48 protein-coding genes (2 of these 48 running past the window's edge) are annotated in these 57,671 nt (G+C 63.4%); 23 read left to right on the top strand and 25 right to left on the bottom strand.

The window, feature by feature from the left end; all coding sequences use genetic code 11:
- Positions 1–216, bottom strand: the 5' portion of a protein-coding gene (locus ACZ9GA_RS23330; protein ID WP_457360499.1) for an AAA family ATPase. Its footprint begins 942 nt before the window's first position; only the first 216 of its 1,158 coding nucleotides appear in the window; it begins with the start codon at positions 214–216; its stop codon lies beyond the left edge, outside the window.
- Between the two features lie 231 nt (positions 217–447).
- Between ACZ9GA_RS23330 and ACZ9GA_RS23325 the strand changes: the two genes are divergently transcribed.
- From ACZ9GA_RS23325 to ACZ9GA_RS23315, 3 genes are all read left to right on the top strand, one after another.
- A complete protein-coding gene (locus ACZ9GA_RS23325; RefSeq protein ID WP_457360501.1) occupies positions 448–1,605 on the top strand; it encodes a phospholipase D-like domain-containing protein in 1,158 nt (385 codons plus the stop codon).
- A gap of 102 nt (positions 1,606–1,707) precedes the next feature.
- Positions 1,708–2,289 (top strand): DJ-1/PfpI family protein, encoded by a 582-nt coding sequence (locus ACZ9GA_RS23320; RefSeq protein WP_457360503.1) that lies wholly within the window; start codon positions 1,708–1,710, stop codon positions 2,287–2,289.
- Between the two features lie 10 nt (positions 2,290–2,299).
- Positions 2,300–2,617: a ribbon-helix-helix domain-containing protein gene (locus tag ACZ9GA_RS23315; RefSeq protein ID WP_455923924.1), complete on the top strand. Its 318-nt coding sequence runs from the start codon at positions 2,300–2,302 to the stop codon at positions 2,615–2,617.
- A gap of 386 nt (positions 2,618–3,003) precedes the next feature.
- Here ACZ9GA_RS23315 and ACZ9GA_RS23310 read toward each other — a convergent pair whose 3' ends face one another.
- A complete protein-coding gene (locus ACZ9GA_RS23310) occupies positions 3,004–4,527 on the bottom strand; it encodes a fumarate hydratase (protein ID WP_457360505.1) in 1,524 nt (507 codons plus the stop codon).
- A gap of 335 nt (positions 4,528–4,862) precedes the next feature.
- On the opposite strand from ACZ9GA_RS23310, the gene ACZ9GA_RS23305 reads away from it, so the two are divergent.
- Both ACZ9GA_RS23305 and ACZ9GA_RS23300 read left to right on the top strand, forming a co-directional pair.
- Complete coding sequence (locus tag ACZ9GA_RS23305; protein ID WP_457360507.1) at positions 4,863–5,969, top strand: GGDEF domain-containing protein; 1,107 nt, start codon at positions 4,863–4,865, stop codon at positions 5,967–5,969.
- Positions 5,962–6,900 (top strand): iron-sulfur-binding ferredoxin reductase, encoded by a 939-nt coding sequence (locus ACZ9GA_RS23300; protein WP_457360509.1) that lies wholly within the window; start codon positions 5,962–5,964, stop codon positions 6,898–6,900. Before ACZ9GA_RS23305 ends, ACZ9GA_RS23300 begins: the two co-directional genes overlap by 8 nt.
- A gap of 2 nt (positions 6,901–6,902) precedes the next feature.
- Here ACZ9GA_RS23300 and ACZ9GA_RS23295 read toward each other — a convergent pair whose 3' ends face one another.
- Positions 6,903–8,201 carry a delta-60 repeat domain-containing protein gene (locus ACZ9GA_RS23295; RefSeq protein WP_457360511.1) on the bottom strand — a complete coding sequence of 433 codons (1,299 nt, stop codon included), beginning with the start codon at positions 8,199–8,201 and terminating at the stop codon, positions 6,903–6,905.
- A 111-nt stretch (positions 8,202–8,312) separates the two neighbouring features.
- A complete protein-coding gene (locus ACZ9GA_RS23290; protein WP_457360513.1) occupies positions 8,313–9,566 on the bottom strand; it encodes a hypothetical protein in 1,254 nt (417 codons plus the stop codon).
- 165 nt (positions 9,567–9,731) lie between these two features.
- Here ACZ9GA_RS23290 and ACZ9GA_RS23285 point away from each other — a divergent pair, with 165 nt between their 5' ends.
- Positions 9,732–10,901, top strand: coding sequence for a hypothetical protein (locus tag ACZ9GA_RS23285; protein ID WP_457360515.1), 1,170 nt, complete (start codon positions 9,732–9,734; stop codon positions 10,899–10,901).
- Between the two features lie 70 nt (positions 10,902–10,971).
- Here the strand turns inward: ACZ9GA_RS23285 and ACZ9GA_RS23280 are convergent, their stop codons facing one another.
- Together ACZ9GA_RS23280 and pyk are read right to left on the bottom strand one after the other, a co-directional pair.
- A complete protein-coding gene (locus ACZ9GA_RS23280) occupies positions 10,972–12,366 on the bottom strand; it encodes an NHL repeat-containing protein (RefSeq protein WP_457360517.1) in 1,395 nt (464 codons plus the stop codon).
- A gap of 542 nt (positions 12,367–12,908) precedes the next feature.
- Positions 12,909–14,360: a pyruvate kinase gene (gene pyk, locus ACZ9GA_RS23275; RefSeq protein ID WP_457360519.1), complete on the bottom strand. Its 1,452-nt coding sequence runs from the start codon at positions 14,358–14,360 to the stop codon at positions 12,909–12,911.
- Between the two features lie 176 nt (positions 14,361–14,536).
- On the opposite strand from pyk, the gene ACZ9GA_RS23270 reads away from it, so the two are divergent.
- Both ACZ9GA_RS23270 and ACZ9GA_RS23265 read left to right on the top strand, forming a co-directional pair.
- Positions 14,537–14,911, top strand: a complete 375-nt coding sequence (locus ACZ9GA_RS23270; protein ID WP_457360521.1) for a tetratricopeptide repeat protein — start codon at positions 14,537–14,539, stop codon at positions 14,909–14,911.
- Positions 14,912–15,112: 201 nt separating this feature from the next.
- Positions 15,113–15,454: a PilZ domain-containing protein gene (locus tag ACZ9GA_RS23265; protein WP_457360522.1), complete on the top strand. Its 342-nt coding sequence runs from the start codon at positions 15,113–15,115 to the stop codon at positions 15,452–15,454.
- 105 nt (positions 15,455–15,559) lie between these two features.
- On the opposite strand, the gene ACZ9GA_RS23260 is transcribed toward ACZ9GA_RS23265, so the two are convergent.
- From ACZ9GA_RS23260 to ACZ9GA_RS23235, 6 genes are read right to left on the bottom strand one after another with little or no spacing between them, the layout of a single operon-like run.
- Positions 15,560–16,891 (bottom strand): DUF58 domain-containing protein, encoded by a 1,332-nt coding sequence (locus ACZ9GA_RS23260; RefSeq protein ID WP_457363665.1) that lies wholly within the window; start codon positions 16,889–16,891, stop codon positions 15,560–15,562.
- Complete coding sequence (locus ACZ9GA_RS23255) at positions 16,891–17,937, bottom strand: AAA family ATPase (protein ID WP_457360524.1); 1,047 nt, start codon at positions 17,935–17,937, stop codon at positions 16,891–16,893. The genes ACZ9GA_RS23260 and ACZ9GA_RS23255 overlap by 1 nt, the downstream gene beginning before the upstream one ends.
- Positions 17,934–19,094, bottom strand: a complete 1,161-nt coding sequence (locus ACZ9GA_RS23250) for a DUF4350 domain-containing protein (protein ID WP_457360526.1) — start codon at positions 19,092–19,094, stop codon at positions 17,934–17,936. Before ACZ9GA_RS23250 ends, ACZ9GA_RS23255 begins: the two co-directional genes overlap by 4 nt.
- On the bottom strand, positions 19,091–20,602 hold the full coding sequence (locus ACZ9GA_RS23245; protein ID WP_457360528.1) for a DUF4129 domain-containing protein: 1,512 nt from the start codon (positions 20,600–20,602) through the stop codon (positions 19,091–19,093). The genes ACZ9GA_RS23250 and ACZ9GA_RS23245 overlap by 4 nt, the downstream gene beginning before the upstream one ends.
- Positions 20,589–21,566, bottom strand: a complete 978-nt coding sequence (locus ACZ9GA_RS23240) for a stage II sporulation protein M (RefSeq protein WP_457360530.1) — start codon at positions 21,564–21,566, stop codon at positions 20,589–20,591. Before ACZ9GA_RS23240 ends, ACZ9GA_RS23245 begins: the two co-directional genes overlap by 14 nt.
- Positions 21,563–22,288 (bottom strand): RDD family protein, encoded by a 726-nt coding sequence (locus ACZ9GA_RS23235; RefSeq protein WP_457360532.1) that lies wholly within the window; start codon positions 22,286–22,288, stop codon positions 21,563–21,565. The genes ACZ9GA_RS23240 and ACZ9GA_RS23235 overlap by 4 nt, the downstream gene beginning before the upstream one ends.
- 276 nt (positions 22,289–22,564) lie before the next feature.
- On the opposite strand from ACZ9GA_RS23235, the gene sbcB reads away from it, so the two are divergent.
- Positions 22,565–23,995 (top strand): exodeoxyribonuclease I, encoded by a 1,431-nt coding sequence (sbcB, locus tag ACZ9GA_RS23230; RefSeq protein ID WP_457360534.1) that lies wholly within the window; start codon positions 22,565–22,567, stop codon positions 23,993–23,995.
- A gap of 68 nt (positions 23,996–24,063) precedes the next feature.
- Here the strand turns inward: sbcB and mvaT are convergent, their stop codons facing one another.
- Positions 24,064–24,444, bottom strand: a complete 381-nt coding sequence (mvaT, locus tag ACZ9GA_RS23225) for a histone-like nucleoid-structuring protein MvaT (RefSeq protein WP_457360536.1) — start codon at positions 24,442–24,444, stop codon at positions 24,064–24,066.
- Between the two features lie 310 nt (positions 24,445–24,754).
- Between mvaT and purU the strand changes: the two genes are divergently transcribed.
- Positions 24,755–25,606, top strand: a complete 852-nt coding sequence (purU, locus tag ACZ9GA_RS23220) for a formyltetrahydrofolate deformylase (RefSeq protein ID WP_027976933.1) — start codon at positions 24,755–24,757, stop codon at positions 25,604–25,606.
- Between the two features lie 24 nt (positions 25,607–25,630).
- A complete protein-coding gene (locus tag ACZ9GA_RS23215) occupies positions 25,631–25,795 on the top strand; it encodes a hypothetical protein (protein ID WP_457360538.1) in 165 nt (54 codons plus the stop codon).
- A gap of 102 nt (positions 25,796–25,897) precedes the next feature.
- Here ACZ9GA_RS23215 and ACZ9GA_RS23210 read toward each other — a convergent pair whose 3' ends face one another.
- The 4 genes from ACZ9GA_RS23210 to ACZ9GA_RS23195 form a co-directional block, all read right to left on the bottom strand.
- Positions 25,898–26,893 carry a lysylphosphatidylglycerol synthase transmembrane domain-containing protein gene (locus tag ACZ9GA_RS23210; RefSeq protein WP_457360540.1) on the bottom strand — a complete coding sequence of 332 codons (996 nt, stop codon included), beginning with the start codon at positions 26,891–26,893 and terminating at the stop codon, positions 25,898–25,900.
- Positions 26,890–27,645: a DUF2334 domain-containing protein gene (locus tag ACZ9GA_RS23205; protein ID WP_457360542.1), complete on the bottom strand. Its 756-nt coding sequence runs from the start codon at positions 27,643–27,645 to the stop codon at positions 26,890–26,892. Before ACZ9GA_RS23205 ends, ACZ9GA_RS23210 begins: the two co-directional genes overlap by 4 nt.
- Positions 27,638–28,759, bottom strand: a complete 1,122-nt coding sequence (locus tag ACZ9GA_RS23200) for a glycosyltransferase family 4 protein (RefSeq protein ID WP_457363666.1) — start codon at positions 28,757–28,759, stop codon at positions 27,638–27,640. Before ACZ9GA_RS23200 ends, ACZ9GA_RS23205 begins: the two co-directional genes overlap by 8 nt.
- A 187-nt stretch (positions 28,760–28,946) precedes the next feature.
- Positions 28,947–30,836 (bottom strand): methyl-accepting chemotaxis protein, encoded by a 1,890-nt coding sequence (locus ACZ9GA_RS23195; protein ID WP_457360544.1) that lies wholly within the window; start codon positions 30,834–30,836, stop codon positions 28,947–28,949.
- 149 nt (positions 30,837–30,985) lie between these two features.
- Between ACZ9GA_RS23195 and ACZ9GA_RS23190 the strand changes: the two genes are divergently transcribed.
- Positions 30,986–32,464, top strand: a complete 1,479-nt coding sequence (locus tag ACZ9GA_RS23190) for a helicase HerA-like domain-containing protein (RefSeq protein WP_457360546.1) — start codon at positions 30,986–30,988, stop codon at positions 32,462–32,464.
- A gap of 142 nt (positions 32,465–32,606) precedes the next feature.
- Here the strand turns inward: ACZ9GA_RS23190 and ACZ9GA_RS23185 are convergent, their stop codons facing one another.
- Positions 32,607–34,079: an inorganic phosphate transporter gene (locus tag ACZ9GA_RS23185; RefSeq protein WP_027976939.1), complete on the bottom strand. Its 1,473-nt coding sequence runs from the start codon at positions 34,077–34,079 to the stop codon at positions 32,607–32,609.
- 300 nt (positions 34,080–34,379) lie between these two features.
- A complete protein-coding gene (locus tag ACZ9GA_RS23180) occupies positions 34,380–34,580 on the bottom strand; it encodes a hypothetical protein (RefSeq protein WP_455923945.1) in 201 nt (66 codons plus the stop codon).
- Positions 34,581–35,125: 545 nt separating this feature from the next.
- On the opposite strand from ACZ9GA_RS23180, the gene pcaR reads away from it, so the two are divergent.
- The 7 genes from pcaR (at position 35,126) to pcaC (ending at position 43,116) form a co-directional block, all read left to right on the top strand.
- Positions 35,126–35,968, top strand: a complete 843-nt coding sequence (gene pcaR, locus ACZ9GA_RS23175) for a pca regulon transcriptional regulator PcaR (protein ID WP_455923946.1) — start codon at positions 35,126–35,128, stop codon at positions 35,966–35,968.
- 281 nt (positions 35,969–36,249) lie between these two features.
- Complete coding sequence (gene pcaK / locus ACZ9GA_RS23170; protein WP_457360549.1) at positions 36,250–37,596, top strand: 4-hydroxybenzoate transporter PcaK; 1,347 nt, start codon at positions 36,250–36,252, stop codon at positions 37,594–37,596.
- A gap of 260 nt (positions 37,597–37,856) precedes the next feature.
- The gene (pcaF, locus tag ACZ9GA_RS23165; protein WP_457360551.1) at positions 37,857–39,062 is read left to right on the top strand and encodes a 3-oxoadipyl-CoA thiolase; all 1,206 of its coding nucleotides are present in this window, start codon (positions 37,857–37,859) and stop codon (positions 39,060–39,062) included.
- Positions 39,063–39,197: 135 nt separating this feature from the next.
- Positions 39,198–40,487 carry an MFS family transporter gene (locus ACZ9GA_RS23160; protein WP_457360553.1) on the top strand — a complete coding sequence of 430 codons (1,290 nt, stop codon included), beginning with the start codon at positions 39,198–39,200 and terminating at the stop codon, positions 40,485–40,487.
- Between the two features lie 48 nt (positions 40,488–40,535).
- A complete protein-coding gene (locus ACZ9GA_RS23155) occupies positions 40,536–41,900 on the top strand; it encodes a 3-carboxy-cis,cis-muconate cycloisomerase (protein WP_457360554.1) in 1,365 nt (454 codons plus the stop codon).
- Positions 41,901–41,911: 11 nt separating this feature from the next.
- Complete coding sequence (gene pcaD / locus ACZ9GA_RS23150; RefSeq protein WP_027976946.1) at positions 41,912–42,706, top strand: 3-oxoadipate enol-lactonase; 795 nt, start codon at positions 41,912–41,914, stop codon at positions 42,704–42,706.
- A 17-nt stretch (positions 42,707–42,723) separates the two neighbouring features.
- Entirely contained in the window at positions 42,724–43,116 is a 393-nt protein-coding gene (pcaC, locus tag ACZ9GA_RS23145) for a 4-carboxymuconolactone decarboxylase (protein ID WP_027976947.1), read from the top strand.
- 159 nt (positions 43,117–43,275) lie between these two features.
- Here pcaC and ACZ9GA_RS23140 read toward each other — a convergent pair whose 3' ends face one another.
- The 4 genes from ACZ9GA_RS23140 to ACZ9GA_RS23125 form a co-directional block, all read right to left on the bottom strand.
- A complete protein-coding gene (locus ACZ9GA_RS23140) occupies positions 43,276–44,538 on the bottom strand; it encodes an OprD family porin (protein WP_457360556.1) in 1,263 nt (420 codons plus the stop codon).
- A 712-nt stretch (positions 44,539–45,250) separates the two neighbouring features.
- The gene (adeC, locus tag ACZ9GA_RS23135; protein ID WP_457360558.1) at positions 45,251–46,708 is read right to left on the bottom strand and encodes an AdeC/AdeK/OprM family multidrug efflux complex outer membrane factor; all 1,458 of its coding nucleotides are present in this window, start codon (positions 46,706–46,708) and stop codon (positions 45,251–45,253) included.
- A complete protein-coding gene (locus ACZ9GA_RS23130; protein WP_457360560.1) occupies positions 46,705–49,878 on the bottom strand; it encodes an efflux RND transporter permease subunit in 3,174 nt (1,057 codons plus the stop codon). The genes adeC and ACZ9GA_RS23130 overlap by 4 nt, the downstream gene beginning before the upstream one ends.
- 3 nt (positions 49,879–49,881) lie before the next feature.
- Positions 49,882–51,033 (bottom strand): efflux RND transporter periplasmic adaptor subunit, encoded by a 1,152-nt coding sequence (locus ACZ9GA_RS23125; RefSeq protein WP_457360562.1) that lies wholly within the window; start codon positions 51,031–51,033, stop codon positions 49,882–49,884.
- Positions 51,034–51,281: 248 nt separating this feature from the next.
- On the opposite strand from ACZ9GA_RS23125, the gene ACZ9GA_RS23120 reads away from it, so the two are divergent.
- The 3 genes from ACZ9GA_RS23120 to ACZ9GA_RS23110 all read left to right on the top strand — a co-directional run bounded on the left by ACZ9GA_RS23120 (position 51,282) and on the right by ACZ9GA_RS23110 (position 53,838).
- Entirely contained in the window at positions 51,282–51,914 is a 633-nt protein-coding gene (locus ACZ9GA_RS23120) for a TetR family transcriptional regulator (protein WP_457360564.1), read from the top strand.
- A gap of 140 nt (positions 51,915–52,054) precedes the next feature.
- On the top strand, positions 52,055–52,939 hold the full coding sequence (locus tag ACZ9GA_RS23115) for a DMT family transporter (RefSeq protein WP_457360566.1): 885 nt from the start codon (positions 52,055–52,057) through the stop codon (positions 52,937–52,939).
- 92 nt (positions 52,940–53,031) lie between these two features.
- Positions 53,032–53,838, top strand: coding sequence for a cache domain-containing protein (locus tag ACZ9GA_RS23110; RefSeq protein ID WP_457363667.1), 807 nt, complete (start codon positions 53,032–53,034; stop codon positions 53,836–53,838).
- Positions 53,839–53,959: 121 nt separating this feature from the next.
- On the opposite strand, the gene ACZ9GA_RS23105 is transcribed toward ACZ9GA_RS23110, so the two are convergent.
- Both ACZ9GA_RS23105 and pobA read right to left on the bottom strand, forming a co-directional pair.
- Complete coding sequence (locus ACZ9GA_RS23105; protein ID WP_457360568.1) at positions 53,960–55,429, bottom strand: MDR family MFS transporter; 1,470 nt, start codon at positions 55,427–55,429, stop codon at positions 53,960–53,962.
- Positions 55,430–55,513: 84 nt separating this feature from the next.
- Positions 55,514–56,698, bottom strand: coding sequence for a 4-hydroxybenzoate 3-monooxygenase (gene pobA, locus ACZ9GA_RS23100; protein WP_457360570.1), 1,185 nt, complete (start codon positions 56,696–56,698; stop codon positions 55,514–55,516).
- Between the two features lie 184 nt (positions 56,699–56,882).
- Between pobA and ACZ9GA_RS23095 the strand changes: the two genes are divergently transcribed.
- Positions 56,883–57,671: the 5' portion of a helix-turn-helix domain-containing protein gene (locus ACZ9GA_RS23095; protein ID WP_457363668.1), read on the top strand. Its footprint extends 114 nt past the window's final position; only the first 789 of its 903 coding nucleotides appear in the window; the start codon lies at positions 56,883–56,885; its stop codon lies beyond the right edge, outside the window.

Raw genomic sequence — 57,671 nt, 5'->3', positions numbered from 1 at the left:
TGGATCGCCGATGGTGTCATCCCACAAATCGACGTAAATGACCACAGCGCCGGCTTCCTCGAGGGCTGGGCGCAGATCCTCACGCACGAACGTGGACTTGCCGACGCGTCTGGGTGCGGACAGGAATAGCCCCGAAGCGGTGGGGTTGATCCCGTCGCTTTTGAGGATGATCCTTGCATAGTTTTTGGCAAGGTCCGGACGATGGTAGACGGCCATTGGGCACCTTTCAGGTATGTTTATTGTCAATTATTGACAATTATCTGCGAAGGGCAAGCCGATTGTTATTTCATTTTATTTGCAATTATTTTCGATTATTTAAAAGGGGCCTCGCTCGCGCTTTTCAGGTGAGGGGGGCTTTGCCACCCAGTCCCCACCCGGTTATGGTTGAGCCCCAAGCTGTAACCGGAGGTTGCATGCATCCTCTATTCCTCTCGCGAGCCACCTGACATGGCCGGCCCTATCTTCCCCTGGCGCCCCGACAACCACTTCGAACTGCTGATCGACGGCCCGGTGTTCTTTCCGCGCATGCTCGACGCCATCGCTGGCGCGCGCCAGCAGGTGGACCTGGAGTTGTACCTGGTGGAGTCAGGCCGCTGCGCCCAGGCGGTGATCCAGGCGCTGGCCGAGGCGGCAGGGCGGGGCGTGACGGTACGTTGCCTGTTCGACGACTACGGTTCGCTGGCGCTGTCCACCGAGCTGCGCCAGCGCCTGATCGAGGCGGGCGTGGAGTTGCGTTGGTACAACCCCATGCGCCTGCGTCGGGGCCTGCGCAATCTGCGCCGCGACCACCGCAAGTTGTTGATCGTCGACCAGCAGTGGGCAACGGTCGGGGGCGCCGGGCTGACGGATCAGTTCTGGCAACCCGACCAGCCCACCAGTGAATGGCATGAGGTGATGGTGCAGATTGAGGGGCCATTGGTGGCGGACTGGCAGATGCTGTTCGACCGCCAGTGGCGGGCCAACCTGCGCCGTACGGCGTGGCGCCCGGCCACGCATTTCGGCTTGCCGCGTTTGCCAAGGGTGCCAGCCAGTGGCAGCGGGCTGGGCCGGGTGGCGTATGCCGATGCACGTCAGCACCGCGACATCCTGCGGGCGCTGGTGCGGGCCATCAACAGCGGTAAGCAGCGCATCTGGCTGGCTACGCCGTATTTCCTGCCCACCTGGAAGGTGCGTCGTTCGTTGCGCCGCGCGGCGGCTCGTGGCGTGGATGTGCGCCTGCTGCTGACCGGGCCGCGTACGGATCATCCGTCGGTGCGCTACGCGGGGCATAACTACTACCCACGGTTGTTGAAGGCGGGTGTCAGCATCCACGAATACCAGCCGTGCTTTTCCCATCTGAAAATGGTGCTGGTGGACGACTGGGTCAGTGTGGGCTCCTGCAACTTCGACCACTGGAACCTGCGCTTCAACCTGGAGGCCAATCTGGAAGCGGTGGATGCCAGTCTCAGTGCAGCCGTGCGCGACAGTTTCCTGCGCGACTTTCAGGCCAGCGTGCAGATCACCCTGGCGGACTGGCAGCGCAGGCCGCTCTGGGGCCGTGTTCAGCAACGCATATTCGGCTGGATTGATCGGTTGTCCATCGCGGTGTTCGGACGGCGGCAGTAGAACGATCCGATGAGTAGTACCCCCGTATTACCCACCGGGACAGCAGCAGGACTACCTTGATAAGGGAAAGGTAATTCACCCCAGTCAGAGGAGTACTACAGCATGGCCGCAAAGAAGATCTTGATGCTGGTGGGCGACTACGTCGAAGACTATGAAGTGATGGTGCCGTTCCAGGCGTTGCAGATGGTTGGCCATGTGGTGCACGCCGTGTGCCCGGACAAGCAGGCAGGGCAGAGCGTGCGCACCGCTATCCATGACTTCGAGGGTGACCAGACGTACAGTGAGAAACCGGGCCACAACTTCGCCCTGAATTTCGATTTCGCCAAGGTCAGTGCCAGTGACTACGACGCCTTGGTGATCCCCGGCGGGCGCGCTCCCGAATACCTGCGCCTGAACGCCAAGGTGCTGGAGCTGGTGCAAGCGTTCGACCAGAGCGGCAAGCCGATCGCTGCCGTGTGCCATGGTGCGCAGCTGCTGGCCGCCGCTGGCGTGCTGGAAGGCCGTGAGTGCAGCGCCTACCCGGCCTGCGCCCCGGAAGTGAAACTGGCCGGTGGCCGTTTCATCGACATCGAAGTGACCGCTGCCCATGTGCAGGGCAACCTGGCCACCGCCCCGGCCTGGCCAGCCCACCCTGCATGGCTGGCAGGTTTCCTCAAACTGCTGGGTACCCAGATCATCCTGTGAGGCATCGTGTATGTGCGAGCTCTACGTAAAAGCCGACCCCATCCTCTACGAGTCCCGCACGCGCTCGCTGCGTATCCGCGGGGTGGTCACCACCTTGCGCCTGGAGAATCAATTCTGGGACATCCTCAGCGAAATCGCCGACGGCGATGGCATGAGCACCAACCAGCTGATCACCAAGCTGTATGAGGAAGTGATGGATTACCGGGGCGAGGTGGTGAATTTCGCCTCGTTTTTGCGGGTGAGCTGCATGCGTTACCTCAGTCAAAGGCGTGCCGTGACGCCGGTGACACGCGCCTCGACGGTGGTGCCCATGACCGCGCATGCCTGACCCAAGGCTGACAACGCCGCTCTCACAGGCCATGGTACGTTGCAACAAATGTGGGACCGGCCTCTGGCCGGGAAGCGCCGCGCGGGCGGCGCTCGATCTCAAGAGCGATAGAAAAGCATCGACTAGCACCTAGCGGCCATGACGCAATCTCCCGCCGAAACTTGCGAAGAAAATCCGATGTGCCTGCCGTGAGCCCGCATCAAGGCTTAAATGTGCATGCCTTGGTTTTTCTGTCGACCTTGAGATCGAGCGCCGCCCGCGCGGCGCTTCCCGAGCTTTGCTCGGTCCCACATCTATTTGTTGCAACGTGCCATGGCCTGGGAGACCGAGCAGACAATAAAAAGCCCGGCACAAAGGCCGGGCTCTTCACCGCAAGGCTCTACGCCTTACTTCACTTCCACCGCCAGGCTTTCGCTGATCTTCTGTTGCCAGATCGCAGGGCCGGTGATGTGTACCGACTCACCCTTGCTGTCTACCGCAACGGTGACCGGCATGTCCTTGACGTCGAACTCGTAGATCGCTTCCATGCCCAGCTCTTCGAAGGCCACCACGCGCGATTTCTTGATGGCCTGGGCCACCAGGTACGCCGCGCCGCCGACTGCCATCAGGTAGACGGCCTTGTAGTCCTTGATCGCTTCGATGGCCACCGGGCCACGCTCGGATTTGCCGATCATGCCCAGCAGGCCGGTCTGGTCGAGGATCTGGCGGGTGAACTTGTCCATCCGCGTAGCGGTGGTAGGGCCCGCCGGGCCAACCACTTCTTCACGTACCGGGTCGACCGGGCCGACGTAGTAGATGAAGCGACCTTTGAGGTCCACTGGCAGGGTTTCGCCACGGTTGAGCATTTCCACCATGCGCTTGTGCGCGGCGTCGCGACCGGTGAGCATCTTGCCGTTGAGCAGGATGGTCTCGCCTGGCTGCCAGCTCTGTACTTCTTCAGGCGTCAGGGTGTCGAGGTTGACGCGGCGGGCCGACGGGCCGGCTTCCCAGACGATTTCCGGGTAGGCGTCCAGGTCCGGCGCTTCAAGCTCCGCCGGGCCCGAGCCGTCCAGCACGAAGTGGGCGTGACGGGTGGCAGCGCAGTTGGGGATCATGCACACCGGCAGCGAGGCGGCGTGGGTCGGGTAGTCCATGATCTTCACGTCGAGCACGGTGGTCAGGCCGCCCAGGCCCTGGGCGCCGATGCCCAGCTGGTTGACCTTCTCGAACAGCTCCAGGCGGATCTCTTCGATGCGGTTCTGCGCGCCGCGGGCTTTGAGCTCGTGGATGTCGATGGATTCCATCAACACTTCCTTGGCCATCACCGCGGCTTTCTCGGCAGTGCCGCCGATGCCGATACCCAGCATGCCCGGTGGGCACCAGCCGGCACCCATGGTTGGCACGGTCTTGAGCACCCAGTCCACGATCGAGTCGGACGGGTTGAGCATGGCCATCTTCGACTTGTTCTCGGAACCGCCGCCCTTGGCCGCCACGTCCACTTCTACGGTGTTGCCCGGGACGATGGAGTAGTGGATGACTGCCGGGGTGTTGTCCTTGGTGTTCTTGCGGGCACCGGCCGGGTCGGCCAGGATCGAGGCGCGCAGCACGTTCTCGGGCAGGTTGTAGGCGCGACGCACGCCTTCGTTGATCATGTCGTCCAGGCTCATGGTGGCGCCATCCCAGCGCACGTCCATGCCCACGCGTACGAACACGGTGACGATACCGGTGTCCTGGCAGATCGGACGGTGGCCGGTGGCACACATGCGCGAGTTGATCAGGATCTGGGCGATGGAGTCACGGGCCGCCGGCGACTCTTCGCGCAGGTAGGCTTCGTGCATGGCCTGGATAAAATCTACCGGATGGTAGTAGGAAATGAACTGTAGGGCGTCAGCGACGCTCTGTATCAGGTCGTCTTGCTTGATCACGGTCATGCGGCGCGCTCCTCTTAAAGACGGGAACATTCGTTAAGGTATTTCGACGCGTCGAGCGACCATCGAAACGACCTTTCAGGACGCGCCGGCGAGCTGCCGCCGACGCAAAAAAGGCGCGGCAGTATACCGCACCTGCTGGCCGCCGACACACGACGATAGACAAAGGTAGGGCGGTAATCGGCTTCGCGGTTTGGTCAAAAGTTGTACAGAACAGTTATACAACTCATGCAAAAGTGATAGTTATTTTTGACGGGTAGCACTAAAGTGGCACCTGGCCATAGCGCCGTTCGGTGCCAGGACGGGAAGGAATCCCTTTGAGCACGGTGAGTCAACGAGTGACCGACAAACTCCTACAGAAACTGCTGATGAAGCGTTTCATCCTAGCCGCCGGCACGTATGTGCTGGTGTTGATCCTGACCTGGGTGGCAACACTCAGCGACTACTTTCGCGCCTCTATCACCACTGCCGTCGTCACCACGGTGCTGGTCGGGTTGTGTCAGGGCGCCCTGGCGCTGGTGTTTTTCAAGGGCTGGAACCGACGGTTCCGCGACCCCAGCCTGACCGAATTCCAGGTCTTGCTGGCGATCGTCTGGCAGACCTGGCTGATGGCCAACCTGGACGGCGCACGCGGCACCTTCCTGGTGTTGTACCTGCTGATTCTGCTGTTCGGGTTGTTCCATTTGGGCCAGCGCGTGTTCGTGCGGTGTGCGGTGCTGGTGTTTTTCAGCTTCGCCGGCCTCAACCTGTACGAAGGCTACCAGATGAAGCTGGCCGACCCCGGGTTGGCGGCGATCCAGGTGTGCGTGCTGTTCGTCACCCTGGTGTGGCTGTGCCTGTATGCCAACTACGTGCAGGCCTCGCGCCAGCGCATGCGTCAGCGGCGCTACGCCTTGCAGGCGCACCAGGAGACCCTGCGCGGCATGATGCGCCAACTGGAAGACCTGGTGGCCACCGACGAGTTGACCGGGCTGTTCAACCGCCGGCATTTCCTGAGCCTGGCGGGCCGCGAGCTGTTGTCCATGGGCTCGGGCTCCCAGCATGGCCTGGCGTTGATCGACCTGGACCATTTCAAGCGTATCAACGACGTGCACGGCCACGCCGCAGGCGATCAGGTGCTGCAGGTGTTTGCCCAGGTGGCAGGCGCCTGCCTGCGCGAGGGCGATGTGCTGGCCCGTTACGGCGGTGAGGAATTCGTCCTGCTGCTGCCCGACTCCAACACCGAGCGCCTCAGCGTTTGCTGCGAGCGCCTGCGCCTGGCGTTTGCCGCGGCCGAGCCCCCGGGGCTGGAGCTGCATGAGCTGAGCCTGTCGGTAGGCATGACCCTGCTGTTGGAGGGCGATGACCTGGATGACGCCCTGCATCGTGCCGACCAGGCGTTGTATCGCGCCAAGCGCAGCGGTCGCAACCAGTGCGCGGCCGCCTGGGAAGCCGTGGATGCCTGAGCTGATTGTCGGCCAGCAGCGCTGGCCAGTCGCGGCGGGCCATAACCTGCTCGACGCGCTCAACGCCCAGGGCCTGAATGTGCCCTACAGCTGCCGCGCGGGCAGTTGCCACGCGTGCCTGGTGCGCTGCCTGCGGGGTGAGCCCCTTGACCGCAAACCCGACGCGCTCGACAGCCTCAAACGCGCCGAAGGCTGGCGCCTGGCCTGTCAGTGCCAGGTGCTGGACGATCTTGAAGTAGCCGTGTTCGACCCCACCCGCGACGGTGTACCGGCCGAGGTCCAGGGCTGTGACTGGTTGAGCGCCAACGTGCTGCGCCTGCGCCTTGCGCCGCAACGCCCGTTGCGCTACCAGGCCGGTCAGCATGTGGTGCTATGGACGGGCACCGGTGTGGCCCGGCCCTATTCGTTGGCCAGCCTGCCCCAGGAAGACCGCTGGCTGGAGTTCCACATCGACTGTCGCCAGCCTGGCGCCTTTGCCGATCAGGCCCGGGCCATGCAGGTGGGCGACACCCTGCGCCTGGGCGAACTACGCGGCGGCGCCTTGCACTATGCCCCGGACTGGCAGGACCAGCCGCTGTGGCTATTGGCTTCCGGCACCGGGCTGGCGCCGCTGTATGGCGTGCTGCGCGAAGCGGTGCGCCAAGGCCATCATGGCGAGATCCGGCTGGTGCATGTGGCCCACGATGTCAGCGAACATTATTTGCAGGATGAGTTGCAGGCCTTGCATGCCGCTCATGCCAACCTGCAAGTGGAGCTTCTGACGGCCGCCGAGGCGCCCGAGGCGTTGCGCCGTCTGCGGGTGCAATCGCGCCGCACCACGGCACTGGCCTGCGGTGGCGCAGCCGCGGTGGAGGCCTTTGCCCGACAGCTGTTCATGGCCGGGCTGCCGCGCAGCCAACTGCTGGCCGATGTGTTCGTGGCCCATGCCTGAAGTCAGCGGCTGCGGCGTGACCAGCTGGCCGGGGTGCCACCGCCGTCGGCTGCGAAGCGCCGAATCCAGGCGTAATAGCCGTCTCGATACACATATCCCCCGGCAATGATCTCGCCCTGTTCGGCCAGGCTCAGTGCCAGGTATTCGGATTCCTGCTCGGCCATCAGGTAACCTGCGCCGTCGGCGAAACTTGGGTCCAGCAAGCCGTCACGCCCCAACCGCACCAACGCGCCCTTGTGTCCCCGGGTGCCGGCACTGACGGCCAGTAGCAGGGCGCCCTGCTGGGTCGTCATGGCTTTAACCGCGTCCACTTCAAACGGCACACCCACCAGCAACGGTGCGCCGCCATTGAAATCCTGCGCGGGGCTGCCATCAGCGCATCGGTGGGTCACCAACAGCTCGCTGCCACAGGTACCGGCGGCGACTATTGCGCCTTGCACATCGACAACCACCCGGGCCAATTCGGTGCGGTTGGTCTGATCGCCGACCACCACGAACCCTGATCCATTGAAGGTGGTATCGCGGTGCCCGTGGTGGTCGAAGCGGGCGATCAGGCCGTGGCCGTTGTGTTCGCTGCCCGGTTGCGTGGCGCCGTACGCCAGGATATTGCTGCCTTGCAGCACCACGCCCTTGGCGATGATCTCCTGGCCTTCAAACATCACATGGGCAAAACCCTGCTGATTGAACTCCCTATCCAGGGTGCCGTCGGCCAGCAGCCTGACCAGGTAGCTGCGCCCGTCGCGGTGCTGCTCGTCCACCTCGTGAAAAAACAGCAACAGCCGTCCGTCCGCCTGCACCACCGGCGCCTGGAGTATGGAAATGCCCGAATGCAGGCTGCCGTTGCGCAGCCTGCCGGGGCGTCGCGGTGAATGCGGCAGTTCAACAATACGCTTGCCCGTGCCATTGAACGTCAGGTCGGGGGTGCCGTCGGCGTGGTAGCGGGCGATGGCGATGCGGTCCACGTCGAAGTCGAAGAAAGCGCCCACCACCAGTATCCGGCCGTCCTGCCAGCTGATCTGGTTGACCGCATTCAGCCCCGGGCCAGTGGGGTCGAAGCTGTCATAGAAATAGCCAGCCCCCGGCGCGCCAAACGAGCGGTCCAGGGTCAGGTCCGCGTTCACACGCGCCACGCAGAACTCGAATCCCGAATCGATGGCCAGCAACCATTGGTCTGCTCCAGGCACTTGGACAATGGCCTTGATGTCACCGTCGATCTCCAGCATCTGTTCGTCGAATGCCTGGGGCAGCGCGCTGGCTCCCGGGGTTGGGCGTTCGTGGTGGGGCGTGAAGCGTGAGTGCATGGGGCACCTCCCTGGTGGGCTGGAATGGAGGACGCCATTTCAGCGCATCGGGGGGCGACGCGGACCTGTCAGTTCTACCAGTAGCCAATGGGGTCCGCTGCCGCCAGGCAGCTATGCACCTAGCCAGCGCTTGAGAACCGGTTGTGCGTCGTCTGCGCTGATGCCCAGGGTCAGAATGTGGCTGTCCGGCTCAATGACTGCCCGTTCCAGGCTTAGCGTATCTGGATCGAGTACCTGGCCATTGGCGCCGAACGAGAGGTCAGGCGCGCCGTCAGGGTTGGCACGGCTGATCATGCCGGCAGCACCCAAGGCGCCGGTGACAACCGAGAGCCCATCAAGGCGGGCATCGATGGCATCACCCTTGTAATCGCCTTCCACGGTGGCGATACCCTGTTCCCCATAGCTGGGGTCCGGGTGGCCATCGACAGTCAATTTCAGGCGCAGCAGGCGGTTGTTATGGCTGGCTTCATGTTGGAGATCGCCGGTGCACAGCGCTGTGCCGTCGGCATTGAGGGTGATAGCCCGCAGGCGGGTCTGAAATTTGGGGCGTTGGTCCAGCACGAAGAATCCATCCTTGCCGAAGCCCAGGTCCAGCTCGCCCTCGGCGGTGTAGCGTGCCACCAGCCCCAGATAGGGCGGTGTCGACGTATGCCCCACCGCGAGGATATAGGCTTGAGTGCCGATGTTCTGCTCAGTCAGGCCAGTAATCAGCCGGTTCTGGTCACCGTGGAAGAATTGTCGAAAGCCTTGCTGGCCGAATGAGCTGTCCGGTTGTCCGTCCGGCCGCAGTGCAACCAGATAGGCAGGGTCCAGATAACTGGGGTGCACCGAGTTGATGGCGAACAGCAGGCGGCCGCTGGGGCTCTGCACGCACGCTTGCACCGTCGCCGGGTGGGAGGTCAAGGAGGGCGTGTGGCGAAAATCAGGAAGGCCGAAAGTGATCAGGCCGTCACTGCCGAAGCCTGGGTCGGGCGTGCCGTTTTCACGCAGCTTGAGCGCAAATCCCCTCGTTTCAAGGGGGGCACTGCGGGTGTAAGCCCCCAGTACCAGCAATGTCGAATCTGCAGATTGCTGCACGGAACTCAATACATAACCGTAGGCGGTGGCCTCGAGGAAGCGATAACGAAGGCTGCCGGCTGTCGCAAAGCCTTGGTCCGGAGCTCCTTGAGACGTGAGCCGGGTGAGCCAGAATCCATCCCGGTAGCCGCCCAGCCCAACAATGAGGCGCCCATCGCTGAGCCGCTTCAGCACTGCGGGCTGAGCACCCTTGCCGTCTTCGGCGTGCTGGCCGGTTCGAAACACGCCCTGCTCGGCGAATGTCAGGTCCAGGTCGCCTGCACGGCGGTGGGTGCCAAGTGTGTTCATGAGGCCTCCGGTTTCAACAGATCAGGTCAGAGATTGGAGCACCAGGGCGGTTCCGGGGAAACTGTCAGAACCTGCAGTCGGCGCGCAGACCTGTCAGTTCTATCAGTAGCCAGTCGTGGGGGCCGTGATCAGCATGATGATGAACAATTTTCGAGGCGTTCCATCATGCATCACGATTCTCAAATCAACCGCCGGGCTGGCGAACTGGATACCGGCTTCGGCGATCAGGGACAACTGCGCCTGGCCCACGGCACGATCTGTGATTTTCTGGCCGACCAGGGCGGCGCCACGCTGGCATTGGCGCGTCAGGCCCAGGCGTTTGTGCTCAGCCGTTTTGATGCGGCAGGCAGCGTGGACAGCTCATTTGGCGTGGCGGGCTATCGGGTGGATTCGTTCGACCCCTTGGGCCATTCCACGGTTTCAGCGCTGCGGGTGGCAGCCGACGGCGCAATCGCAGTGGCCGGGCGGGTGCGGCTGGACGGTGTGTGGCGTCCTGTCGTGGCTCGCTACGGGGCAGACGGCGAAGTGGGCAAAAAAACTATCCTGGACTTGGGCACTGGCCGGCCAACAGGGCCGCCTGCCACCGGCGATCGGCTGGTGTTCGCTTTTCATCGTCCGTCCAGTCAGGGCGGCGAGGGACAGTCCAGCCTGGTGGCGGTTGACGATGACAACCAGCTCGACGTGTCCTTCAATGGTTGCGGTCACCGCGCCCTTGCGTTCCTCAACGGCACGGTCACGCTGACCTGCCTGCAACCCACGGCCGATGGCTATCTGTTCGGCGCCACCCAAGGCAATACGGCGCTGATTGGCCGGTTGCTGCACGACGGTACGCCGGACGGGCGCTTTGGCGACGGGGGCTACTTCGTGCGGCTGCGCCCGGGCCATGTCTGCGCCATTCACGCCCTGTTGAGCCAGGCAGATGGCCGTATCATTGCCTACGGCAGCGAGGCATCGTTGTCGACGGGCGAGCCGCACTTGGTGATATGGGCGCTGGATGCGCGGGGGCAGCCGCTGCCGGGGATGCCGCAGCCGCTGTTGCCGGGGCTGCGTAACCCGCGTTCGTGGGCCTGTGGCCTGGCGGCCGACGGCAAGCCGGTGATGGCAGGTGCGGCGCAGGAGGCGGGCGATTACCGGCGCGCGGGGATCCTGGCGCGGTTCGTCGATGCCCAGCAGCTGGACCCTGACTTTGGGGTCGAGGGGATAGCCCGCAGCGCGCCTTACCGGGAGTATGTGTGCCTGTTGCCCCAGGCCGACGGCGATGTGCTGGTGGGTGGGCATCAGATGGATGAGGACTTTGTCTCGCAGGCGATGGTGCAGCGTTATCGGGGCGTGTGATGTGACCAAGAGGGCCAGCGCAGCCTGACGGCAGCGGCTACATGATCCGTAGCCGCTGCCCAGGCGTGACTCAGGCTGGACGTCGGCCGGCTGAGCACGTCGGCAGGGGCGAGGCCTGTGCCACGGCGATCGCTCCTTCGCCATCCACGCCATGACGTTTGAGCCACGCCTTGTCCTCTGGGTCTGCGAAGTAACCGGCGGTCAGAATGCTGTCATCGTTTTCGATGACCAGGCCGAAGTACTCCGACACTTCGGATGCCACGCTGTAGCCTTGCCCGCCCGCGAAACCGGGGTCCAGATCACCCTGGCGGTTCAGGCGCATCAGCACGCCATGGCGTTTGCCGGTCTGGAAGGCCGTACCGGCCACCACCAGATGAGCGCCCTGAGGTTGCACCGCATACAACCGGTCCAGCGGGGCGTTGGACAGCAGGAAGCGCAGCGGCCGCCCGCCGTTGAACTCCGGTGCCGGCAGGCCTTGGGGCTTGAGGTGCGCCATCAAGACATCGCTGCCCAGATCACCAAACGCGAAGATGTCACCTTGTTCATCCACGTGCAGGCTGCCGAAACGTGCGCGTTCGTAACTTTCGCCGATCAGGATGAACCCGGGCGACAGAGCGGCGTTGAAGCTGGCATCCAGCTGGCCATCGTGGGTGTAGCGGGCGACCACGGCGTAGGTGCTGTCTTCCAGCGGTTGGGTACCGCCGTAGACCAGCAGCGCGCCATCCTCCAGGCGATGCACACCGCCGGGGGTGATTTCCTGATCCTGCAGGCGCACATGGGCCACGCCGCTGCCGTTGAAGCTGGTGTCGAACGAGCCGTCGCCATTGAGGCGGATCAATTGCGTGGTGCCATCGGAGTTATCGAAGGTCGAGGCCAGCAGCACCAGCACGATCTTGTCATCGTCCAGCGTAAAGTGGCCCGCCGCCGAGCGTTGCAGCGCCTTGGCCAGTTGCTGGCGCGAACGATTGAACAGGCTGCGCAGATCCTGCCCCGACCGGGCCTGGGGCAGGGTGAGGATCAGTTTGCCGGCGTCACCGAAACTGCTGTCCACCTGGCCGTCGAGGGTGTATTGCGCCAGGGCGGCCTGGCTGGTGTATTCCCAGAAGTCGAAATATTCGCCGGTCAGCAGAATGCGATCGCCGCGCAACAGCACGCCGTAAGGCGCGGAGAAGCCGATGTCCGGGTCGCCGAAGACATCTTCGATGAAGCCGCTGCCATCGCTGCCGAACGTAGTGTCCAGCTCAAGGTCGGCGTCCACCCGCGCCAGGGCGAAGCCGTCCCACAGCTGGATACCCAGCAGGGCCTTGCCGTCGTCCAGTGGCGTGATCGCCAGGATCTCGCCTTCCAGGGTTTCAACGCTGTCGGCGGTGGCACGGCGGGTGCGCTGGCGCAGTTGCTGAATTCTCTGCAGTAGTGGGGAGTAGGTGGTGTTGTTCTGGTCCGCTGTCATGGTGATGTGCCTCATGGGAGTCCGCACCCGGGATGGGTACCGTGGGTCCATTCGGCGCTTTTACGGCGTGGAGCGAAACTGTAAGAACTGACAGGTGGCCCGGCTCCATTCATCAAGCCACGGGACGTTGCAGCACAGTCTTGTTTGCTCCCACAGTGTCAAGCCTGCCACGTCGGACGGCACACCACTGTGGGACCGGGCGAAGCTCGGGAAGGGGCCCGCCAGGTAATCCGCGTTGCCTGTTTCCCGAGCTTGCGCCCGGTCCCACAAGAATCAGGCTCAATTCAAGGTGATTCGCGTGACTTAAAGCTTGCCCGAAACCATAGAATCTCCCACCACGCGGTGTAGCAGCGGTCTTCATGTGGGAGTGCAGGGCGCCGTGGATTTTCAGGTACTTCGCGGTGTTCTTTTCGCGGGTAGAACCCGCTCCCACAGGTGCTGCGCCGTCCGTGGTAGGAGCCGGCCTTGGCCGCGATGCAGGCGACACAATCGCCATGTCGGGCAACAAAAAGCCCCCGGCGCTTGCACGCCGGGGGCTTGGTTGTGACGCGCAGGCCTTAGACCAGCGGATCACCGACATGCAGGATCTTCATGCCGTTGGTGCCACCGATGGTGTGGTAGCTGTCGCCCTTGGTCAGGATGACCCAGTCGCCTTGTTCGACCACGCCGCGTTTGAGCAGCTCGTCGACCGCAGCCTGGCTGACCTTGTCGGCCGGCAGTGCGGCCGGGTCGAAGGCTACCGGTACCACGCCACGGAACATGGCGGCACGGGCCTGGGTTTCGCGGTGGGGGGAGAACGCGTAGATCGGCACCGAGGAACGCAGACGCGACATGATCAGCGGGGTATAGCCGCTTTCAGTCAGGGCGATGATCGCCTTCACGCCAGGGAAGTGGTTGGCGGTGTACATCGCCGCCAGGGCGATGCTCTCGTCGCAACGTTCGAACTGGGTGTGCAGACGGTGGCTGGACTTCATGCTCATCGGGTGCTTTTCAGCGCCCTTGCAGATGCGGTCCATGGCCTGCACGGCTTCGATCGGGTACGAGCCCGCGGCGCTTTCGGCCGACAGCATCACCGCATCGGTGTAGTCCAGCACGGCGTTGGCCACGTCGGATACTTCGGCACGGGTAGGCATCGGGTTCTGGATCATCGACTCCATCATCTGGGTCGCCACGATCACCGCCTTGTTGTTGCGGCGGGCGTGCTGGATGATCTTCTTCTGGATGGCGATCAGCTCGGCGTCGCCGATTTCCACGCCCAGGTCACCACGGGCCACCATGACGGCGTCGCTGGCGCGGATCAGACCGTCCAGGGTTTCGTCGTCGGCCACGGCTTCGGCGCGTTCGATCTTGGCCACCAGCCAGGCGGTACCGCCGGACTCGTCGCGCAGGCGACGGGCGTATTCCATGTCGGAGGCGTCACGCGGGAAGGAAACGGCCAGGTAGTCCAGGTCCATTTCAGCGGCCAGCTTGATGTCGGCCTTGTCCTTCTCGGTCAGGGCCGGGGCCGTCAGGCCACCACCGCGACGGTTGATGCCTTTGTGGTCCGACAGCGGGCCACCGATCAGCACCGAGCAGTGCAGCGAGTCGGCAGTGGCGGTTTCCACGCGCATTACCACGCGGCCGTCGTCGAGCAGCAGCTCGTCGCCCACGCCGCAGTCCTTGACCAGGTCCGGGTAATCGATACCGACGATTTCCTGGTTGCCTTCGGTCAGCGGATGGCTGGTGGAGAAGGTGAAGGCATCACCGACTTTCAGCTCGATACGCTTGTTGGCGAATTTGGCGATACGGATCTTTGGACCTTGCAGGTCGCCCAACAGCGCGACATGGCGGCCCAGCTTGGCAGCGATGTCACGGATCAGGCGGGCGCGAGCCTTGTGCTCGTCCGGCGTGCCGTGGGAAAAGTTCAGACGGGCCACGTCCAGGCCGGCGTTGATCAATTGCTCGATCACTTCCGGCGAGTTGCTGGCAGGGCCAAGGGTAGCGACGATTTTGGTACGGCGAACGGTCATGCACTGACTCCTTTATTGAAGCGCAGCGAAAGGCTACTCCTGAAACGCGCTGTAGTCATTGTTCCTCTGCACTACCTTGGCAGCAGAGAGCTGGGCGATACTCACGTGACGGTGGTCGTTTGTCACTGAAGATTTCCGCAGGCTGGTCGATAAACCGCTCAGGACAGGAGATACCCATGCGAATCCTCATCGTTTTAGCCCTGGCGGCCAGTGTCGTCGGTTGTACCCGTTGGTCGATGGACCATCACTTGGACGAAGCGTACCGCCAGTACGACTACGGCAACTGCAACAAGGTGATGCTGGAGTTGTCCCAGGTCGACCGCAAAAGCCGCACCCGGCCGTATGTGCAGCCTGAGGTGTCGATGCTGCGCGGCTTGTGCCTGGAGCGCCAGAACCTGTTCCTGGATGCCGGCCAGACCTACGACTTCATCATTACCCAGTACCCGTACAGCGAATACGCCTACCGCGCCCGCGCGCGCCTGGACACGCTGCAGCAGTTGGGCCACTACCGCAGCGCCGCAGTCACCGCCCAGCCGCAAGTCGCACGCTGACCTGTAGCCGCTGCCGCCAGGCTGCGCTGGCCCTGTGTATCGCTGAAAATCTCCAGTGAGGCATGGGGCCAGCGCAGCCTGCGGCAGCGGCTACAAGGCGGTGACTGTTCGTCGGGTGCCCTCACGCTTGGTCGTTCTTCACTTTTAGCCGCGGTGGCCGGGTGAGATCATGAGCGATGATTTATAAACTGCGATGAGAACATGTTTACCGAACGCCGCATCGAGCGTCACCAACTGCCGTGTTATCTGAAAGTCTTCAACCGGTTTACGGGTCAGCCCATAGGGTTTCTGGGCAATGTTGACGAAGAGGGATTAATGCTGATCAGCAACCTGCCATTGCTGGTTGGCCCGGATTTCGAACTGCAGATCAAACTTCCCGATCAGGTCATCAACCTGAGCGCCGCCTGCCTGTGGTGCCACGAAGACGTGACGCCAGGGCACTACGATTCCGGCTTTCAGCTGCTGCATGCCAATGTCGAGTATGAGCAACTGGTGCAGGCGTTGCGTGATTACTTCAGCTTCCCGATGAACGAATCCGCCTGATCCCCATCCGTAGCCGCTGCCGTCAGGCTGCGCTGGCCCCGTGCCTCGCTGAACATCTTCAGGGTTCACACTGGCCAGCGCAGCCTGGCGGCAGCGGCTACAGGATTAGAGGGTGCCAGCCTTTTTCCAGCTCAGGTAGCGCGTCACCAACTGTGACCCCAACTCCTGCGGCCGCGCATCCAGCACCGGGATGCCATGGGCGGTCAAGCGCTCATGCAGCTCCGCCCGGGCATTCAGGTAATCGATGGTGCCGCAGTAATTGAGCGCCTGCTGCCAGGTTTGCACCGGCGCCTGACGCAGTTCATCCAGCACCGTCTCGCGCAAACTGGCGATCAGCACGCGGTGATGGCGACCCAGCCGTTTCACCGCCCCCAGCAACTGATCATCGTCCTCGTCCCGCAGATTGGTCACCAGCACCACCAGCGCCCGGCGCTTGTGCCGGGCCAGTAATCGCTCCGCGGCCGCAGCATAGTCGGCCGGGTGCTGGCTGCTTTCCAGGTCGTAGACAGCGTTGAGCAGCACATTGAGCTGGGCAGCGCCCTTGACCGGCGCCAGGTAGCGTTCCTGTTCGCTGGCAAAGGTGGCCAGCCCCACCGCATCGCCCTGGCGCAGGGCCACGTAACTAAGCAGCAGGCAGGCATTGAGCGCATGGTCGAAGTGCGCCAGCTCGCCATCCTGGCTGCGCATGCGTCGGCCGCAGTCGATCAGGAAGACGATCTGCTGGTCGCGGTCGTCCTGGTATTCGCGGGTGATGGGCATGCGCTGGCGGGCGGTGGCTTTCCAGTCGATCTGGCGCAGGCTGTCGCCCTCGCGAAACTCGCGCAACTGGTTGAACTCCAGCCCCTGGCCGCGCCGCTGGCGTTGTCGCACGCCCATCTGGCTGAGCCAGTTGTCGACCGCCAGCAGCCGTGCGCCGTACAGGCGGGCGAAGTCGGGGTACACGCGGGTGGTGTCGTCCAGCGCCAGCAGCCGGCGTTGCTGCCACAACCCCAATGGGCTGGGCAGCAGGCATTCCAGGCGCTGCCACTCGAAATGACCACGGCGCAGCGGGCGCAGGCGATAGCCCAGCTGGCTGTCGTGCCCGGGGTGCAGGTCGATGGTCTGTGGCAGGTTTTCAAAGCTCAGGCCATCGGGCACGTGATCGAACACCTGCAAACTCAGCGGTCGCTGGAAGGTGTGGCTGACGTCCACCCGCACTTCGCTCCAGCGCCCCAATGGCAGGCTGCCCGGCACCTGGCGACGCACCTGCGGCGAGGGCTGGCGGCGCACCAGCGTGGCATCCAGTGCACTGAGCAGCACCAGCGCCAGCAGCATGCCCCAGGCCACCGACTGCACCGCTGGCGGCAGCACCAACCCCAGCGCGTCGACGCTGCCCAGTATCAGGTTGGCCAGCAGCAGAGCGCCCGCCCAGGCCAGCAACAGCCGCGACGGTTTGATCACAGGCGCGGCGCCGCCACCTGGTCGAACATTTGCCGCAGCACCTGATCCACCGACAGCCCGTCGATGTCCAGTTCAGGCGACAGGCGCACGCGATGGCGCAGCACCGCCAGGGCGCAGCCCTTGATATCGTCGGGGATGACGAAGTCGCCGCCACGCAGCAGCGCCCGCGCCCGCCCGCCACGCACCAGGGCAATGGAGGCTCGCGGCCCGGCGCCAATCGACAGCCCCGGCCAGGTGCGCGTGGCACGCGCCAGGCGCACGGCGTAGTCCAGTACCTGATCATCGATGGGCAGCTCGCCGGCGATGCGTTGCAGCGCCACCACGTCCTTGGCCTGCAGCAAGGTGCGCAGCGGCTGCACATCGAGCATGTCGGCGCGCACCGAGCGGCTCACCTGGCGCACCATCTCCAGCTCCTGATCGACCTCGGGGTAGTCCAGACGCAGCTTGAGCATGAAACGGTCGAGTTCGGCCTCGGGCAGGGGGTAGGTGCCTTCCTGCTCCAATGGGTTCTGCGTGGCCAGCACCATGAACGGCTGGCCGATGGGCAGGGCGCGGCCCTCCAGGGTGACCTGGCGTTCCTGCATGGCTTCGAGCAAGGCGGCCTGGGTCTTGGCCGGGGCGCGATTGATCTCGTCGGCCAGCAGCAGGTGGGTGAACAGCGGGCCCTTGCGCAGCTTGAACTGCTCGGTCTGCATGTCGTACACGGCGTGGCCGGTGATGTCGCTGGGCATCAGGTCAGGGGTGAACTGGATGCGCGTGAAGTCGCCGCCAAAGCAGCGCGCCAAGGCCCGCACCAGCAGGGTCTTGCCCAGGCCCGGCACGCCTTCGAGCAGCACGTGGCCGCCGGCGATCAGCGCGGTCAGCACGTCCTCGATCACCGCCGGCTGGCCGATCACGGCTTTGCCCAGTTCGCTGCGCAGCGCTTGGGCGAGCAGACTGGCGCGGTGGCGCTGTTGGGCCAGGTGTTCGGGCGACTGGTTGACCGGGGGCGGCGCGCTGGCGCCATGGTCGTCGGGCACTTCGTCGTGGGTCGGGTCGCTCATAGGGCATTCCTGAGAGTTTGCAAGTGGGCCACCTGGCGGCTGAATTCAGCCGCGCCCAGGCGCTGTTTCAGTGGCGGGCGCAAGGCCTGGCCAATGGCGGCAGTGGGCTGGCGCGTCAGGCGCGACAGCACCTGCCATTGCTCGGCCACGGCGAGGCGGTCGAAACCGGGGTGGCGGCGCCGCGCCCGGCGCAGGATGTCTTGTTGCAGGGCGCGCAGCAGCCTGTCCTGGCCGGCATGGCGCAGCACGAACGCGGCGGTGGCGCGCAGGTGTTCGCGCAACTGCCGGCGGGCCACCGCCGGGGCCGGCAGCAGGGGGCCGTGGCGCAAGCCGAAATGCCAGACCACCAGCAGCACCAGCAAGCCCAGGGTGGCCAGTGCTTGCGGATAGTGGCGCCACAGCAGGGTAGCCAGGCTGTCGCGCGCGCTGCGGAACACCAGGGTCACGTCGGTGCCCTGATTGAGGTACCACAGCAGCCAGGCATTGTCGTAGCGGCCAATGGCGGCGTTGGTCCACAGGTCGGCGTCGGTGACCACGGTGACCAGGCCGTCGCCATACGTCAGCTGCATCAGGTGTGTGGCATTGGCGCTGTTGGCCCACGACTGCGCCTTGTTGGCCGGGTCTTCCAGGTGGAAGTCGGGGTCGAAGCTGAAATAGGCGGGCTTCTGCTCGTTCTCCAGGTACAGCTTGGTCAAGTGCGGGTAGTTGTCCGGCGTGGCCTGGGGCAGCGACGGCAAATCGCTGGCCAGGAACTGGCGCAATTGCAGGCGATCGAGCAGCACGTCGCCGCTCATCAGCTTGTCGTCATCCCACAGCGCCTGGGCCACGAACAGCAGGCGGCCGCCAGCGCGCACCCAGGCCAGCACATCCTCGGCCTGGCGGGCGTTCATGCGGTCGCGGTCGCCCAGCAACAGCAGGCTGTGGCCCTTTGGCGGCAGTTGCTGAAGCACTTCAAGGCCGTTGACGGTCTGCACATTCAGGCCGCGATGGCGCATAAACGTCTCGGCCGCCAGCCATGGGTTGGCGCGTACCTGGGGCGAGGGGCCGCGGTCGACCACCTCGTCATAGGGATGCAGATGGCGCGCCAGGTAGTAGCCGATGGCCCCCAGCGCCACGACCACCAGCAGGCCCAGCAGCCATTGGCCGCGGCGGTTCATGACGAGGTCTTCCGGGCGGCGAACAGCGCGCCCCAGTCATTGCACAGCTGCATGGCCAACTCGTCGCTGGGCAGCCGATGCCCATAGGCCAGGGCTTGCCAGTGGCGGGTCAGCACCTGACTGAAGGCTTGCAGCGCCGGGTCGTCCAGGCGGGCGATCTTGTCCAGTACCTGGCCTTCGGTGTCGGACTCGTGCAGGGGCAGGCGGTAGTCGTTGAGCAGGCGGTTGAGCAACCCGCGATACAGCACACCCAACGCCTCGCGCGGGTTGCTGGTCCACAATTGACGGGCGTGGCCGGCGATGTCGTCGGGCAGGCTCGGGCCATCCACGGCCAGGCCCCAGAGCTGCTGCGGTACCTGGGGTGGCGGTGGCGCCACGTTACGGCGGCGGCCGACGAAGGTGCGCAGCCATTCACGGTGGCGCCACAGCACCAGGCTGACCAGCGCTACCACCGCGCCCCACAGCAGGACCTCCACTGCCTTGCCCAGCCACTTCAGCCACGGGTGTTGCAGCAGTGCCTTGAGGTCGGCGGGCTTTGCCGGCTTGTCCTCGGGTTTGTCCAGCCGCCAGCGGTGCAGGGTCTGCTTGTTGCTGAATGGCGGCTGGTCGAGGATGCCCTTGATGTCGCTGCGTGCGGCCTGACTGGTGACGCTCTGGTGCACCAGGCGCGGGGCGTCGAAAGGGTTGGGCGCGGCCTCGCTGCGCGGCGCCAGGCCCATCACGCCCAAGCCCAGCACCAGCACCAGCGGTGTAAGGGCGGCCACGCGCTGGCGCAGGTTGCGCAGCACCAGTTCAATGTCCCAGGCCTCAAGCTCGGTGCGCCGGTTCAGGTACAGGGTAAAGCCGCAAGCCACGTAGATCGGTTCCCAGAACACCAGCACCAGCGCATACAGCGCGTTGGTCAGGTGCTCCAGCCAAAGCCAGCGGCCATTGGCGGCTTCGAGCAGGCGGTGCCAGCCCCAGTCCACTTCCACCTGATGGGGCACCATGAAATAGAACAGGGTCAGCAGCCCGATCCACAGCGCCCCTTCCAGATGCACCCCCACCAGCGTCAGCCAACGGGCGGTGTTGCCGCTGCGTTGATTGAGGATAGCCAGACGGCGCTGGCGCTCGGGGCCGGCCAGGCCTTCAAGTTGCTGCACCGGCAGGGTGAAACTGCGGCGCAGGCTGAAGCGGCGCCACAGCAGGCTGGGCAGCAGTTGCACCTTGAGCAGGCGCGGCCACTGACGCAGGGCCTGGCCCAGGGTAGGCGGCTCCTCGAACAGCGCCTGCGAAAGGATGTGCAATGGCAAGCGGTCGAACGCCGGCTTCAGCCACCAGAACAGCAGCATCGCCGCCGACGGCGAGTCCCACAGCAACAGGCTGATCAGTACGTAGATGGGCAGCGTCAGCAGCGCCCAGCTGAGCATCAGTAGGCGGCGATGCCGGGCGGCCAGCAGCACGCCCAGGTCAATGGCTTCCCAGGGTGTGCGCGGGCGGATGGCGATGCTGGCGTCAGTCAGGCGCATGCTGGCGTCCACCCAGGGTCAGGTAAGCGATCACCAGCAGCCACAGCAGCGCGCCCACCGAATATTTGACCTCGACGCTGAAGCTGGTCTTCGACGACCAGTAAGCCTCGATAAAGGCGGCGATCAGCAGCATGACAATCACGCCGTACACCAGTTGTATGGCGATACCCGCTGCCTCGCGCAGGGCCTGGCCGCGGCTCAGGCGACCGGGCGCCACCAGCGCCCAGCCCAATTTCAGGCCGGCGGCACCGGACAGGGCGATGGCCGTGAGTTCGAAAGCGCCATGGCCGATCACGAACGGCCAGAAGGTCTGGACATAGCCGATCTCGGTCAGATGGCCCGCCACGGCGCCGATCGTCAGCCCGTTGAACAGCAGGAAAAACAGGCTGCCAACGCCCAGCAGCAGGCCACTGGCGAAGGTCTGAAAGGCAATGCCGATGTTGTTCATGATGTAGTAGCCGAACATCATCCAGTCCTGGTCGGGCAGGCGTTGCGCGGCGGGGCCCAGGCGGGTCAGGTCGGGGTCGTACATGGCCTCGGTCTGCGCCACGCGTTGTGGGTCCATCAGGCTGTAGACCAGGTCAGGGAAGCTGTACACCAGTACCCCGGTCAGCAGCAGGCTGCCGAAAAACAGCAGGCCCGCCAGCGCCACGAAGCGCCATTGTTGGCGCACCAGGCGCGGAAATCCGGCCAGCACGAATACCAGGATGCTGGCGCCCACGGCATGTCGGCGTCGATACAGTTGCTGATGGCCGCGCATGGCCAGGTGCTGAAGGCTGTCGACCAGGTGGCTGCTGTAGCCGCGTTGGCGCGCCAGGGACAAGTGCTGGCACAGCCGCCGGTAGTCGCGGGCGAAGGTCTCGCTGGCATCGGCCCGGGACTTGCCGCCCTCCAGCAGCACCAGCAGGTGCTCGAAAGCCAGCCACTGGGCCTGGTGCAGGTGCTCGAACTGGCTCTGCTTCATGCCGGCCCCAACAAGCCGCGGGCGATGCCATTGATGCGCGCCATGGCCATGGCCGGGGTGACCTTCAGGGCCGGGGCGGCAATGGCGGCAAGCTCGGCCAGGCGTTCGGCGGACAGTTCATCCTGGCGTTCGGCCAGGCTCAGCAGGGCGCGTTGCTCGGCCAGGGTCAGGGCGAAGGGCGCGGCGATGGCCTCGGCGGCCGGCAGGCGAGGGCGCTGATGGGGCAGGTCGCGATACACCACCAGGGTACCCGCCGCCAGATCGCCGAGGCGCTTGAAGGTCGGGTGCTGCAGGCAACTGATGGCGCCCAGGAAGTAGCCGAAGGGCAGCATGTCGGCAAACCGCAGCAGGTTGCGCAACAACGAGGCCGACCAGCCCACCGGCGTGCCGTCATCCTCCACCACGCGCAGGCCCATCAGCTGCTTGCCGGGGGAGCGGCCCTGGTTCAACACTTCGAACAGCACCATGTACCACCAGTTGACCAGGAACAGCAGGATGGCCGCCAGGCCCATGCCCAGGTGGCCCAGCCAGCCCAGGGTCAGGAATACCACGCCCAGCAGCAGGCCACGCACGCCCAGGTCGATGGCAAACGCCAGGCTGCGTACCACCAGGCCTGCGGGCAGCAGGCCAAGGTCAATGCCTTCGGGTGTTTCGATCTGATAGCGGGTGTCCACTGGCGGGACCAGCATTGCATTCCGTCGCGTCGCTGAGGTCTGGGGCATGTAAGCCTTAAGGGTAGGGGTTGCCCTCGGATCGTAGCTATCGCCGGGGCGCGAAGCAACCCATCATCTTCTTGACACAGCCTTCGGCTCTTGTGGGAGCGGGTTCTACCCGCGAAGAGGGGCACGCGGACTTCCTGATGCACCGTGATGTATTTTTCGCGGGCAGAGCCCGCTCCCACAACAGCAACTGCGGCAAGGGCGAGGTCGCAGCGCCATCACTGGCCGTGGGCGGCCGCAACGCCTAGACTTCGCCGACTTTGTGTACAGGAACAACCCGTGAATTCCAGCATCTTCTGGTACGACTACGAAACCACCGGCATCAACCCGCGCAACGACCGGGCCCTGCAGGTTGCCGGTATTCGCACCGATGCCGATCTCAACGAGATCGAAGAACCGATCAACCTTTATTGCCAGCCCAGCGACGATATCCTGCCGCACCCGGCGGCCTGTGTAATCACCGGCATTACCCCTGAACGTCTGGCCGAGCGCGGCCTGTGCGAGGCCGAGTTCATGACCCGGGTCCACGCGCAAATGGCCCGCGCCGGTACCTGCAGCGCCGGCTACAACACCTTGCGCTTCGATGACGAGGTCACCCGCTACAGCCTGTACCGCAACTTTTTTGACCCCTACTCCCGTGAATGGCAGGGCGGCAATACCCGCTGGGACCTGATCGACGTGGTACGCACGGCCTACGCACTGCGCCCCGACGGCATTGTATGGCCCCAGGTAGATGGCCGCGTCAGCATGAAACTGGAATTGCTCACCGCTGCCAACGGCATCGACCATGGCCAGGCCCATGACGCCTTGTCGGATGTGCGCGCTACCATTGCCCTGGCGCGATTGATTCGAGACCGGCAGCCCAAACTCTATAATTGGCTGTATCAGTTGCGCAGCAAACAGAAAGTGCTGGATCAGGTTCGTTTATTACAGCCCTTGGTACATATTTCCGGGCGTTTTTCCGCGCAGCGCAATTATCTCGGCGTGGTGCTGCCATTGGCCTGGCATCCGCGCAACCGGAACGCTTTGATTGTCTGTGACCTTTATTTTGACCCACAAGTCTTGATCGACGAACCCGCCGAAGTTCTACGCGAACGGCTGTATGCCCGCCGAGATCAACTGCTCGAAGGGCAATTACCCGTACCGCTAAAGCTGGTACACGTCAATCGCTGTCCGGTGTTGGCGCCGCTAGGCGTATTACGCGAAGAAGATTGCCAGCGTCTGCAACTGGATATGGCGGTTTATCAGCAGCGCGCCGCGCAGTTGCAGCAGGCACAGGCGCTGTGGCAAGACAAACTGCCAGCACTGTATGGCGAAGAGGCATTCGCCGGTGTCGATGACCCCGAACAGCAGTTATACGATGGCTTTATAGGTGATCGTGATCGGCGTTTATGTGAACGGGTTCGCACACTGGATCCGCACCTGCTCGGGCGTGAAACCTGGATGTTCGATGACGAGCGCTTGCCTGAATTGTTGTTTCGTTATCGGGCCCGTAACTTTCCCGATACCTTGAGCGAAGAGGAAACGCGCACCTGGAATGAATTCTGTCGCCAGCGCTTGCTGGACCCGGCGCTGGGCGCGCCCAATACGCTGGCTGGTTTCGCTGAAGCGCTGGCGCAATGGCAAACCCAGGCCACGCCTGCACAAGGGCAGGTGCTGGCGCAATGGCAGGATTATGTCACGGCCCTCAAGCAACGCCTGGCGCTGTAATCGCAGGCATAAAAAAACGCCAGCATTGTGCTGGCGTTTTTTTTATTGAAGGGCCTTGGCCGATTCAATTAGCCCAGCAGAGTTGCCCAGCCTTCAACCACGTCGCCGCCCCACTTGGCTTTCCACTCTTTCAGAGTCTTGTGGTTGCCGCCTTTGGTTTCGATGACTTCGCCGTTGTGCGGGTTTTTGTACTGCTTAACTTTACGAGCACGCTTGGTGCCGGTGGCTTTAACTGCGGCGCCACGTGGGGCCTTGTTCAGCTTGGCTTCAGGATCCAGCAGCGCGATGATGTCACGCAGGGATTTCTGGTATTCGCCCATCAGGGTGCGCAGTTTGCCTTCGAATTCCAGCTCGGTTTGCAGTTTGTCGTCTTGCGACAGGTTTTTCAGACGGGCTTGCAGTTCTTTGATGGCTTCTTCGGTGGCGCGGTATTCGTTGATCAGGGACATGAGCAGGACCTTATGAATGCTGTGTCGGAGACTGTTGGCTCAATAATAGTCATAGGCCTTGTTCAAGTAAACATTAAACCTCATAACATTTTGCAAATGACGTTATTTTAATCGTGACCGACGGCAGTGATTTAAATTTGAACGCTCTGATATCTTTGGGCGTGGCGCTATTGTCTGCGCCAGTGCGTGACGGTTAACCCTGAACACTGCAAGGTCATGCGCGCTCGTCATCGCGGCTGCAACGAATACTGCAGTTTTGCCCAGTTGCCGCTAGAATAGCCGCCTTTGCGAAGTCTTGGAGTTTCCCCACATGCGCACTTTTCGGCTGGTTATCGCTTGCCCGGACCGCGTTGGCATCGTTGCCAAAGTCAGTAATTTCCTGGCTTCCCATAACGGCTGGATCAATGAAGCAAGCCACCACTCCGACGATCAGAGTGGCTGGTTCTTCATGCGTCATGAGATCCGCGCCGACACGCTGCCGTTCGGCATCGAGGCATTTCGCGAGGCCTTCGCCCCGATTGCCGAAGAATTTTCCATGGTGTGGCGTATTACCGACACCGAGCAGAAGAAGCGCGTTGTGCTGATGGCCAGCCGCGAGTCCCACTGCCTGGCCGACCTGCTGCACCGCTGGCACAGTGACGAGCTGGATTGCGAGATTGCCTGCGTGATCTCCAACCATGATGACCTGCGCAGCATGGTCGAATGGCACGGCATCCCGTACTACCACGTGCCGGTCGACCCGAAGGACAAGCAACCGGCGTTCGCCGAAGTCTCGCGCCTGGTCAACCATCACCAGGCCGACGTGGTCGTGCTGGCCCGCTACATGCAGATCCTGCCGCCGCAGCTGTGCCAGGAATACGCGCAGAAGGTCATCAACATCCACCACAGCTTCCTGCCGTCGTTCGTGGGCGCCAAGCCTTACCACCAAGCATCGCTGCGTGGGGTGAAGCTGATCGGCGCCACCTGTCACTATGTGACCGAAGAGCTGGACGCAGGGCCTATCATCGAGCAGGACGTGGTGCGTGTCAGCCACAGCGACAGCATCGAAGACATGGTGCGTTTCGGCCGTGACGTGGAGAAAATGGTGTTGGCCCGCGGCCTGCGCTACCACTTGGAAGACCGCGTGCTGGTGCACGGCAACAAGACCGTCGTCTTCAACTGACCATTGCGCAAGCGAGGCAGCCCCATGAGCGATCCCCGCGACAAGGCGGCTGCCACGCCGCCGCCCACCCTGGGCGAAGGCTGCCTGGCGCGTTATGACCCCGATGAATTGAGCGACGAGGATGGCACGGATTTCCCCGACGCCGAGGCGTTGTGGAAACAAACCCATCCCGACCCCGACCCTCTGTAGCCGCTGCCGAAGGCTGCGCTGGCCGGTGTGTACCCTGGAAATTTCCAGTGGGGCACGGGGCCAGCGCAGCCTGGCGGCAGCGGCTACGGGGTAGCGGCTGTCTCAGCGATACACCCGCTGCTTGATCCGCCGCAACAACGGCCCACCCACCATCGCCGCAAACACCGGCGCCCCCGCCAGCAGATAGAAGTAATAGGTCACCACCCGCCAGATCAGAATCGCTGCCGCCGCCGTCGATTTACCCACCATGGGCGCCAGCAGCGCCGCCGAGGTCAACTCCGCCGCCCCTGCGCCGCCGGGCAACAGGCTGAACTGGCCGGCAGTGAGTGACAGCATCTGGATCAGGAATGTCCAGGCCCAGCGTGCATCCGCCCCCAGCCCCTGCAACGCCAGGTACAGCACGCTGTAACGCACGCCCCAATGCAGGCAGGTCAGGGCGAAGGCCTTGAGCAACGTGCTGCGCGGCAAGGCGCAGGTATCACGGAATGCCTCAAGGAAATGCAGTAACTTGCGCGCCCAGCGTCGCCGTTTGCGCTCGCTCACCCCCAGGATGCGCAACAGCTTGCCGTTGCCGCGAATCACTTGGCGATGCCAGCGTACCAACGCGATGCCCAGTACCAGCCCGCCCAGCATCAGCAAGCCACTGAGCATCAGCAGCCATTGCAGGCTGTGGTTGAGGTGATGAAACAGCGCGTACAGGAAGATGCCCGCCAACGCACACAGGAAGAACGCCAGATCGCTGAGCTGATCCATGGCAAAGACCGCACTGGCCCGAGCCGGGCGAACGCCGTGACGGCCCAGCAAGGCCAGCAGCGTCAGCGGCCCGCCGCTGCCGCCGGGTGTGGCGCAGATGGCGAATTCGGTGGCCATGACGGTGCCCAGGCACCGGCGCAGGTTGAGGCGGCCCGCCATGTTGCCCAGCAACAGGCGCAAGCGCAGGGCGTTGATGCACCAGCACAGGCCGATCATGGCGAACATCACCGGCCACAGCGTGGCGGGGAAGCGTTGCAGGCGCCCAAACATGTCGCTGCCACCCAGCCATAGCGGGATCAGCACCGCCACCAGGATGCCGATCGCCAGCCACGGCCAGCGTTTCATGCGGCGTTACGGGCCAGCGCCTGGCGTTGCACCCAGGCCAGCTTGGTCAGCGGCGTGCGGCCCTGCTCCAGCAGGCGCTGTAGGGTGTCGAGCCAGTATTGGCGCGAATAGTCATGCTGCATGTCCACCGGGTGCAGCCCCAGGCGAATGCAGTCGGCCTGCTGCCATTTCTGCTGGCGCCAGTCGCTGACCACTTTCGACAGCCCGCGGCGCCAGGCGCTGCCGGCACTCCACACCAGGCCCGGCGCGGGGATCTCGGTGAAGTCGGGCAAGCGGTAGAGGTGCTGCGGGCTGCTGGTGTAGCTCAACGACAGGCGTTGCAAGGCACGGCGGGTGCCCTCGCTCATCAGCCAGGCCGGGGCCACGAACCCCTGCACCGGCCAATCGTTGCGGGCAAACACTTCCAGGCCAGCTTCAAGGCGCATCAGTGCCTCGGCCTCGGACAACTGATAGAACTCGCCTTCCCAGGTATAGACCCGGCGCATGAAGTACTCGCGCGGGGTGTGCGGCATGGGGCCGTCGTCGGCGTGGTAGAAGCCATGCAGCGCCAGTTCGTCGCCACGGGCCAGGCGCACGTCCATCATGCGCCGGAAGGCGGGAAAGTTGTGCAGGTGGTTGTGATGATGAAAGTCGGGCACCACCAGCAGGGTCATGGGCACGTCGCCCATGGCATCCACGGCGTCGACGAAGGGTTTGTAGTGCTCCCAGCTTTCGGGAGACACGTCATGCAGTACCAGTAACACGTCAGCCATGTCGCACCACCTTGCGGGCGCTGGTGCCGAGCACCGCGCGATAATGGTCCAGAAGCCCGGCCACCACGGTGTCCCAGGCGTAGTGCTGTTCGGCGTGGGCCCGGGCGCTAAGGCCCAGGTCGTTGTTTTGCGCGAACAACTGGCGCACAGCATCGGCCATGGCCGAGGGGTCATTGGGGCGGCAGAGCAGCCCGCAGTCCGGTTGCACTATTTCGGTAAAGGCGCCAGCCGCCACGGCTACCACGGGAATGCCGCTGGCCATGGCTTCCAGAATCACCAGGCCAAAGGTCTCCTGATCGCCGGCATGCACCAGGGCGTCGGCGCTGGCCAGCAGCCGGGCCAATTCGTGGGCCGGGCGGAAATGATCCATCACCGTGACGTTGCCCGGCACATTGGCCGGCATATGCGAGCCCACCAGCAACAGATGGTAGTGAGGGCCCAGGCGCTTCATGCAGTGCAGCAGCACCGGTAAATTCTTCTCTTTGGAACCACGGCCGGCGAAGATCAGCAGGCGGGTATCCTCGGCAATGCCCAACTCGGCACGCAACTCGGGGTCGCGGTGGCCGGGATGGAACGTGGTCAGGTCCACGCCCAGGCGCTGTACGTGCACATTGCCCACCCCCAGGCCGCGCAGTTTGTCGGCCATCACCTGGCTGGGCGCCAGCACGCGATCGAAGTTGCCGTACAGCTTGCTGACATAAGCTTCGACGTTGGGCGTGAACCAGTTGCCCATGCGGTTGCTCACCAGCAACGGCAAGTCGGAGTGATAAAAGCCGATCACCGGCACATCCAGCTGGCGCCGCGCGTCGAGTGCCGCCCAGGCGGTGAGGTAGGGGTCGCCCACCTCGATCAGGTCCGGTTGCAGGTCTTTGAGCACATTGCGCCAGGGGGCCAGGCGCAAGGGGAAGCGGTAGCCGTTGCCGAAGGGCAGGGCAGGGGCGGGTACCTGGTACACGCCGTTGTCTTCATTGAGCGCCGGCCCCGGAATCAACAGGCTGTGGCGCACGCCAGGCGTGGCCGTGAGGCGACGGTGTTTGGCATCAAGATAGGTTCGCACGCCGCCGCTGGCGGGGGCGTAGAACATGGTGATGTCAGCGATATGCACGATCGGTATCCCTGCGCAGTGTCATTCCCTAGGGTTGACCGCTGGCAGGAACAGTTGTTCGATCGGCATGAAACTGGACTGTGGGAGCAACTGCCTTTGTGGGAGCGGGTTCTACCCGCGAAAAAGACGCCACGTGGTGTCAGGTATTACGCGGTGTTCTTTTCGCGGGTAGAACCCGCTCCCACAGGTCTGCGAGTCAGATGCGGAAGCTGCCCACCAGTTGCTTCAGGCGGGTGGCTTGCTGCTCCAGGTCCGAGCAGGCGCGCAGGGTCGACTGCAGGTTCTCGATGCCTTCCTGGTTGAGGGTGTTGATTTCGTTGATGTCCATGTTGATGGAATCGACCACGGCGGTCTGCTCCTCGGTGGCGGTGGCCACCGACTGGTTCATGCCGTCGATCTCGCCGATGCGCACGGTCACGCTGCCCAGGCGTTCGCCGGCCTGGTTGGCGATGGACACGCTGTCGTGGCTGTGGCGCTGGCTTTCGCCCATGGTGGTCACCGAGGCGCGGGCGCCCACTTGCAGCTCTTCGATCATGCTCTGCACTTGCTGCGCCGATTCCTGGGTACGGTGTGCCAGGTTGCGCACTTCATCAGCCACCACGGCAAAACCGCGGCCTGCTTCGCCGGCGCGGGCTGCTTCGATGGCGGCGTTCAGGGCCAGCAGGTTGGTCTGCTGGGAGATGCTGGTGATCACTTCCAGGATCTGGCCGATGTTCACGGTCTTGCTGTTCAGCGTCTCGATATGGCCGCTGGAGGTGCTGATCAGGTCCGACAGACGGTTCATGGCCTGGATGCTGTTTTCAACCACCTGCTGGCCTTCCTCGGCCAGGCGGCGGGCGCTGGTGGCCTGTTGCGAGGCCTGGGCGGCGTTATGGGCGATTTCCTGGGCGGCGGCGCCCAGTTGATTGATGGCCGCGGCCACGCTGTTGGTGCGGTTGGACTGTTCGTCGGAATTGATCATCGACGAGTTGGAAGCCGCCACCACGCGCAGGGCTACTTCGTTGACCTGCTCGGTGGCCGAGGACACTTCGCGGATCGAGCCGTGGATACGTTCCACGAAGCGGTTGAAGGCGCGGCCCAGCATGCCGAACTCGTCGTTGCTGCCGATGTGCAGGCGGCGGGTCAGGTCGCCTTCGCCTTCGGCGATGTTTTCCATGGCGCGGATCATGGTGTGCAGCGGGCCCAGCAGCACGCGGATCAGCATGCCCAGCAGGGCGATGATGATCACCACGGCCACCACGGTGGCGATGATGGCCGAGGTGCGGAACTGGGTCAGCATGGCGAAGGCCTTGTCCTTGTCCACGGACAGGCCGATGTACCAGTTCACCGAAGGCAGGCCCTTGACCGGTGCGAAGGTGATGATGCGGGTTTTGCCGCCCACTTCCACCTCATGCAGCGCCGTGTCGATCTTCAGGTCGCTGCCTGGCGCCATTTCGTTGAGGGTCTTCATCACCAGGTCGCGCTCGGGGTGCACCAGGATCTTGCCATCGGCGCTGACCAGGAACGCATGGCCCATGCCGCCGAAGTCCAGCGAGCGGATGATCTGGTCCATGGTGTCCAGGCTCAGGTCGCCGCCCACCACGCCCAGGTTGGTGCTGCCCTGGTTGGCCGCCTCGACGATGGAAATCACCAGCTTGCCGGTGGCCATGTCGATGTAAGGCTCAGTCAGCAGGGGGCCGCTGGTGGCCAGGCCGCTTTTATACCAGGGGCGCACGCGGGGGTCATAACCGGCGGGCATGGTGGTTTCAGGTTTGTTGTAGAAGTGCCCCTGGTTGTCGCCCAGGTAAATGGCCAGGAAGTTATTGACCAGGGTCGGTTGTTCAAGCACATGGTTGACGTTGCCAGGCTCGGGGTTCAGGCGGATGTTTTCCACCGCGTTCTGTACCAGCAATATCCGCCCGCCCAGCCAGTTGCTGATATTGGTCGAGGTGACTTCGCCCATTTCCTGCAGGTAGCTTTCCAGGTCCTTGCGGATCGCGTTGCGTTGCAAGTAATCGTTATACAAGGTGAACAATGCAAAGGCGGCCAACACAATCAATGAGGCCGCGATGAGAATCTTGTGGCTGAATCTCAGGTTTTTATTCATGGGGGATACGATCCGCTAAGGTCTTAATTCGGGGCAGGTGATTAAGTGGTGCCTTCATCCCTTAAAGGCGGGGGCTAGCGTTTTTTGGAGTTTGGTCTGTCACCTGTTCTATCGACCGCGTCGGGGAAAAGCTTAAGCGAGGTGACGAAATGCCTGATAGTGCGCAATTGCTCATAGGGGCCGGCCTGACAGGGCAGCCCATCGGCCAGGACCTGCGCCTGGCCAACCGCCATGGCCTGATTGCCGGGGCCACCGGCACCGGCAAGACCGTCACCTTGCAACGCCTGGCCGAGGCCTTCAGCGATGCCGGGGTGGCGGTGTTTGCGGCCGACATCAAGGGCGACCTGTGCGGCCTGGGTGCCGCGGGCGCGCCCAGCGGCAAGGTGGCCGAGCGCATCGCCGGCATGCCGTGGTTGCAGCACCGGCCCCAGGCGTACCCCGTCACCTTGTGGGATGTGCACGGGCAAAGCGGCCACCCGTTGCGCACTACCCTCAGCGAAATGGGGCCGTTACTGCTGGGCAGCCTGCTGGAGCTGACCGACAGCCAGCAGGCCGCCTTGTATGCCGCCTTTAAAGTGGCCGACCGTGAAGGCCTGTTGCTGCTGGACATCAAGGACCTGAAAGCGCTGCTGGGTTATTTGCGCGACACCCCCCAGGCGCTGGGCGATGACAGTGCGTTGATGACCAGCGGTTCGGTCCAGGCCCTGCTGCGCAGGCTGGCCACCCTGGAGCAGCAGGGCGCCGAAGCTCTGTTCGGCGAACCCGCGCTGCAGTTGCAGGATATTCTGGCGCCCACCGCCGATGGCCGTGGGCGTATTCACCTGCTCGATGCCAGCCGCCTGGTGCATGAGGCGCCCAAGGTGTACGCCACGTTCCTGCTGTGGCTGCTGGCTGAGTTGTTCGAGCAGTTGCCCGAGCGCGGCGATGCCGACAAACCACTGTTGGCCTTGTTTTTCGATGAAGCGCACCTGTTGTTCGCCGGCACGCCCAAGGCCTTGCAGGACCGCCTGGAGCAGGTGGTGCGCCTGATCCGGTCCAAGGGCGTGGGCGTGTATTTCGTCACCCAATCGCCGGCCGACCTGCCCGACAACGTGCTGGCGCAACTGGGCCTGCGGGTGCAGCACGGTCTGCGGGCGTTCACGGCCAAGGAGCAGAAGTCGTTGAAGGCGGTGGCGGATGGTTTCCGTCCCAACCCGGCTTTTGACAGCCTGGCGGTGCTGACTGAGCTGGGGATTGGTGAAGCGCTGGTGGGCACGTTGCAGGACAAAGGCACGCCGGCCATGGTCCAGCGGGTGCTGGTGGCGCCACCGCAGTCGCGCATCGGGCCGCTGAGCGAGGCGGAGCGCGCGGCGATCATTGCCGCATCCTCGTTGCAGGGGCGCTATGACAAGCCGGTGGATCGCGAATCGGCGTATGAAATGCTGCTGGCGCGCAAGGCGCCGCCGGTGGATGAGACGGCCGAGCCTGCGCCGGCGGGTGGCAGCCTGGCGGACAGGGCAGGGGAGCTGCTGGGCGGGGTGGCCGGGCAGGCGATCAAGTCGGCGATGCGCCAGGCGGCCAGTCAGTTGGGGCGTGAGTTGGTGCGCGGGTTGATGGGGTCTCTTTTAGGCGGTAAAAAACGCCGGTAGCCGCTGCCGCCAGGCTGCGCTGGGCATCAGCCACACTGAAAATCTGGTGTGAACCTGATGGCCTGCGCAGCCTTCGGCAGCGGCTACAGGTGTTCCGATACAAAAAAGGCGCCCGAAGGCGCCTTTTTCAATCGCAGTGACCTTAGGCCACAAACTTCGACGACAACCAGAACAGCCCCGCCGCCAAGGCCATCGACGCCGGCAGGGTCAACACCCACGCCAGCATGATGGTCTTGATGGTGCCGCCCTGCAGCCCGCTCTTGTTGGCGACCATGGTGCCGGCAACACCCGACGACAGCACGTGGGTGGTCGACACCGGCAGCGCGAAGACGTTGGCCAGGCCAATCGACAGCGCGGCGGTGATCTGCGCCGACATGCCCTGTGCGTAGGTCATGCCCTGCTTGCCGATCTTCTCGCCGATGGTCAGCACCACGCGCTTCCAGCCGATCATGGTGCCCAGGCCCAGGGCCAGTGCTACCGCCACCACGACCCAGAAGGGCGCGTATTCGGTGGTGGTGGTCAGGTCCTTGCGCAGTTTCTCAAGGTCCGACTTCTCACGCGAGTCCAGCGCCGGCAGCTTGCCCACCTGACGCGCGGTGTCGTCCAGGCACAGCAGGTAGCGGCGTACTTCGATGCGCTTTTCCGGGGCCAGCGAATGGTAGTCCGACACACCGTTCAGGGTGGTCAGCAACGCATTGATGGTGGGCTCGGTCTGCTGCGGTTCGCAACGGTACTGGTCCGGCAGGTCACCGGCCTGGGACTTGCCCAGGGCCAGGTATTCGCCCAGCGTCGGTGCATTGCGCTGGTAGAACTGGCTCAGGTGCTGGGTGGCGTCGCGGGTACGCTCGATCTGGTAGGTGGTGCTGCTCAGGTCCAGTACGAACTGCGCCGGCACGATGCCGATCAGCACCAGCATGATCAGGCCGATACCCTTCTGACCGTCGTTGGAGCCGTGCACGAAGCTCACGGCCATGGCCGATACCACCAGCACCAGACGGTTCCAGAACGGCGGATGCTTCTTGGAATCGGTCTTTTTGCGCTGCTCGGGGGTCTTGTGCATGTTGGACAGCGGGCGCCACCACTTCAATGCAATCAGCACCAGCGCGGCCACCAGGAAACCAACGATGGGCGAGACCACCAGCGAGGCGCCGATGTCGATCGCTTTCTGCCAGTTCACGCCCTTGCCCAGCGGGATGTGGTTGAGCATGGCGTTGGCCAGGCCCACGCCCAGGATCGAACCGATCAGGGTGTGCGAGCTGGACGACGGAATGCCGAAATACCAGGTACCCAGGTTCCAGGCGATGGCCGCCGCCAGCAGCGAGAACACCATGGCCAGGCCCTGGCCGGTGTTGACGTTGATCAGCAACTCGACCGGCAACAGGTGAACGATCGCGTACGCTACGCCCACGCCGCCAAACAGCACGCCCAGGAAGTTGAAGGCGCCGGAGAAGAACACGGCCAGGTGTGGCGGCATGGCTTTGGTATAAATGACAGTAGCGACCGCGTTGGCGGTGTCATGAAAGCCATTGATGAACTCGAAAGCCAGGACAAAGGCGAGAGCGAAGAAAAGGCTCACCAGTACCCAGGCGTCGACTCCGTGGAATAAATCAATCATGAAGGTTTTCTGACCCGGTCATAAGGGGGCGCGATTATGCCAGAAAACCCTGCAAATCGATGCCCTCGCTGCCAGTCGGTAACAAATTTCGACAATTCGGTCAGGACGACCAAGGGCTGCCCGCCTGGGGGAACAGGCGGGGAAAGTCCGCAAAATGGCGGGCTTTGACGGGTTTTAGCGCAGATTTGAGCCTGTTTTAAAGGCCTCAAACAAGCGTATGAAATTTCCCGTCATCAGGCTGTCATTGATCGGTCATGGCGGGCAGGACCGTCTGTGATGCCATTAGAGTGCAATCAGCGCTCAAGGTTCCTCGCCCTTCAGATCCTTTTCGATCTTCTGGATTTCCTGGGCAAAGGCCTGGTCGAGCAGGCTGGCACGCTTGCGCCACGGTTTGCGTTCCGGCTCGGGTTGCGCGGCGTAAGTGGTCACTTCTCCGCCGTAAACATCCTTGTAACGTTGTTCCTGGCGCTCAAGTTCCGCGCGCAGTTCATCTTTCGTCACATTGTTACCTAATGGTTCTATTTGTTTCCGGTGTTTGCGCGATACCCGTCCAGGCTCACGGCCACGTCACCGGAAAAAGGGGCTGTCGTAGCAACAGTCTGTTTATTGTCGGGAGGCCGGCGATGCTGCGCCAAGCCACGTACCGGCGCCGAATGTTGGTCGATACGGAGTGTGCGCCTGTGTGAACTAAACTGTTACCAGGCCCACGCAAACTAATTATAGCAATACTCGCCAATAAGACTATCAACCGAATGCGTCGCTTGTATCAACTTGGCAACCAGTTTTGTTACAGCGCGCGTGGCAGGCGTGGGGCAGGGAAGAAAAAACGGCCTTGCCCCGGGGCAAGGCCGTGCCTGGGACTTCTTTGGTGGGTACCTGACCAGTCTCTCCAAGAAGCCACATGGTGGCAGTGGAAAGGTATAAGCAACCAGGCGAATGGTCAATTGCGATTATCGGCCAATCGTTCGATAATCGCCCTTGACGGACGCTTGTCGCGCATTGGCAGGATGCTCCCGCGTACAGATTGACCATGCAAAGGACCCGGAATGAACGATCAACTGCGCAATTCATTCACCTCATTGGCCCCGCCCATCGTGGCGTCCCCGGCCAAGCGTATCCAGGCGTTCGCCGGCGATCCGGACTTCATGACCTCGCTGGCGCGCGGCCTTGCCGTGGTGCAGGCGTTCCAGGAGCGCAAGCGCCACCTGACCATCGCCCAGATCAGCCACCGTACTGAAATCCCCCGCGCCGCCGTGCGTCGTTGCCTGCACACGTTGATCAAGCTGGGCTACGCCACCACCGACGGGCGCACCTATTCGCTGCTGCCCAAGGTGCTGACCCTGGGTCACGCCTACCTGTCGTCGACGCCGCTGGCCGTGACCGCGCAGCCGTACCTGGACAGCATGAGCGAGCAGCTGCACGAAGCCTGCAACATGGCCACGCTGGAAGGTGACGACATTCTCTATATCGCCCGTTCGGCCACCACCCAGCGGCTGATCTCGGTGGACCTGGCGGTGGGCGGGCGGTTGCCGGCCTATTGCACGTCCATGGGCCGCATCCTGCTGGCGGCGCTGGACGACGTGACCCTCAAAGACTACCTGGACAACGTCGACCTCAAGCCCAAGACCAGCCGCACCCTGACCACCCGCGAGGCGCTGCTCGAATGCCTGCAGCTGGTGCGGCAGCAGGGCTGGTGCATTGTCGACCAGGAGCTGGAACAGGGCCTGCGCTCCATCGCCGTGCCGGTCTACGACGCCTCCGGGCAGGTGTTGGCCGCGCTCAACGTCAGCACCCACGCCGGCCGCGCCAGCCGCACGGAACTGGAGCAGCGCATCCTGCCGATCATGCTCAACGCCAGCCGCGATCTGAGTGCGCAATTGTTTGCGTGAACCCTTCGGCGGTTGCTGTGCGATAAACGCACAGATATACCAATAGCGAATTGCGCCGCGTTGCGGCGCTGATTAATGTCGCCCGCACAGGTCGAGCCCCCCTCGACCTTCCAATAATAAAGTGCAGAGGTTGACCCATGACTCGATTCCCTTCCGTGCGCCCGCACGTGCTCCAGCGATCCACTCGCCGAGCCTGATCCCCGTCCAACCACTATGCTTTTGAGTGTGCAGGTCCAGTACCGGCATACGTGCTCCTGCGCGTCCTTTGCGGAATAAAAACAATGAACAGTCCACAAGCTGCTGTAGGGAACTGCCTTGATGTGCAGTCCTTCATCAATAACCAACCCCTGTCGCGCTACCAGTGGCGGGTGGTGATCCTGTGTTTCCTGATCGTCTTCCTCGACGGCCTGGACACCGCCGCCATGGGCTTCATCGCCCCGGCGCTGTCCCAGGACTGGGGCATCGACCGCGCCAGCCTTGGCCCGGTGATGAGCGCTGCGCTGATCGGCATGGTGTTCGGCGCCTTGGGCTCCGGCCCGCTGGCCGACCGTTTCGGTCGCAAGGTGGTGCTGGTCGGTGCGGTACTGCTGTTCGGCATCTTCAGCCTGGCTTCGGCCTACAGCGGTAACGTCGATCAACTGCTGGTGCTGCGCTTCCTCACCGGCCTGGGCCTGGGCGCCGGCATGCCCAACGCCACCACGCTGCTGTCCGAATACACCCCCGAGCGCTTCCGCTCGCTGCTGGTCACCAGTATGTTCTGCGGCTTCAACCTGGGCATGGCCGGCGGCGGCTTTATCTCCGCCAAGCTGATCCCGGCCTACGGCTGGCACAGCCTGTTGCTGCTGGGCGGCCTGCTGCCGATCGTGTTGGCGGTGGTGCTGCTGGTGTGGCTGCCGGAATCGGCGCGGTTCCTGGTGGTGCGCAACCGCGGCACGGATCGCATCCGCAAAACCCTGGCACCCATCGCCCCGGCCGTGGTGGCCGAGGCAGGCAGCTTCAGCGTGCCTGAACAGAACACCGTGAAGGGCCGCAACGTGTTGGCGGTGATCTTCTCGGGTACCTACAGCGTTGGCACCTTGCTGCTGTGGCTGACGTATTTCATGGGCCTGGTGATCGTCTATCTGTTGACCAGCTGGCTGCCTACCCTGATGCGTGACAGCGGCGCCAGCATGGAGCAGGCCGCCTTCATCGGCGCGCTGTTCCAGTTCGGCGGCGTATTGAGCGCGGTGGGCGTGGGCTGGGCCATGGACCGTTTCAACCCGCACAAGGTGATCGGTACCTTCTACCTGCTGGCAGGCGTGTTCGCCTACGCCGTGGGCCAGAGCCTGGGCCACATCACCGTGCTGGCGACCCTGGTGCTGGTGGCGGGCATGTGCGTGAACGGCGCGCAATCGGCGATGCCGTCGCTGGCCGCGCGCTTCTACCCCACCCAGGGCCGCGCCACGGGCGTATCGTGGATGCTGGGCATCGGCCGCTTCGGTGCCATCCTGGGCGCCTGGATGGGTGCAACCCTGCTGGGCCTGGGCTGGAACTTCGAGCAAGTGCTGACCGCATTGGTGATCCCGGCCGCGCTGGCCACCACCGCCGTGGTCATCAAAGGCATGGTCAGCCACGCTGACGCCACCTGACCCGTAGCCGCTGCCGAAGGCTGCGCTGGCCCTATGCCCCGCTGGAGATCTCCAGTGAATACCAGGGCCAGCGCAGCCTGGCGGCAGCGGCTACAAGGATATGTAGCAAGGCAAGGATTGGTTCGGTGATCGCACACAAGGTCGATTATCGGATTGTTTCACCAAAACCGGCAGCTTAATCTGCTACCCATTCTGGCGTGCCCCTCGCGCCTTTTTTTTATTCTGAGCTGCCACCGCTCACGGCCATTACCAGGAGAAGATTGATGCGTGAAGTATTCATCTGCGACGCGATTCGCACCCCCATTGGCCGTTTCGGCGGTGGCCTGTCCACCGTGCGTGCCGACGACCTGGCGGCTGCGCCGATCAAGGCCCTGATTGAACGCAACCCGCACGTCGACTGGACCGCGGTGGACGAAGTGTTCCTGGGCTGCGCCAACCAGGCCGGCGAAGACAACCGCAACGTGGCGCGCATGGCGCTGCTGCTGGCCGGCCTGCCGGAAAGCATCCCCGGCGTCACCCTGAACCGCCTGTGCGCCTCGGGCATGGACGCCATCGGCACGGCCTTCCGCGCCATCGCCAGCGGCGAAATGGAACTGGCCATCGCCGGCGGCGTCGAGTCGATGTCCCGCGCCCCGTTCGTGATGGGCAAGGCTGATGCGGCGTTCTCGCGCAACATGAAGCTGGAAGACACCACCATCGGCTGGCGCTTCATCAACCCGCTGATGAAAGCCCAGTACGGCGTGGACGCCATGCCACAGACCGCCGACAACGTCGCCGACGACTATAAAGTGTCGCGCGCCGACCAGGACGCTTTTGCCGTGCGCAGCCAGCAGCGCACCGCGGCCGCCCAGGCCGCCGGCTACTTCGCCGAAGAAATCGTGCCGGTGCGTGTTGCCCACAAGAAGGGCGAGACCATCGTCGACACCGATGAGCACCCACGTGCCGACACCACCCTGGAAACCCTGGCCAAGCTCAAGCCGGTCAACGGCCCGGACAAGACCGTCACCGCCGGCAACGCCTCGGGCGTCAACGACGGTGCCGCGGCGCTGATCCTGGCTTCGGCCGAAGCGGTCAAGAAACACGGCCTCACGCCACGTGCCCGTGTACTGGGCATGGCCAGCGCCGGTGTGGCCCCGCGTGTGATGGGCATCGGCCCGGTGCCTGCGGTGCGCAAGCTGATCGAACGCCTGGGCGTGGCGGTCAACGATTTTGACGTGATCGAACTCAACGAAGCCTTCGCCAGCCAAGGTTTGGCGGTAATGCGCGAACTGGGCCTGGCCGACGACGCTCCGCAGGTCAACCCCAACGGCGGCGCCATCGCCCTGGGCCACCCGCTGGGCATGAGCGGTGCTCGCATCGTCATGACCGCCTTGCACCAGCTGGAAAAAACCGGCGGCAAGAAAGGCCTGGCGACCATGTGCGTCGGCGTCGGTCAAGGCTTGGCACTGGCCATCGAACGCGTCTGATACAGAGCAGTCCGGTTACCCGAAATGCCCATCGGCCTCCACGCAAGGCCGTTGGGCTTTCGGGTAATTGTTTTGTCGGAGGGGGTTGTTACGGTATATGTCTAGACTGTTCCAACCTTAACGAGTGATAAAAACATGACAACAACTCATTACACCGGCGAAGAGCGCAGTAAACGCATCTTTGCAATCGTCGGCGCTTCCTCGGGCAACCTGGTCGAATGGTTCGACTTCTATGTGTATGCCTTCTGCGCGATTTATTTCGCACCGCATTTCTTCCCGTCCGCCGATGCCACTGTGCAGTTGCTCAACACCGCAGGCGTGTTCGCGGCCGGTTTCCTGATGCGTCCCATTGGCGGCTGGATCTTTGGCCGCGTGGCGGACCGTCACGGTCGCAAGAACTCCATGATGATCTCGGTGCTGATGATGTGCGCCGGCTCCCTGGTTATCGCCTGCCTGCCGGGCTATGAAAGCATCGGCCTGTGGGCCCCGGCTTTGCTGTTGCTGGCGCGCCTGTTCCAGGGCCTGTCGGTAGGCGGCGAGTACGGCACCACCGCCACGTATATGAGTGAAGTGGCCCTGCGCGGCCAGCGCGGCTTCTTCGCCTCGTTCCAGTACGTGACCCTGATCGGCGGCCAGTTGCTGGCCGTGCTGGTGGTGGTGATCCTGCAACAAGTGCTCAGCGAAGACGAACTGCGTGCCTGGGGCTGGCGCATCCCCTTCGTGGTGGGCGCCGTTGCCGCGGTGATCTCGCTGCTGTTGCGTCGCACCCTGAAGGAAACCACCAGCGCCGAAACCCGCCAGGACAAGGACGCCGGCAGCATCGTCGGGCTGTTCCGCAACCACACGCCGGCCTTTATTACCGTGCTGGGCTACACCGCCGGCGGCTCGCTGATTTTCTACACCTTCACCACCTACATGCAGAAGTACCTGGTGAACACCGCGGGCATGACCGCCAAGACCTCCAGCTTCGTAATGACCGGCGCGCTGTTCCTGTACATGTGCATGCAGCCGTTGTTCGGCATGCTGGCCGACAAAATCGGCCGCCGCAGTTCAATGCTGTGGTTTGGCGCGCTGGGCACGCTGTTCACCCTGCCGATCCTGCTGGTACTGAAAACCGTCACCAGCCCGTTCCTGGCGTTCGTGCTGATTACCCTGGCCCTGGCCATTGTCAGCTTCTACACCTCGATCAGCGGCCTGGTGAAAGCCGAGATGTTCCCCCCGCAGGTACGCGCCCTGGGCGTGGGCCTGGCCTACGCAGTGGCCAACGCCATCTTCGGCGGCTCGGCGGAATTCGTGGCCCTGAGCTTCAAGTCCGGCGGTAACGAAAACGCATTTTACTGGTACGTGACGATCATGATGGCCATCGCCTTCCTGTTCAGTCTGCGCCTGCCCAAGCAGCCGTCGTACCTGCATCACGATCACTGATCCAGCCAGCGCGCGCCCAAAGTGGGCGCGCGCCTTTAAGGAAGGTTTATGAGCGAGAGACCGAGCAACCAGCTGTTCGATGCCTACTTCAGCGCCGATGCCATGCGCGATATTTTCAGCGACCGTGGCCGTGTGCAGGGCATGCTCGACTTCGAGGCAGGCCTGGCCCGTGCCGAATCCCGGGCTGGGGTGATTCCCGCTGACGCCGTGGCGCCCATCGAAGCGGCCTGCCAGGCCTCGCTCTACGATTACCAGGCGCTGGGCCAGGCCATTTGCAGTGCGGGCAACTCGGCCATTCCACTGGTCAAGATGCTCGGCAAGCAGATCGCCAGCCAGGCGCCGGAAGCCGAACGCTATGTGCATTTGGGTGCCACCAGCCAGGACGTGATGGATACGGGCCTGGTGCTGCAATTGCGTGACGCCCTGCATCTGCTGGAAAACCGCCTGGCCGTGCTGGGCGACTCGCTGGCCCGTCAGGCCGAACGCTACAAGGCCACACCCCTTGCCGGCCGTACCTGGCTGCAACATGCCACGCCGGTGACCCTGGGCATGAAAATCGCCGGCTGGCTGGGCGCGGTCACCCGCAGCCGCCAACGCCTGCAAGAACTCAAGCCGCGCCTGCTGGTGCTGCAATTCGGTGGTGCTTCCGGCTCCCTGGCCGCACTGGGCGCCAACGCTTTGCCGGTGGCCGAAGCGCTTGCGCAAGAGCTGCAACTGACCCTGCCTGAACAGCCTTGGCACACCCAGCGCGACCGCCTGGTGGAGTTCGCCTCGGTGCTGGGCCTGATCGCCGGTAGCCTGGGCAAGCTGGGCCGTGATGTGAGCCTGCTGATGCAGACCGAAGCCGCCGAAGTCTTCGAACCGTCGGCGCCGGGCAAGGGTGGCTCGTCCACCATGCCGCACAAGCGCAACCCGGTGGGCGCCGCCGTGCTGATCGGCGCGGCCACCCGCGTGCCGGGCCTGGTGTCGACCATGTTCGCCGCCATGCCCCAGGAGCACGAGCGCAGCCTGGGCCTGTGGCACGCCGAGTGGGACACCCTGCCGGAGATCTGCTGCCTGGTGGCCGGTGCCCTGGAGCAGGCGCAACTGTTCGCCGACGGCCTGGAAGTGGACGCCGCGCGCATGCTCAAGAACCTCGACCTGACTCAGGGCCTGGTGCTGGCCGAAGCGGTCAGCATCGTCCTGGCCCAGCGCCTGGGCCGCGATGCCGCGCACCATCTGCTGGAGCAGTGCTGCAAACGCGCCGTGGCCGAAAAGCGCCACCTGCGCGCCGTGCTGGGCGATGAGCCCAAGGTGACGGCCGAACTTTCCGCGGACGAGCTTGATCGTCTGCTCGACCCCGCGCACTACCTGGGCCAGGCACAAACCTGGGTCGAGCGTGCCGTGGCTGAACATTCCCGTTTTAGTGCCTGAGGAGAACCGTTGTGGGCAAGATTCAACTCGCTGATGGTGAACTGAACTACCAACTCGATGGCCCGGCAGATGCGCCGGTGCTGGTGATGTCCAACTCCCTGGGCACGTCCCTGGAAATGTGGGACACGCAGATCGCCGGCCTGACCCAGCACTTTCGCGTGCTGCGCTACGACACCCGTGGCCACGGCGGTTCGCTGGTAACCGAAGGCCCGTACAGCATTGAGCAACTGGGTGGCGACGTGATCGCCCTGCTGGACGCCCTGCACATCGAGCGCGCGCATTTCTGCGGCCTGTCCATGGGCGGCCTGATCGGCCAGTGGCTGGGTATCAATGCCGGTGAGCGCCTGAACCGCCTGATCGTCTGCAACACCGCCGCCAAGATCGGCAACCCGGACGTGTGGAACCCGCGCATCGAGATGGTACTGCGCGACGGCCAGGCCGCCATGGTCTCGCTGCGCGATGCTTCCATCGCCCGCTGGTTCACCCCGGACTACGCCGAAGCCAACCCGGCCGAAGCCAAGCGCATCACCGACATGCTGGCCGCCACCTCGCCGCAAGGCTACGCCGCCAACTGCGGCGCCGTGCGTGACGCCGATTTCCGCGAGCAACTGGGCGCCATCAAGGTGCCGACCCTGGTCATCGCCGGCACGGGCGACGCGGTCACTACCCCGGCTGACGGTCGTTTCCTGCAAGAAAACATCAAGGGCGCCGAGTACACCGAGTTCTATGCGGCGCACCTGTCCAACGTACAGGTTGGCGAACCCTTCACCCAGCGCGTGCTGGATTTCCTGCTGGCCAAACACTGATAGTCGAGGAGTCATCCGTGGACGAGAAAGAACGCTACAACGAAGGCATGAAAGTTCGCCGCGCCGTGCTGGGCGACGCTCACGTGGACCGCAGCCTGACCAACATCACCGAGTTCAACGGTGAGTTCCAGGAAATGATCACCCGTCACGCCTGGGGTGACATCTGGACCCGGCCGGGCCTGCCGCGTCATACCCGCAGCCTGATCACCATTGCCATGCTGATCGGCATGAACCGCAATGAAGAGCTCAAGCTGCACCTGCGTGCCGCCGCCAACAATGGCGTCACCCGTGCCGAGATCAAGGAAGTGCTGATGCAGAGCGCGATCTACTGCGGCATTCCGGCGGCCAACGCCACCTTCCACCTGGCCGAGTCGGTGTGGGATGAGCTGGGCGTCGAATCGCGCGAATAATCGCGACGGTTGAAATGCAAAAAGGGCGATGAGAAATCATCGCCCTTTTTTGTTGCCTGTCACCGTAGCCGCTGCCGCAGGCTGCGCTGGCCCTTGCGTACACTGAAAATCTCCAGCGGGGCAGGGGGTCTGCGCAGCCTGGCGGCAGCGGCTACAGGGTTACAGAATGCTGATCGGGTACGACACAATCACACGGTTTTCGTTGAACTGGTTGGTGCCGTAGCTGCGACGCATGCTCGAGTTGCGCCACCGCAGGTTCAGGTCCTTGAAGGTGCCTTCCTGGAAGGTGTAGGCCACTTCCGATTCACGGCCCCACTCGCTGCCACCGTCGATGGTGGCGGTGTGGATGTTGTCACCGTGGATGTAGCGGTTCATCAGGGTCAGGCCTGGTACGCCGACAGCGGCGAAGTTGTAGTCATGACGCAGCTGCCAGGATTTTTCCTGCGCGTTGTCATAGCTGGAGTTGTAGCTGTCGTTCGCCAGGGTGCCGCCGCTGGTGCCGTTGACGCGCATCCAGTTGCTGTCGCCGGTCAGCTTCTGCAGGCCGACGTAGAAGGTGCTGCCGCCGTACTTGGCCGAGAGCATGGCCGAGTAGGTGTTGTTGTCCAGCTTGCCGTCCAGCGCGCTGCCGTCGTCGCTGCCGTGGAAGTAGCCCAGGTTGGCACCCAGGGTCCAGGCGCCTACCGGCTGGGAGTGGATCAACTGCAGGTATTGCTGCTTGTAGATGTCTTCCAGCTGCGAATACCACACGCCCACCAGGGTGCGCTTGTCGTTGAAGGTGTACTCGGCACCGGCGAAGTTGAAGCGATCGGACTCGTGCGTGGTATTACCGGTCAGCTGCATGGGGTTCATGCTGCCGTCGTTACGCGGGCTGTTGTCACGGAACTGACCGCCGTACAGGGTCAGGTTGGTGATTTCTTTCGAGGTGATTTGCGCACCGCGGAAAGTTTGCGGCAGCGAACGGCCGTCGTCCGAACGCAGGATCGGCAGCACCGGCATCCATTCGCCCACTTTCAGCTCGGTGTTGGAGATCTTGGCCTTCAGGGCCACGCCCAGGCGGCCGAAGTTGTCGGCGGCCTTGCCATCGCTGTCCAGTGGCAGCAGTTGGGTACCACTGGTACCGCCACCGCCGTCGAGTTTCTGCGAGTAGGTGCCCAGCACGTCGACGCCAAAGCCAACCACGCCTTGGGTGAAGCCCGATTTGGCATCGAGGATGAAGTTCTGCGTCCACTCGGCCTGGGTGCCTTGTGGTGCGGCGCTGTCAGTGAAGTTGCGACCGAAGTAGAAGTTGCGCAGGGTCAGGTTGACCTTGGCGTCTTCGGCGAAGCCTCCGGTGTCAGCTGCCATCACGGGCAGGGAAGAGCCGGCGATGGCCAGGGCGATGAGGCTGCGGGAGTAGGACGAGCGAGTGATGGCTTTCATTATTGTTGTGGTCTCTCTAATTATGAGCAACAGGGTGCCGTCGCGACGGTTGTTCAAGTCGTCGTGATTCATGCAGCGGTACAAGCGTTGAGGTTCAGCTGGTCAGCGGAGAGAGGGTGTGCATGGTGGCGTTACCTGTTGTTATTGTGTTTTTTTGTGTTCAGGGATCTGGCGATCCATCACCTGTCCTGTTGAGCGGATGGTGCTCGGTCGCAAGGGGTGAATCAATCTGTCGCAGTCTAAACGGGGCGATAAGCGAACACTAACTAACTTGTTAGTTCCGATCAACCCCCTTTATTTTATTAGCGCGTGTGTTTTATAGCATTGTTTCTGACGGGAATGACAGTTATTCATCAGTTGTCGTACGACTGTTAGGCTGGGGTTTTGTGGTGTGCATGCGACCGAGCGCCGCCCGCGCGGCGCTTCCCGGGCGCAGCCCGGTCCTACATTTGTTTCGGGCCAATTATGTCTGTGGCATCACCTAGTCCGCCTTGTTTGTTCGCTGCAGATTTGTAGTGAATAAACAGAGCGGACCAGGTGATGCCACTGGCGATGCACGCCCGAAACAAATGTAGGACCGGGCTGTGCCCGGGAAGCGCCGCGCGGGCGGCGCGCGATCGCATGAGCACCACAAAACCCCAGCCATGCACCCCAAACCCCACCCACAAAAAAGCCCGCCAACAAGGGCGGGCTTTTTCAGGTTCCATCGGTATCAGCCTTTCGGTGCCTCAGCCTGCTGCTCGCTGGCCTGCGCTTCACCCGTCTGCTTATACCAGCCGCCACCCAGCGCCTTGTACAGGTTGACCTCGCTGGTCAACTGCGACAAGCGATCGCTGATCGCCGACTGCTGGGCGCTGAACAGCGAGCGCTGGGCGTCCAGGAAGGTCAGGTTGCTGTCCACGCCGATGCGGTAGCGGCGCTCGGCCAGGCGGTAGTAGTCCTGGTTGGCTTGCACCAGGTCTTTCTGCGCCTGCAACTGCTCCTTGAAGGTCTTGCGCGCCGCCAAACCGTCGGAGACTTCCTGGAAGGCAGTCTGGATGGCTTTTTCGTAGTTGGCGACGTTGATGTCCTTCTGGATCTTCGCGTAATCCAGGCTGGCCTTCAGGCTGCCGGCGTTGAAGATCGGCAGGTTGATGGCCGGGGCGAAGGTCCAGGCGCCCTGGCCACCCTTGAACAGGTTGCCCAGCTGGGAGCTGGCGCTACCCGCCGAGGCGGTCAGGGTGATGCTCGGGAAGAACGCCGCACGGGCCGCGCCGATGTTGGCGTTGGCCGCCTTCAGCGAGTGCTCGGCTTCGAGGATGTCCGGACGACGCTGCAGCAGGTCGGACGGCAGGCCGGCCGGCACTTCGGTCAGCAGGTTGCCATCCAGCGGCTGCGCCTTGGCCAGGTTGGCCGGCAGCGGGCCGCCCAGCAGCAGCACCAGGGCGTTTTCGTCCTGGGCCACTTGGCGTTGGTACTTGGCCAGGCTGACCTTGGCGGTTTCCACCGAAGTGCGCGCCTGGGCCAGGTCCAGCGCCGAAGACACGCCCACTTCGCTGCTGCGCGCGGTCAGGCGGTAGCTTTCCTCGAACGCCTTGAGGGTGTCCTGGGTCAGCTTCAGCAGGTTCTGGTCGGCCTGCCAGGTGTAATAGGCATTGGCAACACTGGCCACCAGGCTGATCTGCGTGGAGCGACGTGCTTCCTCGCTGGACAGGTAGGTTTCCAGCGCCTGCTGGCTGAGGCTGCGCACGCGGCCCCACAGGTCCAGCTCGTACGAGCTGATACCCAGGTTGGCCGTGTACTCGCCGCCTACCACGGCCGTGCCGGTGGAGCTCAGGTCGGCCGGGGTGCGGGCACGGGTGCCGGTCATGTTGGCGCTGACTGCCGGGAACAGGTCCGCACGCTGGATGCGGTACTGCGCCTGGTAGGCCTGCACGTTGAGGATCGCCACTTTCAGGTCACGGTTGTTGACCAGCGATTCCTGGATCAACTGCTGCAATGCCTGATCATGGAAAAACTGCTGCCAGCCCTGCTCGGCAGCGGCCATGGCGGCTGCCTGGGCAGGCGAGTATGCCTGCCCTTGCGGGTACTGGGCCGGCACAGGCGCGGCCGGCTGCTTGTAATCCGGGATCAGCGAGCAGCCGCTGAGGATGGCCGCGGCGACCGCGATGGACACTAGGGACTTGCTCATTGCCCAGCCTCGTTACGTGGAGTTTGGGTCGATTCGATCGACTCGTGCGACGCGTGCTCATCCTTCTTGCGCTTGTCACCGAACAGCGACGACACCGACACGAAGAACAGCGGTACCCAGAACAGTGCCAGGGTAGTAGCCGTGATCATACCGCCAATTACGCCGGTACCGATGGCGTGCTGGCTGCCGGAGCCTGCGCCATGGGAAATGGCCAGGGGCACCACGCCGAGGATGAAGGCCAGCGAGGTCATGATGATCGGACGCAGACGCATCCGGCAAGCCTCGATGGCCGCCTCGGTGTAGCTGCGGCCCTGCTCGTGCAGTTCCTTGGCGAACTCGACGATCAGAATGGCGTTTTTCGCCGCCAGACCGATGGTGGTCAAAAGGCCCACCTGGAAGTACACGTCGTTGGACAGGCCGCGCAGGCTGGTGGCCAGCAGCGCACCGATGATACCCAGCGGCACCACCAGCATGACCGCGATCGGGATCGACCAGCTTTCATACAGGGCGGCCAGACACAGGAACACCATCAGCATCGAAATGGCATACAGCGCCGGCGCCTGGGAACCCGACAGGCGTTCCTCATAGCTCAGGCCGGTCCAGGACAGGCCCACGCCTTTGGGCAGCTTGGCAGCAATGCGCTCCACTTCGGCCATGGCCTCACCGGTACTGTAGCCCGGGGCAGGGGAGCCGAGGATCTCGACACCTTCCACACCGTTGTAACGGGCCAGTTTCGGCGAGCCGTAGATCCACTTGCCGCTGGCGAAGGCCGAGAACGGCACCATGGTGCCGGCGCTGTTGCGCACGTACCACTTGTTCAGGTCTTCAGGGTTCATGCGCGAATTGGCCTGGCCCTGCACGTACACCTTCTTCACCCGACCACGGTCGATGAAGTCGTTGACGTAGCTGCCGCCCAACGCCACCGACAGGGTGGTGTTGATGTCGGCGATGGTCACGCCCTGGGCGCTGGCGCGTTCGTCGTCGATTTCCAGCTGGAACTGCGGCTCGTCATTCAGGCCGTTGGGACGGGTCTGCGTGAGGATCTTGCTTTGCGCGGCCATGCCCAGGAACTGGTTGCGCGCTTCCATCAACTTGTCGTGGCCGATACCGGCACGGTCCTGCAGGTAGATGTCGAAACCGGTGGCGTTACCCAGTTCCAGTACCGCAGGCGGTACGAAGGCAAACACCATCGCGTCGCGCAGGCTGAAGAAGTGCTGTTGGGCACGGGCCGACAGGGCGGCGGCGGTGTTGTCGGCGTTACGCTCATCCCATGGCTTGAGCATGATGAAGGCCATGCCCGAGCTCTGGCCGCGACCGGCGAAGTTGAAGCCGTTCACGGTGAACACCGAGCTGACCGCACCTTTCTCCTCGTCCAGCAGGTACTTGCGCATGCTGTCGATGACAGTCTGCGTACGCTCGGCGGTGGAGCCGGGCGGGGTCTGTACCTGGGCGAAAATCACACCCTGGTCTTCTTCGGGCAGGAAGGAGGTAGGGATGCGGGTGAACAGCCAGGCCATGCCGACCACGATCAGCACGTAGGCCAACAGGTAAGGCGCCTTGCGACGCAGTACGTGGCCAACGCCAGCTTCGTACTTCTGCACGCCGCTGTCGAAGGTACGGTTGAACCAGTTGAAGAAACGACCGTGCTTGTGGTGATCCTCGCCCTTCTTGATAGGCGACAGCATGGTGGCGCACAGCGCCGGGGTGAAGATCAGGGCCACCATGACCGACAGGGCCATGGCCGAGACGATGGTGATGGAGAACTGACGGTAGATCACACCGGTGGAGCCGCCGAAGAACGCCATTGGCAGCAATACCGCCGACAGCACCATGGCAATACCCACCAGGGCGCCCTGGATCTGGCCCATGGATTTCTTGGTGGCTTCCTTGGGTGACAGGCCTTCCTCGGCCATCACCCGCTCCACGTTTTCCACCACGACGATGGCGTCGTCCACCAGCAAGCCGATGGCCAGCACCATGCCGAACATGGTCAGGGTGTTGATGGTGAAGCCCGCGGCGGCCAGGATCCCGAAGGTACCCAGCAATACCACCGGCACGGTCATGGTGGTGATGACGGTGGCGCGGAAGTTCTGCAGGAACAGGTACATCACCAGGAACACGAGGATGATCGCCTCGACCAGGGTTTCCACCACGTTATGGATCGAGGTGGTGACCACTGGGGTGGTGTCGTACGGGAACACCGCTTTCACGCCAGGCGGGAAGAACGGCTGCAGGTCGTTGATGGTCTGGCGGATCGCCTTGGCGGTGTCCAGCGCGTTGGCGCCGGTGGCCAGCTTGATCGCCAGGCCCGAGGCCGGGGCACCGTTGAACTGTGCGTTGATGCTGTAGTTCTCACCGCCCAGGCCCACTTCGGCGACATCGCCTACACGTACCTGGGAGCCGTCGGTGTTGACCTTGAGCAGGATGTTGCGGAACTGCTCGGCGGTCTGCAGACGGGTCTTGCCGATGATGGTGGCGTTGAGCTCTTGCCCAGCCATGGCAGGCAGGCCGCCCAGCTGGCCGGAAGACACCTGCACGTTCTGCGCCGAGATGGCGGTGGACACGTCGCCCGGGGTCAGCGAGTACTTGTTGAGCTTGGCCGGGTCCAGCCAGATACGCATGGCGTACTGGGCACCGAACACCTGGAAGTCACCCACACCGGCGGTACGGGAGATGGGGTCCTGCATGTTGGAGACGATGTAGTTACTCAGATCGTCCTTGGTCATGCTGCCGTCGGTGGACACCAGGCCCACCACCATCAGGAAGTTCTTCACCGCCTTGGTCACGCGGATACCCTGTTGCTGCACTTCTTGGGGCAGCAGCGGGGTGGCCAGGTTCAGCTTGTTCTGCACCTGTACCTGGGCGATGTCAGGGTTGGTGCCCTGGTTGAAGGTGGCGGTAATGGTCATGCTGCCGTCGGAGTTACTTTCCGAGGCCACATAGCGCAGGTTGTCGATACCATTGAGCTGTTGCTCGATCACCTGTACCACGGTGTCCTGCACGGTCTGTGCGGACGCACCCGGGTAGGTCACCTGGATGGCGATGGCAGGGGGTGCGATCGCCGGGTACTGGTTGATCGGCAGGCTCATGATCGACAAGGCGCCGACCAGCATGATCACCAGGGCAATTACCCAGGCGAAAATCGGACGGTCGATAAAGAATTTCGACATGGTTTACTCCCCTTTGCCGCCTGCGGACGCATTGGTGGCGGGGGCAGGGTTTGCAGGCTTGACGTTGGTGGCTTCGGTCGCCTTGACCTCCACGCCCGGTTTCACGTACTGCAGGCCTTCGGTGATCAGGCGGTCGCCGGCTTTCAGGCCGTCTTCCACCAGCCACTGGGTGCCCACGGTGCGGCTGGCTTTCAGCTCACGCAGCTCGACCTTGTTGTCGGCATTCACGATCAGTGCGGTCGGGGTGCCTTTCAGGTCGCGGGTAACGCCCTGTTGGGGCGCCAGGATGGCCTGGGCGGCAACACCGGCTTCCAGCTTGGCGTGCACGAACATGCCTGGCAGCAGGGTGTGGTCGGGGTTGGGGAACACGGCGCGCAGGGTCACGGAACCGGTGGTTTCATCAACCGACACTTCCGAGAACTCCAGCTTGCCTTCCTTGCCGTAGTTGCTGCCGTCTTCCAGGGTCAGCTGCACCTTGGCGGCATTGTCACCGGCTTTCTGCAGCGCACCGCTGGCCAGGTCGCGACGCAGCTTGAGGATTTCGGCCGAGGACTGGGTCACGTCGACGTAGATCGGGTCCAGTTGCTGGATGGTCGCCATGGCGTCGGTCTGGCCACCGGTCACCAGCGCACCTTCGGTCACGCCCGAGCGGCCGATGCGACCGGTGATCGGCGCGTACACCTTGGTGTACTTCATGTTGATCTGCGCAGTCATCAGCGCCGCTTCGTTCTGCAATTGCGTGGAACGGGCGTTGTCGTATTCCTGACGGCTGACGGCCTGCTCGCTAATCAACTGCTTGTAGCGATCAGCCAGCGACTTGGACGCCTGCAGGGTGGCCTGGGCGCTGGCCAGGGTGGCCTCGTACACCGACGGGTCGATCTGGTACAGCTGCTGGCCGGCCTTCACGTCCGAGCCTTCAGTGAACAGGCGCTTGAGAATGATGCCATTGACCTGAGGACGAACTTCAGCCACGCGGAACGCGGTGGTGCGGCCCGGCAATTCAGAGGTCAGGGTGTAGGCTTGTGGTTGCAGGGTTACGACGCCGACCTGAGGAGTTTGCGGGGCGGGTGCCGCCTCTTCCTTCTTACAGCCGCTGAGCAAAGTGGCCAGGGCGACGGCGGAAACCAGAGCGGTAACAGCTGGCTTGAATTGCATGAAAATCCTCGGGTCAGGAGCACAGGTGAATGCTCAAGAATAGTGGAATGGCGGGAAACGGTTGCTACTAGATAAGTAGCTTACTAACGAATATACTTACATTCATGGTTGTTTGTAAACACCCGATTCGACCCGCCACAGGGTCATCGGGCATTGATTCGCACCCCGGGAGCAGGCATTACAAGCGCCGCCCCGATTCGACCCCGACTGCCCAGCGCAGCGTGGCCCCTGATAGAGGTTTTACTGCCATGGTTCGACGTACGAAAGAGGAAGCTCAGGAGACTCGACACCAGATTCTCGAAGCCGCCCAGAACGCCTTCTATTCGCGCGGCGTGGCGCGTACCACCCTGGCCGATATCGCGGCCCTGGCGGGCGTGACCCGGGGTGCCATCTACTGGCATTTCAGCAACAAGGCCGATCTGGTGCAGGCGATGCTCGATTCGCTGCATGAACCGCTGGATGAATTGGCACGCGCCAGTGAAAGCGAGGAAGAACTCGACCCATTGGGCTGCATGCACAAGTTGCTGGTACATCTGTTCCAGCAAGTTGCACTGGATCCCAGTACGCGGCGCATTAACGAGATCATGTTCCATAAGTGCGAGTTCACCGACGAAATGTGTGACATTCGACGCCAGCGGCAAGCCGCCAGCCTGGACTGCAATGTGCGCATCGATCTGTCGCTGCGTAATGCAGTCAATCGTGGGCAGTTGCCCGAAGATCTGGATACCGCCCGTGCTGCGGTAGTGTTGCACGCTTATATCGATGGCATGCTGGGGCAATGGTTGCTGGTGCCCGAGAGTTTCGACCTGAACCTGCAGGCCGAGAAATGGGTTGACGCATGTTTCGATATGCTGCGCTTGAGCCCGGCACTTCGCAAATGAAAGTGTAATTCCGGTTGTATCAACGTATAAGCTGATAGCAGAATTAAAGCGCATTGGCTGTGTGCCATTATCCACGCGCAGACCTTGTTTGAATAGTTAGTAGGCTAAGTATTTTTTTGTTTTTTGCGCCGAGCGTGTGAATGACTTCGCAGACCAATCTGCTCAATGGCAACGACCAGCCCCTCAAGGGCATCGGCTTGATCTGTTTGTCGGTGCTGTTGTTTGCCAGCCATGATGCCCTGTCCAAATTCCTCTCCGGCCTGTATCCCATCGTCATGGTGGTATGGGCGCGCTACCTGGTGCACACCTTGTTGATGCTGGTGGTGTTCGTGCCGCGCGCGGGGCTGTCCAACGTGATCCGCACCAAGCGCCCCGGGCTGCAATTGGTGCGGGCTGTTTGCCTGATCGGCACCAGCCTGCTGTTCACCACCGGCTTGCGTTATATCCCGCTGGCGGAGGCCACCTCGGTCAACTTCCTGGCGCCGCTGCTGGTCACGGCGCTGTCGGTGGTGGTGCTGGGCGAGAAGGTCACCCGCAACCAGTGGCTGGCGGTGCTGGCCGGGTTTGTCGGGGTGCTGATCGTGGTACGGCCGGGCGGCGATCTGTTCACGCCGGCCATTCTCTATCCGCTGGGGTCGGCGTTGTGCTTCGGTTTCTATCAGCTGATCACGCGCAAACTCAGTGATATCGACAGCCCTACCACCAGTAACTTCCTGGCAGGCATATTCAACACGTTGATCATGTCAGCCTTGTTGCCGTTCTTCTGGGTGCGCCCTGATTGGCTGCATGCGCTGTTCATGATCGGCCTGGGCACCTGCGGCATGCTCGGCCATTTGCTGCTGACCCAGGCCTTCCGCCACGCACCGCCGGCCATGCTGGCGCCGTTCAGCTACGGGCAGATTCTGTTCGCCGGCATTTATGGTTACCTGATCTTCGACCACACGCCCGATGCCTGGGCGCTGACCGGCATTGCGGTGATCTGCATGAGCGGCCTGGCCGTGGCCTGGGCGCAACGCAAACGCTGAATCGGCGGCTACGCTCTGTTGACCTAACAACAAGAGAGTGTGGCCCCATGAAGGACATTGCACGCAGGTGCTGGGCGCTGCTGCTGTTGGCGATGCTGTCGCCGACGGTGCTGGCCGCCGCCAACGATGATGCCAAACAGGCCGCTGCCGCCAAGGCGCTGCTGGAAAAAGCCCTGGCCTACTATCACGACAACGGCGACAAGGCCTTGGCCGCGTTCAGCCGCCAGGGGCAGTTCATCGACGACGACCGCTACGTGTTCGTGGTCGACACCAAGGGCGTGATGCTGGCCAGCGGCGGGCCGTCTGCGGCGCTGATCGGGCGCAACGTCAACGACGTCATCGGCCCCGACCTGCAACAGGCGTTCAAGCAGGCGTTGAACGTGCCTGAAGGCAACGGCATCCAGCAGGCCGAATACAAATGGCAGAACTGGCAGGATGGCCGCGTGGAGCGCAAGCGGGTGTTCTACCAGCGCATCGGCGAGCGCATCATTGCCGTGGGTTACTACCTGCCGCGGGCCTCCGCGCAACAGGCCCAGGCCTTGCTGGACAAGGCCGTGGCGGGCATCAAGGCTGATCAGAAACAGGCGTTGCTGGACATCAACAGCCTCAAGGGCGGTTACCTGCAGGATGACCTTTATGTGTTCGTGGTCGACCTGGACAGCCACCGCTACCTGGCCCATGGCACCAACCAGCGCCTGGTCAACGTCGACTTCAACACCGTGCGCGACCCTGACGGCAAGCCGGTGGGCGAGCCGATCCTGGCGATGATGGCCAAACAGGACAGTGGCGAGTACGACTACCGCTGGCGCAACCCGGTGACCAGCCATGTGGAAGACAAGCATGTGTATGTGCGCAAGGTGGGGCAGGTGATGGTTGCGGTGGGGTATTACAGTCGTTGATACCCCTTTTCATTCGCTCGATACCTGTAGCCGCTGCCGAAGGCTGCGCTGGCCGCTGTGTGCGCTGAAGATTTGCAGCGTGTTCCATGGCCAGCGCAGCCTGGCGGCAGCGGCTACAGGGTTACCGACCGCGCAGGATGTTGTTGGGCATCGCCAGCGCCGCCGCCAGCCCCAGCACCGACACTGCCGCACTGCCCATCAGCAACAACCGAAACGTCTCCAGCAACTTCCCGCGTAAGGCTTCCTGCGCCGCGCCGGTGCTGGCGTTCAGGCTGGCCAGCAAGGCATCGCCCGAAGCCCCGTCAGCCCCCAGATCCAATCCGTGCAACAACGCCAGCAACAGCGCCGACATGCACGCCACGCCCATCGCCCCACCCAGCGAGCGGAACAGGTTGGTGGTGCTGGTGCCCACGCCAATGTCCTGCTGCTGCACCGCATTCTGCGCACCCACCAGCGAGGTCGGGAATTGCAGCCCGGCGGCAAAACCGGTCAACAGCATGAACACGCCACTGAGCCACAGGGCGTCGGGCGGGGTGAAGGCCAGGCCCAGGATACCCAGCGGCATCAACAGCGTGCCCGTCAGGATCACTGGCTTGAAGCGCCCGCTGCGGGCCGTGTGCCGGCCGCCCAGGAAGGCGCCGATCGGCAGCCCGATGGCCAGAGGCAGCACATCCAGCGCGGCGGCATCGGCGCCCGCGCCGGTCACGGTCTGGAAGCGCAACGGGATCAGCACCGACAGGGAAATAGCCTGGAACGACGTGAAGAACACCGTGCACCAGCACAGCACCGCCGGGCGAATGCTGAACAGGTGCATGGGCAGCAACGGCTCCGGTGCCCGACGTTCATGGCGCACGAACAGCCCCAGGGCCACTACCGCCAGCAGCAGCGTGCCCCACACCGGCGCCGTGCCGAAAGCGCGGCCCTGGCCCAGCTCGGTGATGCTCAGCAGCAGCGAGGTCAGGCCGACGATCATCAGCACGGTGCCCAGGTAATCGATGATCGGCTGCCGACGCTTCACCGCCAGCCCTACCAACACATGGCGGGCATACAGCCAGGCACCCAGGCCCAGCGGCAGGTTGAGCAGGAATATCCAGCGCCACGACAGATACTCGGTCATGTAGCCGCCCAGCACCGGCCCGGCCACGCTGGCGGCGGCGTACATGCTGCTGAAATACCCCTGGTAGCGCCCGCGCTCGCGCGGCGGCACGAAGTCGCCGATGATCGCCTGGCTGACCGACACCATGCCGCCGGCGCCGATGCCCTGGATCACCCGCGCCAGCACCAATTGCTCCATGCTCTGCGCCAAGGCGCAGAACAGCGAGGCACCGGTGAACAGCGCAAGGCCGATGAGGATCATGCGGCGCCGACCGTACAGGTCGCCGAACTTGCCATAGATAGGCACGGCCACGGTCATGGCCACCATGTAGCCGGAGATGACCCAGGCCAGCAGGTTGACGTCGTGGAACTGCGCAGAGATGGCTGGCATCGACACGGCGACGATGGTCTGGTCGAGGGCGCCCAGGAAAATCGCCAGCATCAATGAGATCAGGATGCTGCGCAGGGCAGGTTGGGGGTGGTTCAGGTTGGTCACGGGGCAGGCCTGCAAGGCAGAGAAACCCCCGGCGGCACCGAGGGGAAAAGTCCCCTCAGTTTACTCGATAGCTAGCTATGCGTTCTATTCGATTGTTTCGTAGGGCAGGCCCACGTAGTTTTCGGCGATGGTCTTGCGCCCGGCTTCCGAGCCCACGTAGTAGTCCAGTTCGGTTTGCTGGATGCGCTGGCTGAAGTCGTCGGTGTCGGGGAATTTGTGCAGCACCGAGGTCATCCACCAGCTGAAGCGTTCGGCCTTCCACACGCGGCGCAGGCAGACTTCGGAGTACTTGGCCAGCAGGTCGGTGCGGCCGTCCTGGTACACCTTGCAGAGGATGTCGAACAGCGTGCTGACGTCACTGGCGGCCAGGTTCAGGCCCTTGGCGCCGGTGGGCGGGACGATGTGCGCGGCGTCACCGACCAGGAACAGGCGGCCATACTGCATGGGTTCCACCACGAAGCTGCGCAGCGGCGCGATGCTTTTCTCGATGGATGGGCCGGTGACCAGCCGCTGGGCCAGGTCGGCTGGCAGGCGGGCCTTGAGCTCATCCCAGAAGCGCTCGTCGGACCAGTCTTCGACTTTCTCCTCGGCGCTGACCTGCACGTAATAACGGGTGCGGGTTTGCGAGCGCATGCTGCACAGGGCAAAGCCGCGTTCGTGGTTGGCGTACACCAGCTCTTCGTTGACCGGTGGGGTGTCGGCGAGAATGCCCAGCCAGCCGAACGGGTACACGCGCTCGAAGGCTTTGATCGAGTCGGCCGGAATCGATTGCCGCGCCACGCCGTGGTAGCCGTCGCAGCCGGCGATGTAGTCGCAGTCCAGGCGATGGGTTTCGCCATCTTTCTCATAGGTGACGTACGGCTGCTCGCCCTTCATCTCGTGGGGGCGCACGTTGGCGGCTTCGTAGATGGTCTGGGCGCCGCAGGCTTCACGGGCGGCCATCAGGTCGCGGGTCACCTCGGTCTGGCCGTAAATCATCACGGTCTTGCCGCCGGTCAGGGTCTTGAGGTCGATGTGCGCGCGGCGGCCGTTGAAGGCCAGTTCGAAGCCGGTGTGCACCAGGCCTTCGGCGTCCATGCGCTGGCTGACGCCCGCCTTGCGTAGCAGGTCGACCATGCCTTGCTCCAGCACGCCGGCACGAATGCGGCTGAGCACATAGTCGGGGGTCTGGCGTTCGAGCACCACGTTGGAAATGCCGGCCTTGTGCAGCAGCTGGCCCAGCAGGAGGCCGGAGGGACCGGCGCCGATAATCGCGACTTGAGTCTTCATTGTTGTTGTCCCAGGCATGTTTCGCTGGGCCCAGGGGCCACTGGCGAATAGTTTTTATGATTGGAGTGCCTGCATTTTTCGCTTGAAACGTGGGCTTCGGAAGGTGAAAAAACCGCCTTCTTTTGTACTTTTGGCTAATCGGTGCGATTATCGAGCGGTATCTGCCCTTGAGGAGTGCGTCATGATGTCGCGGGAATTTTCGCCGCCCATTCCGGTGTTCAAGCTGTATGGCGAAGGCCAGGACTGGCTGACCCCCGACCTGTTGCACTGCGAGACCATCCCCAAGCGCAGCCGCCTCTACCACTGGGAAATCAAGCCGCACCGCCATGCCGACCTCTGCCAGTTGCTGTACGTGCATGCCGGGCAGGCGGAAATCGAGGTGGAGGGCCAGCGACGGCTGATCACCGAGTCGGCGCTGCAGGTGGTGCCACCGCTGTACGTGCACGGCTTTCGCTTTTCCGAAGACATCGACGGCCACGTCATTACCCTGGCCGCGCCCCTGGTCAGCGAACTCAAGGCGCTGCTGGGCGCCAGCGGCGAAGTGCTCGCCAGCCCGGCCAACTTCCCCGCAGGCGCCGACCGCGACTACCTCAATGGCCTGGTGTCGGCCTTGCAGCGTGAGTACTCACAGACCCTGCCGGGCCGCGACCTGGCGCTGCATTCATTGATCAACGTGCTGGTGGTGTGGGTCAGTCGGCAGATGATCCAGCGCAGCAGTGCGGCGCAGACGGTGGAGCGCGGACGTGAGTATTTCAATGCCTTTACCCGGCGGGTGGAGGCGCAATTCCGCAGCCAGCCCAGCGTCGAGCAGTTGGCGTACGCCACCGGTATTTCAGTGGCGCACCTGAACAACGTCTGCCGCGATATGGCGGGGCAGTCGGCCTCGCAGATCATTCACCAGCGCCTTTTGCTGGAAGCCAAGCGCAACCTGATCTACACCAGCATGACGGTCAGCCAGGTGTCAGACAGCCTG

The organism is Pseudomonas sp. TE3644 (assembly GCF_056278815.1).
This window is presented reverse-complemented; position numbering and strand designations above follow the sequence as displayed.

Bases quoted from the DNA above. Each gene is read 5' to 3' on its own strand.
- ACZ9GA_RS23325 (WP_457360501.1), top strand. From the start codon at position 448: ATGGCCGGCCCTATCTTCCCCTGGCGCCCCGACAACCACTTCGAACTG.
- ACZ9GA_RS23320 (WP_457360503.1), top strand. From the start codon at position 1,708: ATGGCCGCAAAGAAGATCTTGATGCTGGTGGGCGACTACGTCGAAGAC.
- ACZ9GA_RS23315 (WP_455923924.1), top strand. From the start codon at position 2,300: ATGTGCGAGCTCTACGTAAAAGCCGACCCCATCCTCTACGAGTCCCGC.
- ACZ9GA_RS23310 (WP_457360505.1), bottom strand. From the start codon at position 4,527: ATGACCGTGATCAAGCAAGACGACCTGATACAGAGCGTCGCTGACGCC.
- ACZ9GA_RS23300 (WP_457360509.1), top strand. From the start codon at position 5,962: ATGCCTGAGCTGATTGTCGGCCAGCAGCGCTGGCCAGTCGCGGCGGGC.
- ACZ9GA_RS23295 (WP_457360511.1), bottom strand. From the start codon at position 8,201: ATGCACTCACGCTTCACGCCCCACCACGAACGCCCAACCCCGGGAGCC.
- ACZ9GA_RS23290 (WP_457360513.1), bottom strand. From the start codon at position 9,566: ATGAACACACTTGGCACCCACCGCCGTGCAGGCGACCTGGACCTGACA.
- ACZ9GA_RS23285 (WP_457360515.1), top strand. From the start codon at position 9,732: ATGCATCACGATTCTCAAATCAACCGCCGGGCTGGCGAACTGGATACC.
- ACZ9GA_RS23280 (WP_457360517.1), bottom strand. From the start codon at position 12,366: ATGAGGCACATCACCATGACAGCGGACCAGAACAACACCACCTACTCC.
- pyk (WP_457360519.1), bottom strand. From the start codon at position 14,360: ATGACCGTTCGCCGTACCAAAATCGTCGCTACCCTTGGCCCTGCCAGC.
- ACZ9GA_RS23270 (WP_457360521.1), top strand. From the start codon at position 14,537: ATGCGAATCCTCATCGTTTTAGCCCTGGCGGCCAGTGTCGTCGGTTGT.
- ACZ9GA_RS23265 (WP_457360522.1), top strand. From the start codon at position 15,113: ATGTTTACCGAACGCCGCATCGAGCGTCACCAACTGCCGTGTTATCTG.
- ACZ9GA_RS23255 (WP_457360524.1), bottom strand. From the start codon at position 17,937: ATGAGCGACCCGACCCACGACGAAGTGCCCGACGACCATGGCGCCAGC.
- ACZ9GA_RS23250 (WP_457360526.1), bottom strand. From the start codon at position 19,094: ATGAACCGCCGCGGCCAATGGCTGCTGGGCCTGCTGGTGGTCGTGGCG.
- ACZ9GA_RS23245 (WP_457360528.1), bottom strand. From the start codon at position 20,602: ATGCGCCTGACTGACGCCAGCATCGCCATCCGCCCGCGCACACCCTGG.
- ACZ9GA_RS23240 (WP_457360530.1), bottom strand. From the start codon at position 21,566: ATGAAGCAGAGCCAGTTCGAGCACCTGCACCAGGCCCAGTGGCTGGCT.
- ACZ9GA_RS23235 (WP_457360532.1), bottom strand. From the start codon at position 22,288: ATGCCCCAGACCTCAGCGACGCGACGGAATGCAATGCTGGTCCCGCCA.
- mvaT (WP_457360536.1), bottom strand. From the start codon at position 24,444: ATGTCCCTGATCAACGAATACCGCGCCACCGAAGAAGCCATCAAAGAA.
- purU (WP_027976933.1), top strand. From the start codon at position 24,755: ATGCGCACTTTTCGGCTGGTTATCGCTTGCCCGGACCGCGTTGGCATC.
- ACZ9GA_RS23215 (WP_457360538.1), top strand. From the start codon at position 25,631: ATGAGCGATCCCCGCGACAAGGCGGCTGCCACGCCGCCGCCCACCCTG.
- ACZ9GA_RS23210 (WP_457360540.1), bottom strand. From the start codon at position 26,893: ATGAAACGCTGGCCGTGGCTGGCGATCGGCATCCTGGTGGCGGTGCTG.
- ACZ9GA_RS23205 (WP_457360542.1), bottom strand. From the start codon at position 27,645: ATGGCTGACGTGTTACTGGTACTGCATGACGTGTCTCCCGAAAGCTGG.
- ACZ9GA_RS23195 (WP_457360544.1), bottom strand. From the start codon at position 30,836: ATGAATAAAAACCTGAGATTCAGCCACAAGATTCTCATCGCGGCCTCA.
- ACZ9GA_RS23190 (WP_457360546.1), top strand. From the start codon at position 30,986: ATGCCTGATAGTGCGCAATTGCTCATAGGGGCCGGCCTGACAGGGCAG.
- ACZ9GA_RS23185 (WP_027976939.1), bottom strand. From the start codon at position 34,079: ATGATTGATTTATTCCACGGAGTCGACGCCTGGGTACTGGTGAGCCTT.
- pcaR (WP_455923946.1), top strand. From the start codon at position 35,126: ATGAACGATCAACTGCGCAATTCATTCACCTCATTGGCCCCGCCCATC.
- pcaK (WP_457360549.1), top strand. From the start codon at position 36,250: ATGAACAGTCCACAAGCTGCTGTAGGGAACTGCCTTGATGTGCAGTCC.
- ACZ9GA_RS23160 (WP_457360553.1), top strand. From the start codon at position 39,198: ATGACAACAACTCATTACACCGGCGAAGAGCGCAGTAAACGCATCTTT.
- ACZ9GA_RS23155 (WP_457360554.1), top strand. From the start codon at position 40,536: ATGAGCGAGAGACCGAGCAACCAGCTGTTCGATGCCTACTTCAGCGCC.
- ACZ9GA_RS23140 (WP_457360556.1), bottom strand. From the start codon at position 44,538: ATGAAAGCCATCACTCGCTCGTCCTACTCCCGCAGCCTCATCGCCCTG.
- adeC (WP_457360558.1), bottom strand. From the start codon at position 46,708: ATGAGCAAGTCCCTAGTGTCCATCGCGGTCGCCGCGGCCATCCTCAGC.
- ACZ9GA_RS23130 (WP_457360560.1), bottom strand. From the start codon at position 49,878: ATGTCGAAATTCTTTATCGACCGTCCGATTTTCGCCTGGGTAATTGCC.
- ACZ9GA_RS23125 (WP_457360562.1), bottom strand. From the start codon at position 51,033: ATGCAATTCAAGCCAGCTGTTACCGCTCTGGTTTCCGCCGTCGCCCTG.
- ACZ9GA_RS23120 (WP_457360564.1), top strand. From the start codon at position 51,282: ATGGTTCGACGTACGAAAGAGGAAGCTCAGGAGACTCGACACCAGATT.
- ACZ9GA_RS23115 (WP_457360566.1), top strand. From the start codon at position 52,055: ATGACTTCGCAGACCAATCTGCTCAATGGCAACGACCAGCCCCTCAAG.
- ACZ9GA_RS23110 (WP_457363667.1), top strand. From the start codon at position 53,032: ATGCTGTCGCCGACGGTGCTGGCCGCCGCCAACGATGATGCCAAACAG.
- pobA (WP_457360570.1), bottom strand. From the start codon at position 56,698: ATGAAGACTCAAGTCGCGATTATCGGCGCCGGTCCCTCCGGCCTCCTG.